This window comes from Ferrovibrio sp., from assembly GCF_017994015.1.
Lineage (GTDB): Bacteria > Pseudomonadota > Alphaproteobacteria > Ferrovibrionales > Ferrovibrionaceae > Ferrovibrio.
On record NZ_JAGOLP010000025.1, the window covers coordinates 1 to 47,116 of the forward strand.

The 47,116-nt window shown below is 63.1% G+C and carries 53 protein-coding genes and 1 pseudogene; 26 read left to right on the plus strand and 28 right to left on the minus strand.

All coding sequences use genetic code 11. The annotated features are described in order from the left end of the window. Window positions 1–732: 732 nt before the first annotated feature. Window positions 733–864: pseudogene (locus KBB36_RS12830) on the minus strand (IS3 family transposase); the annotation flags it as partial. Window positions 865–1,262: 398 nt separating this feature from the next. Between KBB36_RS12830 and KBB36_RS12835 the strand changes: the two are divergent. The 3 genes from KBB36_RS12835 to KBB36_RS12845 all read left to right on the plus strand — a co-directional run bounded on the left by KBB36_RS12835 (window position 1,263) and on the right by KBB36_RS12845 (window position 3,397). Continuing rightward, window positions 1,263–1,496 carry a hypothetical protein gene (locus KBB36_RS12835; RefSeq protein WP_290981295.1) on the plus strand — a complete coding sequence of 78 codons (234 nt, stop codon included), beginning with the start codon at window positions 1,263–1,265 and terminating at the stop codon, window positions 1,494–1,496. Beyond that, window positions 1,486–2,016 carry a hypothetical protein gene (locus tag KBB36_RS12840; protein ID WP_290981298.1) on the plus strand — a complete coding sequence of 177 codons (531 nt, stop codon included), beginning with the start codon at window positions 1,486–1,488 and terminating at the stop codon, window positions 2,014–2,016. Before KBB36_RS12835 ends, KBB36_RS12840 begins: the two co-directional genes overlap by 11 nt. Before the next feature lie 394 nt (window positions 2,017–2,410). After that, window positions 2,411–3,397 (plus strand): TerC family protein, encoded by a 987-nt coding sequence (locus tag KBB36_RS12845; protein WP_290981301.1) that lies wholly within the window; start codon window positions 2,411–2,413, stop codon window positions 3,395–3,397. Between the two features lie 41 nt (window positions 3,398–3,438). Here the strand turns inward: KBB36_RS12845 and KBB36_RS12850 are convergent, their stop codons facing one another. From KBB36_RS12850 to KBB36_RS12865, 4 genes are read right to left on the minus strand one after another with little or no spacing between them, the layout of a single operon-like run. Then, the gene (locus tag KBB36_RS12850; RefSeq protein WP_290981304.1) at window positions 3,439–4,875 is read right to left on the minus strand and encodes an amidohydrolase family protein; all 1,437 of its coding nucleotides are present in this window, start codon (window positions 4,873–4,875) and stop codon (window positions 3,439–3,441) included. A 20-nt stretch (window positions 4,876–4,895) separates the two neighbouring features. Further along, window positions 4,896–5,921: an ABC transporter substrate-binding protein gene (locus KBB36_RS12855; protein ID WP_290981307.1), complete on the minus strand. Its 1,026-nt coding sequence runs from the start codon at window positions 5,919–5,921 to the stop codon at window positions 4,896–4,898. Window positions 5,922–5,968: 47 nt separating this feature from the next. Further along, a complete protein-coding gene (locus KBB36_RS12860; protein ID WP_290981309.1) occupies window positions 5,969–6,742 on the minus strand; it encodes an ABC transporter permease in 774 nt (257 codons plus the stop codon). Window positions 6,743–6,744: 2 nt separating this feature from the next. Further along, a complete protein-coding gene (locus tag KBB36_RS12865; protein WP_290981312.1) occupies window positions 6,745–7,644 on the minus strand; it encodes an ABC transporter ATP-binding protein in 900 nt (299 codons plus the stop codon). Between the two features lie 170 nt (window positions 7,645–7,814). Between KBB36_RS12865 and KBB36_RS12870 the strand changes: the two genes are divergently transcribed. Then, window positions 7,815–8,573: a GntR family transcriptional regulator gene (locus KBB36_RS12870; protein ID WP_290981315.1), complete on the plus strand. Its 759-nt coding sequence runs from the start codon at window positions 7,815–7,817 to the stop codon at window positions 8,571–8,573. 6 nt (window positions 8,574–8,579) lie between these two features. Here KBB36_RS12870 and KBB36_RS12875 read toward each other — a convergent pair whose 3' ends face one another. Continuing rightward, window positions 8,580–9,116, minus strand: coding sequence for a nuclear transport factor 2 family protein (locus KBB36_RS12875; protein WP_290981318.1), 537 nt, complete (start codon window positions 9,114–9,116; stop codon window positions 8,580–8,582). Window positions 9,117–9,166: 50 nt separating this feature from the next. On the opposite strand from KBB36_RS12875, the gene KBB36_RS12880 reads away from it, so the two are divergent. Further along, window positions 9,167–10,402, plus strand: coding sequence for an amidohydrolase family protein (locus KBB36_RS12880; protein ID WP_290981321.1), 1,236 nt, complete (start codon window positions 9,167–9,169; stop codon window positions 10,400–10,402). On the opposite strand, the gene rsmD is transcribed toward KBB36_RS12880, so the two are convergent. Genes rsmD through KBB36_RS12905 form a run of 5 tightly spaced genes read right to left on the minus strand, consistent with a single transcriptional unit; the run spans window position 10,403 to window position 13,337 of the window. Continuing rightward, a complete protein-coding gene (gene rsmD, locus KBB36_RS12885) occupies window positions 10,403–10,981 on the minus strand; it encodes a 16S rRNA (guanine(966)-N(2))-methyltransferase RsmD (protein WP_290981324.1) in 579 nt (192 codons plus the stop codon). Window position 10,982: 1 nt separating this feature from the next. Then, complete coding sequence (locus tag KBB36_RS12890; RefSeq protein ID WP_290981326.1) at window positions 10,983–12,002, minus strand: pseudouridine synthase; 1,020 nt, start codon at window positions 12,000–12,002, stop codon at window positions 10,983–10,985. After that, a complete protein-coding gene (locus tag KBB36_RS12895) occupies window positions 11,999–12,727 on the minus strand; it encodes a gamma-glutamyl-gamma-aminobutyrate hydrolase family protein (protein WP_290981329.1) in 729 nt (242 codons plus the stop codon). The genes KBB36_RS12890 and KBB36_RS12895 overlap by 4 nt, the downstream gene beginning before the upstream one ends. Before the next feature lie 31 nt (window positions 12,728–12,758). Next, the gene (locus KBB36_RS12900) at window positions 12,759–13,052 is read right to left on the minus strand and encodes a HigA family addiction module antitoxin (RefSeq protein ID WP_290981332.1); all 294 of its coding nucleotides are present in this window, start codon (window positions 13,050–13,052) and stop codon (window positions 12,759–12,761) included. Window positions 13,053–13,061: 9 nt separating this feature from the next. After that, the gene (locus KBB36_RS12905) at window positions 13,062–13,337 is read right to left on the minus strand and encodes a type II toxin-antitoxin system RelE/ParE family toxin (RefSeq protein ID WP_290981335.1); all 276 of its coding nucleotides are present in this window, start codon (window positions 13,335–13,337) and stop codon (window positions 13,062–13,064) included. Window positions 13,338–13,423: 86 nt separating this feature from the next. Between KBB36_RS12905 and KBB36_RS12910 the strand changes: the two genes are divergently transcribed. The 3 genes from KBB36_RS12910 (at window position 13,424) to KBB36_RS12920 (ending at window position 16,367) form a co-directional block, all read left to right on the plus strand. Beyond that, window positions 13,424–13,879, plus strand: coding sequence for a nucleoside deaminase (locus tag KBB36_RS12910; RefSeq protein ID WP_290981338.1), 456 nt, complete (start codon window positions 13,424–13,426; stop codon window positions 13,877–13,879). Window positions 13,880–14,000: 121 nt separating this feature from the next. Further along, on the plus strand, window positions 14,001–15,206 hold the full coding sequence (locus KBB36_RS12915) for an acyl-CoA dehydrogenase family protein (RefSeq protein ID WP_290981340.1): 1,206 nt from the start codon (window positions 14,001–14,003) through the stop codon (window positions 15,204–15,206). Between the two features lie 63 nt (window positions 15,207–15,269). Then, window positions 15,270–16,367, plus strand: coding sequence for a M14 family metallopeptidase (locus tag KBB36_RS12920; protein ID WP_290981342.1), 1,098 nt, complete (start codon window positions 15,270–15,272; stop codon window positions 16,365–16,367). On the opposite strand, the gene KBB36_RS12925 is transcribed toward KBB36_RS12920, so the two are convergent. From KBB36_RS12925 to purD, 3 genes are all read right to left on the minus strand, one after another. Next, window positions 16,368–17,423 (minus strand): phosphotransferase, encoded by a 1,056-nt coding sequence (locus KBB36_RS12925; RefSeq protein ID WP_290981344.1) that lies wholly within the window; start codon window positions 17,421–17,423, stop codon window positions 16,368–16,370. It lies immediately after the preceding gene. A gap of 3 nt (window positions 17,424–17,426) precedes the next feature. After that, the gene (locus tag KBB36_RS12930; protein ID WP_290981347.1) at window positions 17,427–18,494 is read right to left on the minus strand and encodes a phosphotransferase family protein; all 1,068 of its coding nucleotides are present in this window, start codon (window positions 18,492–18,494) and stop codon (window positions 17,427–17,429) included. A gap of 78 nt (window positions 18,495–18,572) precedes the next feature. Beyond that, window positions 18,573–19,889, minus strand: coding sequence for a phosphoribosylamine--glycine ligase (gene purD, locus KBB36_RS12935; RefSeq protein WP_290981350.1), 1,317 nt, complete (start codon window positions 19,887–19,889; stop codon window positions 18,573–18,575). A gap of 80 nt (window positions 19,890–19,969) precedes the next feature. On the opposite strand from purD, the gene xseA reads away from it, so the two are divergent. The 3 genes from xseA to KBB36_RS12950 are packed head-to-tail and all read left to right on the plus strand — an operon-like array spanning window position 19,970 to window position 22,473. Beyond that, on the plus strand, window positions 19,970–21,388 hold the full coding sequence (gene xseA / locus KBB36_RS12940) for an exodeoxyribonuclease VII large subunit (RefSeq protein WP_290981353.1): 1,419 nt from the start codon (window positions 19,970–19,972) through the stop codon (window positions 21,386–21,388). A 1-nt stretch (window position 21,389) separates the two neighbouring features. Further along, window positions 21,390–21,605, plus strand: coding sequence for a DUF2093 domain-containing protein (locus tag KBB36_RS12945; protein ID WP_290981356.1), 216 nt, complete (start codon window positions 21,390–21,392; stop codon window positions 21,603–21,605). Between the two features lie 7 nt (window positions 21,606–21,612). After that, entirely contained in the window at window positions 21,613–22,473 is an 861-nt protein-coding gene (locus KBB36_RS12950) for a M23 family metallopeptidase (RefSeq protein WP_290981358.1), read from the plus strand. A gap of 335 nt (window positions 22,474–22,808) precedes the next feature. Here KBB36_RS12950 and KBB36_RS12955 read toward each other — a convergent pair whose 3' ends face one another. From KBB36_RS12955 to KBB36_RS12975, 5 genes are all read right to left on the minus strand, one after another. Further along, window positions 22,809–23,555, minus strand: a complete 747-nt coding sequence (locus tag KBB36_RS12955) for an SDR family oxidoreductase (protein WP_290981361.1) — start codon at window positions 23,553–23,555, stop codon at window positions 22,809–22,811. 12 nt (window positions 23,556–23,567) lie between these two features. Further along, complete coding sequence (locus KBB36_RS12960) at window positions 23,568–24,254, minus strand: SDR family oxidoreductase (protein WP_290981364.1); 687 nt, start codon at window positions 24,252–24,254, stop codon at window positions 23,568–23,570. A 7-nt stretch (window positions 24,255–24,261) separates the two neighbouring features. Continuing rightward, window positions 24,262–25,224: a hypothetical protein gene (locus KBB36_RS12965; RefSeq protein WP_290981367.1), complete on the minus strand. Its 963-nt coding sequence runs from the start codon at window positions 25,222–25,224 to the stop codon at window positions 24,262–24,264. 226 nt (window positions 25,225–25,450) lie between these two features. Next, the gene (locus KBB36_RS12970; RefSeq protein WP_290981370.1) at window positions 25,451–26,119 is read right to left on the minus strand and encodes a class I SAM-dependent methyltransferase; all 669 of its coding nucleotides are present in this window, start codon (window positions 26,117–26,119) and stop codon (window positions 25,451–25,453) included. Between the two features lie 3 nt (window positions 26,120–26,122). Next, the gene (locus tag KBB36_RS12975; protein ID WP_290981373.1) at window positions 26,123–26,560 is read right to left on the minus strand and encodes an Rrf2 family transcriptional regulator; all 438 of its coding nucleotides are present in this window, start codon (window positions 26,558–26,560) and stop codon (window positions 26,123–26,125) included. 106 nt (window positions 26,561–26,666) lie between these two features. Between KBB36_RS12975 and KBB36_RS12980 the strand changes: the two genes are divergently transcribed. The 6 genes from KBB36_RS12980 (at window position 26,667) to KBB36_RS13005 (ending at window position 30,322) form a co-directional block, all read left to right on the plus strand. Then, on the plus strand, window positions 26,667–27,008 hold the full coding sequence (locus KBB36_RS12980) for a metalloregulator ArsR/SmtB family transcription factor (protein WP_290981376.1): 342 nt from the start codon (window positions 26,667–26,669) through the stop codon (window positions 27,006–27,008). Then, window positions 27,005–27,670: a cation diffusion facilitator family transporter gene (locus KBB36_RS12985; protein ID WP_290981378.1), complete on the plus strand. Its 666-nt coding sequence runs from the start codon at window positions 27,005–27,007 to the stop codon at window positions 27,668–27,670. Before KBB36_RS12980 ends, KBB36_RS12985 begins: the two co-directional genes overlap by 4 nt. 67 nt (window positions 27,671–27,737) lie before the next feature. Beyond that, window positions 27,738–27,932: a hypothetical protein gene (locus KBB36_RS12990; RefSeq protein WP_290981381.1), complete on the plus strand. Its 195-nt coding sequence runs from the start codon at window positions 27,738–27,740 to the stop codon at window positions 27,930–27,932. A 140-nt stretch (window positions 27,933–28,072) separates the two neighbouring features. Beyond that, window positions 28,073–28,846 carry a TerC family protein gene (locus tag KBB36_RS12995; protein ID WP_290981384.1) on the plus strand — a complete coding sequence of 258 codons (774 nt, stop codon included), beginning with the start codon at window positions 28,073–28,075 and terminating at the stop codon, window positions 28,844–28,846. Between the two features lie 84 nt (window positions 28,847–28,930). Next, window positions 28,931–29,413 carry a hypothetical protein gene (locus KBB36_RS13000; RefSeq protein ID WP_290981387.1) on the plus strand — a complete coding sequence of 161 codons (483 nt, stop codon included), beginning with the start codon at window positions 28,931–28,933 and terminating at the stop codon, window positions 29,411–29,413. A gap of 21 nt (window positions 29,414–29,434) precedes the next feature. Further along, window positions 29,435–30,322, plus strand: coding sequence for a DMT family transporter (locus KBB36_RS13005; RefSeq protein WP_290981390.1), 888 nt, complete (start codon window positions 29,435–29,437; stop codon window positions 30,320–30,322). On the opposite strand, the gene KBB36_RS13010 is transcribed toward KBB36_RS13005, so the two are convergent. Continuing rightward, on the minus strand, window positions 30,315–31,439 hold the full coding sequence (locus tag KBB36_RS13010; RefSeq protein WP_290981392.1) for a PQQ-dependent sugar dehydrogenase: 1,125 nt from the start codon (window positions 31,437–31,439) through the stop codon (window positions 30,315–30,317). The genes KBB36_RS13005 and KBB36_RS13010 overlap by 8 nt on opposite strands. 67 nt (window positions 31,440–31,506) lie before the next feature. Here KBB36_RS13010 and KBB36_RS13015 point away from each other — a divergent pair, with 67 nt between their 5' ends. Continuing rightward, on the plus strand, window positions 31,507–32,235 hold the full coding sequence (locus KBB36_RS13015; protein WP_290981394.1) for a 2OG-Fe(II) oxygenase: 729 nt from the start codon (window positions 31,507–31,509) through the stop codon (window positions 32,233–32,235). Here KBB36_RS13015 and dgt read toward each other — a convergent pair. Continuing rightward, window positions 32,232–33,512 carry a dGTP triphosphohydrolase gene (gene dgt, locus KBB36_RS13020; protein WP_290981396.1) on the minus strand — a complete coding sequence of 427 codons (1,281 nt, stop codon included), beginning with the start codon at window positions 33,510–33,512 and terminating at the stop codon, window positions 32,232–32,234. The two genes, KBB36_RS13015 and dgt, sit on opposite strands and share 4 nt — an antisense overlap. Window positions 33,513–33,578: 66 nt before the next feature. Here dgt and KBB36_RS13025 point away from each other — a divergent pair, with 66 nt between their 5' ends. The 5 genes from KBB36_RS13025 to KBB36_RS13045 are packed head-to-tail and all read left to right on the plus strand — an operon-like array spanning window position 33,579 to window position 38,546. Continuing rightward, entirely contained in the window at window positions 33,579–34,154 is a 576-nt protein-coding gene (locus KBB36_RS13025) for an XRE family transcriptional regulator (RefSeq protein WP_290981397.1), read from the plus strand. Window positions 34,155–34,161: 7 nt separating this feature from the next. Beyond that, on the plus strand, window positions 34,162–34,653 hold the full coding sequence (locus tag KBB36_RS13030; RefSeq protein ID WP_290981401.1) for a GNAT family N-acetyltransferase: 492 nt from the start codon (window positions 34,162–34,164) through the stop codon (window positions 34,651–34,653). Next, a complete protein-coding gene (locus tag KBB36_RS13035; RefSeq protein ID WP_290981404.1) occupies window positions 34,650–35,168 on the plus strand; it encodes a GNAT family N-acetyltransferase in 519 nt (172 codons plus the stop codon). The genes KBB36_RS13030 and KBB36_RS13035 overlap by 4 nt, the downstream gene beginning before the upstream one ends. An 18-nt stretch (window positions 35,169–35,186) precedes the next feature. Next, window positions 35,187–37,301, plus strand: coding sequence for an FUSC family membrane protein (locus KBB36_RS13040; protein ID WP_290981407.1), 2,115 nt, complete (start codon window positions 35,187–35,189; stop codon window positions 37,299–37,301). A 30-nt stretch (window positions 37,302–37,331) separates the two neighbouring features. Then, entirely contained in the window at window positions 37,332–38,546 is a 1,215-nt protein-coding gene (locus tag KBB36_RS13045) for an MFS transporter (RefSeq protein ID WP_290981409.1), read from the plus strand. A 10-nt stretch (window positions 38,547–38,556) separates the two neighbouring features. Here the strand turns inward: KBB36_RS13045 and KBB36_RS13050 are convergent, their stop codons facing one another. Both KBB36_RS13050 and KBB36_RS13055 read right to left on the minus strand, forming a co-directional pair. After that, window positions 38,557–40,749, minus strand: coding sequence for a xanthine dehydrogenase family protein molybdopterin-binding subunit (locus tag KBB36_RS13050; protein ID WP_290981412.1), 2,193 nt, complete (start codon window positions 40,747–40,749; stop codon window positions 38,557–38,559). 2 nt (window positions 40,750–40,751) lie between these two features. Continuing rightward, complete coding sequence (locus KBB36_RS13055) at window positions 40,752–41,216, minus strand: (2Fe-2S)-binding protein (protein ID WP_366933191.1); 465 nt, start codon at window positions 41,214–41,216, stop codon at window positions 40,752–40,754. A gap of 185 nt (window positions 41,217–41,401) precedes the next feature. On the opposite strand from KBB36_RS13055, the gene KBB36_RS13060 reads away from it, so the two are divergent. Further along, window positions 41,402–41,818 (plus strand): helix-turn-helix domain-containing protein, encoded by a 417-nt coding sequence (locus KBB36_RS13060; protein ID WP_290981415.1) that lies wholly within the window; start codon window positions 41,402–41,404, stop codon window positions 41,816–41,818. Window positions 41,819–41,877: 59 nt separating this feature from the next. Here the strand turns inward: KBB36_RS13060 and efp are convergent, their stop codons facing one another. Next, on the minus strand, window positions 41,878–42,444 hold the full coding sequence (gene efp, locus KBB36_RS13065; RefSeq protein WP_290981418.1) for an elongation factor P: 567 nt from the start codon (window positions 42,442–42,444) through the stop codon (window positions 41,878–41,880). Between the two features lie 138 nt (window positions 42,445–42,582). On the opposite strand from efp, the gene epmA reads away from it, so the two are divergent. Beyond that, a complete protein-coding gene (gene epmA, locus KBB36_RS13070) occupies window positions 42,583–43,638 on the plus strand; it encodes an EF-P lysine aminoacylase EpmA (RefSeq protein ID WP_290981421.1) in 1,056 nt (351 codons plus the stop codon). Beyond that, complete coding sequence (locus KBB36_RS13075; RefSeq protein WP_290981424.1) at window positions 43,638–44,309, plus strand: extensin family protein; 672 nt, start codon at window positions 43,638–43,640, stop codon at window positions 44,307–44,309. The genes epmA and KBB36_RS13075 overlap by 1 nt, the downstream gene beginning before the upstream one ends. Here KBB36_RS13075 and hpxZ read toward each other — a convergent pair. The 4 genes from hpxZ to KBB36_RS13095 form a co-directional block, all read right to left on the minus strand. Next, on the minus strand, window positions 44,306–44,698 hold the full coding sequence (gene hpxZ / locus KBB36_RS13080; protein ID WP_290981427.1) for an oxalurate catabolism protein HpxZ: 393 nt from the start codon (window positions 44,696–44,698) through the stop codon (window positions 44,306–44,308). The genes KBB36_RS13075 and hpxZ overlap by 4 nt on opposite strands. Continuing rightward, window positions 44,695–46,086: an AtzE family amidohydrolase gene (locus tag KBB36_RS13085; protein ID WP_290981430.1), complete on the minus strand. Its 1,392-nt coding sequence runs from the start codon at window positions 46,084–46,086 to the stop codon at window positions 44,695–44,697. The genes hpxZ and KBB36_RS13085 overlap by 4 nt, the downstream gene beginning before the upstream one ends. A 10-nt stretch (window positions 46,087–46,096) precedes the next feature. Continuing rightward, window positions 46,097–46,279: a DUF4089 domain-containing protein gene (locus tag KBB36_RS13090; RefSeq protein WP_290981433.1), complete on the minus strand. Its 183-nt coding sequence runs from the start codon at window positions 46,277–46,279 to the stop codon at window positions 46,097–46,099. A 1-nt stretch (window position 46,280) separates the two neighbouring features. Continuing rightward, window positions 46,281–47,116 (minus strand): ABC transporter ATP-binding protein (locus KBB36_RS13095; protein ID WP_290981436.1); only part of this gene is annotated, 836 nt, incomplete at its 5' end.

The window sequence follows — 47,116 nt, forward strand, 5'->3', positions numbered from 1 at the left end:
ACCATCGGTTACGGACTGCCGGACTTCGCAGAGGAACTCAACTACGGAGTCGATCTATCAACCATCTGAGGGTGGTATCAGATTGATGGGGTGAAGGTGCCCCATCAACCATTAAATCCGTATACCCGAAATTCCTTAACCTGGGTCTGCCGGCCGAACTCAGCATCCGGACCAGGCGCTCCCTCCGAATCCCGGTTTGCTGGGCCAAGCCTTTAAAGCCACAAGTGGCTTCCACATAGTAGCCCATGGTTTGCAGGGCGATCCTGGGTTGATCGTTCAGCTGCTTTACTGCCTTCTCAAGCAGCCTTCTCCTGGCGGCGCGGCTCCGCCTGGCTCTGGCGACAATAATGGTTTGCGGGTCGGCTTTGGTCCGAGGCATGGCATACCTGCAGGTGGTTCCCCTGGTGCCGGGCGGTCGTTGGGGCAAGCCGCCGGCCCCCGTCTGGGCCGCATTGTGCCATGAACTCGCCCCGGGGACTGGATCTATAAAGTCTGGGCTGAGGGCAGTTTCCAGGCCGGTGCTCGGTCAAATACAGGTATTGTCAGGAAAGACGGTTCTTTTGCCGGAAGTTGTCAGAAAAGATGGTGATAAATTGTCATCCGACTCGGTACGACTCGCCGGAATCGGCCCGAAAATTGTCAACTAACGTGGTTTCCGACAATGTTAGTTTGATGGTGGGTACTCTGAGACCCACCTTTGGCCCGCCGGGACTCAGAATTTCCGCCTTGTGATCACGATAGCGGGCCGGCTGTGCCACCGCGATCCCGGGCGCTGATTGGAACTTTCTGCCCGATTGCGCCATGCGTTCTTACTTCATTGCAGCACTTGTTCCATTCCTCCATTTTCCGCCGGGCATCATTAAGCTCGGATATCCAATCTAGTGGCAGACCTTTTCCCGTGTCTGTGTTATGCGCCCTACCATTTGATCGACGGGGATCAGAGCACCGGACAAGGACTCTTCAGTACGCTGCGATCTGGCATTGTCACCGCCGGTGTGATCCTGGCGGTGTCTGACGCCGGCGCTCATGCAGCGGAACTGGCGCGCGTCACAGCGATCTATTTCAAACAGCGGCCGCCATTTATGAGGCAGAAGCGCGCTAGCCCGATCAGGCCTTTTTACGAAGGCAACACCGGTAGACTTTGGCCTGATGGATAATGTCGGTTTTCTGGAATTATGAATGGTGGATGAACACATTCCTCAGACTTGGTTCAGACAGCGCCACCTAAACTGATCTCATTCGTACCAGGAATGAGATCTCCAATGCTGCGCAAGATGCTGCTTCAGGCCCTACTCGCTGCCGCCGTAATTGGCGCCTGTGCAACCCTATACGCTGTTACCATGACTACCAAGCCGGCCCGCTTCGCCGCCAGGGAAAATGCCGAAGCAGGAGACATCAGTGTACGCATTCTGCGCGACAAGGCGGGCGAGCACAGAAAGCATCAGGGAGGTGATTTAACCAGCCATAAGCACAAGAGCACTCACGATGATGACTGATACTAAGGCCATTCCGATTATGATGGAGCTTGCGCAGCTTATTAGAAAGCACGCCTTTACGTTACTGCGGATTTGGCATGCCATGTTTGCGGGCGGATACCTAGTCTCTTACATTACGGCGGATAAAGACACTTATGCCATGCACCAATTTTCTGGCTATCTGGTTCTGACGGTACTTGCCGTGCGGCTGATTGTTGGCTTGCTGGCACCGATCGGCCATCCCTTGCGCCTGCCACGACCGTCACCGGGCGATATTCAAACCTGGCTCAGGCGGCGGCGCGGCCGCAACCCATTCTTTGCATGGTTTGCTGTTACGCTGCTCGCTATCGTCGGTCTGGCAGCGACCAGTGGCGCCATGACAGACATCCTGCCACGGATGGAAGACCTGCATGAGGTGATAGCGGAATCTTCGCTTTGGCTCATCCTTGCCCATATCACTTTCGTCACCATCATTTATAGCGGCCGGAGCATCAAATCCTGGTTGAGCGGTGTTCAGTCACGGCTTTTCGGTTCCGGGTGATCCACCACGCCATGACCGGTCAGCCGATTGCCTTGAGCGTGGCGTTGGTCGAGCCAACAAAAAACCGTATCGAGGCCGGAAAATTTCCACAGAAACCGGCCTTGACATCCAGCCCTGCGCTTCCTAATTCCTGTTTGCGAACCGGGCCCCTCTGACGAGACATGTCTCGTGATGTCGGATCGCATCGGAAGTTCCGATGCTCATCAGGCCCGTCTGCGCCCCCGAAAGCTCGGCTCCTCCGGTGACCCACAATCCAGCAATGGAGGACGGGGCTTGCGCCCGGACTATCTGCCTGTGATCGCAAAATGCAGCCATGCCGCAACCAGCATGGCCCGGCAGGCCAGTACCTACGCACAGCACCGTCTTCCATCCAACCTCTTGAGCGAGAGATCCCATGGAATTTCTGTTTGCTGACTGGCTGGGAACGCCGGTCTGGTTCTGGTTGTCCTTCCTGCTACTGGTGGTGACACTCACGGCCTTTGACCTTGGCGTGTTGCACAAGGACGACCGCGAGATGGGCATTGCCGAAAGCCTTAAACTATCGGCTTTCTATATCGGCATCGCGCTGCTATTCGGCGCCTGGATCTGGTATTCGCGCGGCCCCGAACCCGGCATGCAATATTATACCGGCTTCTTCATCGAGAAGGCGCTGTCGATCGACAATGTGTTCGTGATCAGCCTGATCTTCACCTATTTCGCCATTCCGGCGAAATATCAATACCGGGCACTGCTCTGGGGCATCATTGCCGTGATCGTGCTGCGCGGCCTGATGATTGCGGGCGGCGCCGCCCTGGTGAATCAGGCCTACTGGGTGCTCTACCTGTTTGCCGCCTTCCTGATCTTCACCGGGATCAAAATGTTCTTTGTCGGTGACGAGCCGATGGATGTGGCAAATAACCCAGCGGTTCGCCTGATCTCGCGGATGATGCCGGTAACGCGTGAATTGCACGGCCAGCGCTTCTTTGTGCGCGTCAAAAGCCCCAAGACAGGCAAGCTGGTAACATCGGCAACGCCGCTCTTTCTTGCGCTGGTGGTGATCAACCTTGCTGACCTGGTTTTTGCTGTCGACAGTGTGCCGGCGATCTTTGCCATCACCACCGACACCTTCATCGTCTACACCTCCAACATCATGGCGATCCTTGGCCTGCGCGCGCTCTATTTTGCGCTGGCTGCCATGGTGCACCGCTTCCACTATCTGAAATATGCCCTGGCTGCGGTGCTGGTGTTCATCGGTGCGAAGATTTTTATCAGCGATTTTGTGCTGACCGGCGCGAAATTCCCGCCCGTGCTCAGCCTGGGCGTAACCTTTGCCCTGATTGCAGCCGGTATCGTCTATTCGCTGTGGAAAACCCGCAACGAAACCAAACAGCAGAATGCCTGACGCGGCAGCGGGCTGGCCTGAAGCAATTCAGGCCAGCCCGATCAGCCGCAGCCGTATCCAGTGCGGTAGGCCTGTGTGATGGCGCCTTCCAGCGGCTGCCAGGCGGCCAGGAAACCGGCATAATTTGGCATGGCCTGGCGATAGGCTTTGCGCAATTCGGCTTCAAGCGCCGGCAAATCAATCCCGGTAGGCTCGCCATCGCGAGCGATGGTTCTTCCCGCCACCACCACTTCGCGCACATAACTGGCATTGCCGCGGGCAAAGAGCAGATCAAGCGGATCAACCGGCAGCAACGCATCGCGGTCGAGCCGGTCGAGATCAATGCTGATAAAATCCGCCGCTTCGCCCGGCAGCAACCGGCCATTGCCGGGTGCACCCGTGGCATGGCGGCCATGGCGGATTGCCAGATCGAGGAATTCCGCCCGGCCCCAAACGCGCTCAAAGCCGATGCCATCATGCGCCAGCTGCACCAGGCGCATCTCGCGCAAGGCATCGTCATCCTCGTCCAGCGCCACACCATCCACACCCACGGCTATGCGGCAGCCGCGCCGATGCGCCGCTGCAACCGGCGCCAAGCCGGAATGCAGGTGCAGGTTGGAGCTGAAATTGGTGACGATACGCGCGTCGGATTCGGCAATCATGTCCAATTCATCGGGCCGCGCATGGATACAATGCGCCAGCGTCAGCCGCTCGGATAACAGGCCTATATCCTTGAGATAACGCACCACGCCCTGCGGGAAATGCCGGTCGGCCCAGGCGCGCTGGTAGACGGTTTCAAGCAGGTGCATATGGATGCGCCGGCCGCTTTGCGCTGAATGCGCCGCGATGGCTTCCAGCAAGGGCCGCGAACACCATTGCACCCCGGCCGGGCCGAATTGCACATCCAGCATCGGGCCGGCGATGGCGGCGGCAATCTCGTCGATCTGCTCAAGATAGGCCTGCGGCGGCAGCGACCGCTGCGGGAATGCCTGTTCCACAATGACGCGCTCGGCCGGAGCCAAAGCGGCCAGCAGCGGCGCAGCATCGCCATAAAGCAGCGGATTCTGATCGCGCACCGCCAGGGCGAAGGCGATGCGGAGGCCAACATCCTGGGCCGCACGGGCAATCGCCCGGGCCTCATCCACCAGGCTCATTCTGCCGCTGGGCCGGGTGTAATGCACCATCATGGCGCCGCTGCCGGCACGCGCATTGCGGCCGAAAGAGACAGCGGCGGCCAGATATGGGTCAGGCGGGGTGCCGAGAATCGAGCGCAGAATCCAGCTTTCCAGCGGCATGTTGCTGGCGCCGAAAGACGCTGCGCTGGGCCGTGCATGATCATGCGCATTGACCAAGGCCGGCAGGATCAGGCGGCGTTCGCCGGCAGGCGGCGCTGCATCGGTTATGGCCGTGATCAAACCATCGGCATGGTGCAGCTCAACATCATTGAGCAAAGGCTGGCCGGGGCCGCAAAACAGGCTGGTGGCGAAAACGCTGCCCATCTGCGGCCCCGGCTGCTGGCTTAATTGGCGGTATAGACCAGTTCGCGCTCGGCGCGCGGCGGCAGGAATTGCCGCGAGAACACTTCCGATGCCGCCGGGGCGCGTTCAAGCTGATAGCCTTCCACCACGATGCCGATGGCGCGGGTCATGCGGTCATCCTTGATGTCGCCGATGCCGATTTCCTTCATCTCGGGCGAGACGATCAGCTTGTCGAAGGAATATTGCAGGCGGCGCTTTTCCACTGGCACATTCACCAGATTGTCGAACTTTGCCACCGAGGTCATGGCGGCATTCTGGTCCTTGGCCACGATCAGCATCGCCTTGTTCACTGCGCGCACCAGGCCGGCCACCGCCTTGGGGTTCGACTGGATCAGCTTGCGCGACACCATCATGCCGTTGGAATACAGATCAAGCCCGTAATCGCCGAAGGTGAACCATTTGAAATCCTTGTCCGGGTCCTGGCGGTTCAGCACCAGATTAAAGTAGCTGGTGATGTTGAACACCAGGGCAGCATCGATATCACCCTTGATCAGCATCGGCTCTTGCAGATTGGGCGCCATGTTCGACACTTTGATCTTGCTGGCATCCAGGCCATTGCTGCGCACAAATACCGGCAGCAGCCGCGTGGTGGGCGTGCCTTGCGCGCCGCCAAGGGTGCGGCCTTCAAAATCCTTGATCGTGTTGATGCCGCTGCTGGCCTTGGCAACAATGGCAAAGGGCGGCCGGTTCCACATCATATACACCATCACCGGCGCATCCTGCGGCCGGGTGGAGGCATTCTGGATGATGGCATTCACATCGCCGAAGCCGGCATCATAAGCACCCGACATGATGCGGGTGACGGTGGCGCCCGAGCCTTCGCCCTGATCGATCACCACATTGAGGCCCTCTTCCTTGAAGAAGCCCTTGTCGAGCGCATAGAGATAGGCCGCATCGCTGCCCTGGGTTTTCCAGCCCAGGGTGAACTTGATCGTGGTTTCCTGGGCCATGGCGCCGCCTGTGAGCAGCATGGCACCCAACAGGGTGGCAGTCAGTTTCGCAAACATTCCGTCTCTCCTTGTTTGGATCGTTTCGGTGTTGAAGAAAATTTTCATCATGCGGCCGCGATGTCGTTCTTGCGCGTGGCCCAGCCAGTGACCCGGGCTTCAATCAGCGAAAAGGCCAGGTACAGCACCACGCCCAGGCCGGCCAGAATGAACAGCCCGGCGAAAACCAGCGGCACGTCAAAATTCGATGATGCGCTCATCATCACATTGCCGATGCCGCGATTTGAGGCCACGGTCTCGGCCAGCACGGTGCCGACGAAGGCATAGGTGATCGCCACTTTCAGCGAGGCGAAGAAAAACGGCATGGTGCGCGGCAGGCCGACATTCCACAGGATGTCGAACTTGCTGGCGCCCAGGGCTTTCAGCACATCCTCCATCTCGGGTTCGGTTGTTGCCAGCCCGGTGGCGATATTCACCACGATGGGGAAGAAGCAGATCGAAATCGAGGTGAGGATCGCCGGCACTTCGCCGGAGCCGAACCACAGCACAAAGATCGGCACCACCGCCACTTTGGGGATGGATGAGAAACCGATCAGCAGCGGATAGGCCGTGTCGTAGGCCACCCGCGACACACCGATCAGCGCGCCCAGCACCACACCCAGCGCCACGCCAAGCGCAAAGCCGCCGAGCGTGGTGTAAAGCGTGCGGATGATATGCGGCCACAAAACCGGGAAGCGGTTATACAGCGTCTCCATCACCTGGCTCGGCCTGGGCAGGATCAGGTCTGACATGCCGCTGGCCAGGCAGAACACTTCCCAGCCGCCGAAGAACAGCACGATCAGGGCGAAGGACCAGAATTTCTGGCGCAAATGGGCTGGCATGTTTATTCCTCCGCCGCTGCAACTGGCGCGGATACGCCACGGGCATCCACGATCAGGTCGCGCAGGCGCTGGTTCAGCGCCACAAAATCCGGCTCGAAGGTCATGGCGATGTTGCGCGGACGTGGGAAATCCACCGCGCTGTCGTCGATGATGCGGCCGGGTCGTGCGCTCATCACGCAGATGCGGCTTGCCAGGAAGCCGGCTTCGCGCAGGTCATGCGTCACCAGCAGCACAGTGGGCTTATGCGTCAGCCATAATTGCTGCAGGATTGCCCATAATTCCTCGCGGGTGAATTGATCCAGCGCGCCGAAAGGTTCGTCCAGCAGCAGCAGGCGCGGCTCATGGATCAGCGCGCGGCACAGATTGGCCCGTTGCAGCATCCCGCCGGAAAGCTGCCAGGGAAACCGCCCGGCAAAACCCTTGAGGCCGACCTGATCCAGCAGCGCATGCGCCTTGTCGCGGAAGCTGCCACGCTTTTCGCGTCGGTAGCTGGCGCGGAATGGCTGCACGATCTTGAGCGGCAGCATGACATTCTGCTCAATGGTCAGCCAGGGCAGCATGGTGGGGTTCTGGAATGCCATGCCGATGCGCAGGGCCTTGGCCGCCACTTCCCGGCCGCCAACAATCACCGCGCCCGAACTGGGCGATACCAGGCCACTGACCAGTCGGAGGATGGTGGATTTGCCGCAGCCGGACGGCCCCACCAGGGCAACAAATTCGCCGTCATTGATCCTGAGCGAAGTTTCCGATAGCGCCGGCACTGCCTTGTCGCCGCGCCCGAAGGTGACCAGGGCGGCCGATAGTTCGATGGCGCGCAACGCCTCGCCGGCAGGGATTGCCGCCGGGATGGCAAAGGGCTGGGTGGTTTGGGGCTGGGTGGTTTGGGGCTGGGTGGTTTGCATGCTGTTCATCGCTAAAAGTGCATGCAATCTTAATGCCAGCTTTATGGAAGCGCAGTTGACCGGCTTCGGGCGCGGGCTTATGCTGATTCGCACAATCAAGCGACGCTTTGTTATGCACTTGATTGGATAAAGTGCATACAAATTGGGCGGCAAGCAGTCAAATCGGAAGCATGATGAACAGCGCCAAGCGGCAACGCGACCCAGCCGGCGACAAGGTCGGCACCATCTGCCGCGCTTTGCGCCGCGCCATCATTGAGCAGGCTTTGGAACCCGGCGCCAAGCTGCCGGAGGATGCGCTGGGCGAACGCTTCGGCGTCAGCCGCACCATCGCGCGCCAGGCTCTGGGCCAGTTGGCCGCCGAGGGATTGGTGGAGTTGCGCCGCAACCGCATTGCCGTGGTGGCCACGCCAAGCTGGCAGGAGGCGCGCAACACCTTCGATGTGCGCATGGCGCTGGAAGCGCTGATCGTGCGGCAATTATCCGGTCAGTTGACCAAGGCGCAACTGGCCGAATTGCAGGCGCATGTGGATCAGGAAGATGCCGCCCGCGATGGACCGGATGCGGTTTCGATCCGGCTGGCCACAGAATTCCATATCCTGCTGGCGCAGATGACCAGCAGCCCGATCCTGATCCGCTATGTCAGCGAAGTGGCCTATCGCTGCTGCCTGACGCTTTCCACCTTCAGCCGGCCGCATTCATCGGAATGCGCCATCAACGAACATCGTGCCATCATCGATGCACTGGCTAAAGGCAGAACCGAAGAGGTTATGCAGATGATGCACCATCATCTGGATGCCGTGGCCAGCCGCGCCCTGGTGGCGCCCACCAAGCCGCGCAGCAAGGATTTGCTGGATATCCTGGCGCCTTATGCCGACGAGCCGGCGGCAAAAACCAAGCCGGCGCCAAAGCAGCAGCGCAGCGCCGCCTGAACCATATCAGGCTTCGATGCCGCGCCGGGTGAGAATGCGCTCGGCGCTGTCATTCCACACATCCATGGCCACGATCTTGCCATCGCGCACCACAAATCGATCAACATACCGGTTGCCCTCAAACGGCGTGCCATCCGGCCATTCGCCATAGAGTGTGCCGACGCTGTAAACCACCGTCTCACCCGCGCCGGGGCAGACATCGAAACGGTCCATACGCTTCTTCACCCAGCGATAGCGCCCGGCATTGAAGCCGGTCGGGCCGCGTGGATGATCAAACTCCCGCCCGCCGGTGAAGGTGATCTTGGTGCCGGGCAGCATGTAGGTGGCGGCGCGATCCGGATCCGGCGCCATCGAGGCTTCCAGATAGGCCCGGACAATCTCGGCATCCGGCGCGGCCAGGGCTGCCGTTATGGGTTGGGCGATGGCATTCACAATCCGGCTCCACTGGTTATGGCAGGTCTTGGGGTTATGGCAGGTCTTGCGGTTATGGCAGGTCTTGCCATGCGGCAAACTGCCTTCTATAAGTGCATACAGTTTTTGCACTATAATCACCCAATTCCTGCACGCAAGCTGTAAAGCGCAAAATCCCAAGCATGCCCCAAGCTGCCGCCTTTGACCTGATCCTGCGCAATGCCCGGCTGGCCGATGCCGCCGCACCGGTCGATATTGGGGTGCGCCAGGGCCGCATCGCCTGTATCGGCCTGCCGCCCGGCGCCCATGGCCCGGCCGTTGATGCCGGCGGCAATGCCGTGTTGCCCGGCTTTGTCGATACCCATGTACATCTCGACAAGGCCTGCCTGCTCGGACGCTGCGGCCATGACCATGGTAGCCTGGCCGACGCGATCCGTGCCGTCTCGGCGCTGAAACGGGAATTCACCACCGAGGATGTTTATGCCCGCGGCGCCCGCGTGCTGGACAAGGCCATCGCCAAGGGCACCACGCGGATGCGCAGCCATGTCGAGGTTGATCCGCGCGCCGGGCTGCGCAGCTTTGCAGCGATCAAGGCGCTGAAACAGGATTATGCCTGGGCGATTGATGTGCAAATCTGCGTGTTTCCGCAGGAAGGCCTGACCAACGATCCCGGCACCGAGGATTTGCTGCTGGCCGCCTTGCGCGATGGCGCCGATCTGCTCGGCGGCTGCCCCTATACCGACAGCGACCCGCAGGCACAGATAACGCGGCTATTCGAGATGGCGCGGGATTTTGACGTGGCGCTGGATTTCCATCTCGATTTTGATCTGGATCCTTCCTGGCGCCATCTGGATGAAGTGTGCCGCCAGACCCGGCAGCATGGCTATCAGGGCCGCGTTGCCATTGGCCATGTCACCAAATTATCGGCTTTGCCGCCGGCGGAATTTGATGCAGCAGCGCGGCTGCTGGCCGAAAGCGGCGTGGCGCTCACCGTGCTGCCGGCCACTGATCTTTATCTCACCGGGCGCGAGGCCAGCCATAATGTGCCGCGTGGCCTGACGGCGGCGCATCGCCTGGTGCAGCATGGTGTCTGCTGCTCGATCGCCACCAATAATGTGCTGAACCCGTTCACGCCGTTTGGCGATGCCTCACTGCTGCGCATGGCGAATTTCTACGCCAATGTGGCGCAGGTCGGGCCCGGCGATTTCGGCGCCTGCCTTGATCTGGTGACGCATCTGCCGGCGCGGCTGATGCAGCTTGGCGATTACGGCATCACGCCCGGCAACCCTGCGGATTTTGTGGTGCTGGATACGGCCCGGCCCAGCGATGCATTGGCCGAACTGGCCGAGCCGCTGATGGTGTTCAAACGCGGCCGCCAGACCGTGCGGCGCCAGCCGGTGCAATTGCTGCGGCCTTGATCAATCACCGCGCCGCAGGAAACTCAGGCGGGCCGGGCCCTGGCGGCGTTCATCCACCAGTTCAAAGCCCGGCGGCAGGGCCAGGCTGCCCCTGGCATCACTCTCAATGATGGCCAGCGCCTGCGGCTTGAGCCAACCTTCGCGCTCCAGCGCCTGCAAGACCGGCACCGCCAGGCCGGAACGATAAGGCGGATCAAGCAATACAATATCCGCTGCCATATCAGCCGCGCAGCGCCCCGGCCGAGAAGCATCGGTGGCGCGCAATGTGATCCGCTCGGCCAGGCCCAGCTCGGCTGCATTGCGCAGGATACAGCGCCGCGCTGCCGCATCTATCTCAAACAGATGCGCATGCCGCGCACCGCGCGACAGCGCCTCGAAACTCAGCGCGCCGCTGCCGGCAAAGGCATCCAGCACTATGCCGCCTTCCAGCAGCGGGCGACCATCATCGCCAGGCATTCGCGGCGAATGCAGCAGGATGTTGAACAACGATTCGCGCACCCGGTCGGTGGTCGGCCGTGTGGTCTGCTCCGGCGGCGCATGCAGCGCCCGGCCGCGATGGCTGCCGCCGACGATGCGCATCTCAGTCCTGGCGCCGGGGCTTTGGCCGCCCGGGGCTTTGCGGACGCCCAGCATTTTGCGAACGACCAGGATTCTGCGGGCGGCCGGGGCTTTGCGGGCGTTCCGGGTTATGCGGCCGCATCGGGCGCGGCCGCTTGGCCGTCTTGCCTGGCCCGGCCTTGGCTTCCGGCTTGCCTTGCAGCGTCAGGCGGCCCTCGGGACGGCTGCGTTTCTGCTCGCCACTCTTGGCCTCGGCCTTGTCCTGGCCACGATCCTGGCCCTTGCTTTGCCTGGCCGGTTTCTCTCCCATCTGTTCGGCCAGCACCTTGCCCGGCACTTCCTTCACTTCGCCCTCAAGCAAGGAGCCAAGCTGGAACGGGCCATAGGCAACCCGGATCAACCGGCTGACCGGATAGCCCAGATGTTCCATCACGCGGCGGATTTCGCGGTTCTTGCCTTCGCGCAGGCCGATCAGCAGCCAGGCATTATCGCCCTTCTGCCGCTCCACGCTGGCCTGGATGGCGCCATAGGACACCCCCTCAATGGTGATGCCCTGGGCCAGCCGGGCCAGCAACTGCTCCACCACCTGGCCATGCACCCGCACACGATAACGCCGCAGCCAGCCGGTGCTGGGCAATTCCAGCCGGCGCGCCAGCGCGCCATCATTGGTCAGCAGCAGCAGGCCCTCGGAATTAAAATCCAGCCGGCCGACCGAGATCACGCGCGGCATGTCTTCCGGCAAACTTTCAAACACCGTAGGGCGGCCCTGCGGGTCGCGATGCGTGGTCATCAGGCCGCGCTTCTTGTGGAACAGCCACAAACGGGTGCGTTCCGGCGCCGCCAGCGGCTTGCCATCCACCACGATGCGATCCGCCTCGCCCACCACCACGGCCGGCGTATCCAGGATACGGCCATTCACCATCACGCGGCCTTCGGCGATCCAGCGTTCGGCATCGCGGCGCGAACACAGCCCGGCGCGAGCCAGCCGCTTGGCGATGCGCTCGCCATCCTTGGCGCCCTCTTTTTTTGCAGTCTCGGTCATGATCTGGCGGCCTCGGCAATGAAGGCGGCGTAAAGCGCGCGGTCGCCTTGCGAGATGAAAAATTCCGGGTGCCATTGCACCCCGATGCAAAAACGGTAATCCGGATGTTCGATCCCCTCGATCACACCATCCGGCGCCACGGCATTACACGCCGCGCCAGGCGCCACCTGCGCCACCGCCTGATGATGCGCCGAATTCACCGGCAGGGTTTCGGCGCCCACAATGGCATGCAGCCGGCTGCCCGGCGCGATCCGCACCTCATGGCCGGCCTGGTCGCGCGGATTGGGCTGTTCATGCGCCAGGGCATCCGGCACCGCATCGGGGATATGCTGGATCAGCGTGCCGCCCAGCACCACGTTGAGCAATTGCTGGCCGCCGCAGATGCCGAAAACCGGCTTGTTGGCCGCCAGCATGCCCTTGAGAATCGCCCATTCAAACTGCGTGCGCGCATCCTTGGTGGTGACGCTGGCATGCTTGGCCTCGGCGCCGAACAGGGCCGGATCAACATCGAAGGCGCCGCCGGTAACGATCAGGCCATCCAGCAACTCAACATAGCGCGCCACCGCACCAGGCTCATGCGGCAGCACCAGCGGCACGCCGCCGCTCTGGCTCACCGCCGAACAGTAATTCTGCCGCAAGGCATACCAGGGGAATTTCGAATAGCCGCCGGGCTGTTCCGAATCCAGGGTGAGGCCGATCAGGGGCGCCGGGGACTTGCTGGTCATGGCGTGGTTATAGGCTGCGGGCAGAAACCGCTCAAGCAGCACGAGGCCGCACGTCACGCTCAATGGCGGCCTGCAACTTTACCTGGGCCATAGAGAGGTCATAAGCGCTTTGCAGGTTCATCCAGAATTGCGGCGTGGTGTTGAAATAACGCGCCAGCCGCATGGCCGTATCTGCTGTTACGGCACGGGGGGTGTCCTGGCGGATTATGGCGCCGATACGATTGGCCGGCACCCGCAAGGCCAGCGCCAGCGCATTGGCGCTCAAGCCAAGCGGCAACATGAATTCCTCGCGCAGTATTTCGCCAGGATGAGTGGTGATACGCATGGCAAGCTCCTAATGATAATCAACAATTTCCACATCTTCGGCGCCATCGCGCCAAACAAAGCAGATTCGCCATTGATCGTTGATCCGGATGCTGTGCTGGTCGCGCCGATTGCCTTTTAATGCCTCCAGGCGATTTCCTGGTGGCTCGCGCAGATCGTTAAGCGCCATAGCAGCATTCAGCATATCAAGGCGCCGAAACGCGACCACCTTGATGGCTTCAAATCGGCGCGTCTTCTGGCCGTTGAATAACGCCATGGTTTCCTTGCATCGGAAACTTTTGATCATGTCACTTAACATAATACGCGAAACGTATTATGCAAGACATATCATTGGCGCTTGACGGCGCCCGCAGGCTCCAGCAGGTTGGCGCCATGGAACGACTTTCCGGCTTCATGGACTTGGCGCTTGAGCAGGCCCGGCTGGCCGCTGCGCGCGGCGAGGTGCCGGTGGGCGCCGTGCTGGTGGAAGGCCAGAGCGGCCGCGTGGTGAGCCAGGCCGGCAATGAGACCCGGGCGCTGAACGACCCGACCGCGCATGCCGAAATCCTGGCCATCCGCCGCGCCGCCAGCGAACTGGGCCAGGAACGCCTGGGCGGCTGCGACCTCTATGTAACGCTTGAGCCCTGCCCTATGTGCGCCGCAGCAATTTCCTTTGCGCGGTTGCGAAGGCTGTATTACGGCGCCGATGACCCCAAGGGCGGCGCGGTGGATAACGGCCCACGCCTGTATAACCAGCCGAGTTGCCATCATCGCCCGGAGGTTTATGGCGGCCTGGCGGCAACTGATGCCGCCGTGCTGCTGCGCGATTTTTTCGCCGCCCGGCGCTGAGCGTTTTACCCTCCATCATCCTTATGATGATCACCGACACGGCCCTATCCGGCGGCCGGAAGCGGGAGTAAACTCGGTCCGTCAACCGTTATCGGCTAACTATCAAACAAGGACCAACAAGATGGATTTCACTTTTTCCGACCGCGTGAAAACGCTGCAGGAACAGGTCACCAAATTCATGGATGACCATATCTACCCGAACGAAGACCGTTTCTTTGCCGAGATCGCCACCGGCGACCGCTGGGAACCGACCAAGGTGGTGGAGGAATTGAAGGCCAAGGCCAAGGCACAGGGCCTGTGGAACCTGTTCCTGCCCGAATCGCATCGCGGTGCCGGCCTCAAGAATCATGAATATGGCAGCCTGTGCGAAATCATGGGCCGTTCGTTTCTGGCGCCCGAAGTATTCAATTGCTCGGCGCCGGATACCGGCAATATGGAGACCATCGAGCGTTACGGCACCGAGGAGCACAAGAAGCAGTGGCTGGAGCCGCTGCTGGCCGGTGAAATCCGCTCGGCCTTCGCCATGACCGAGCCGGCGGTGGCTTCGTCGGATGCCACCAATATCGAATCCGAGATCAAACGCGACGGCGACCATTATGTCATCAATGGCCGCAAGTGGTGGACCTCGGGCATCGGCGACCCGCGCTGCAAGATCATCATCTTCATGGGCAAGACCGACGCCGCCAACCCGAACAAGTACATGCAGCAGAGCATGATCCTGGTGCCGCGTGACACGCCCGGCGTGAAGGTGCTGCGCATGCTGCCGGTATTCGGCTATGACGATGCGCCGCATGGCCATGGCGAAGTGGTATTCGAGAATGTGCGCGTGCCGGCCAGCAACATGCTGCTTGGTGAGGGCCGCGGCTTCGAAATCGCCCAAGGCCGCCTTGGCCCGGGCCGCATCCACCATTGCATGCGTCTGATCGGCCTGGCCGAGCGCAGCCTGGAGAAGATGTGCAAGCGCGCCAAGAGCCGCGTGGCTTTCGGCAAGCCGATCTCGGAGCAGACGGTGACGCTGGAGCGTATTGCCGAAGCCCGCATCCTGATCGACCAGGCCCGCTTCCTGACCCTGCATGCGGCCTGGAAGATGGATACCGTGGGCAACAAGGCGGCGCGCAAGGAAATTGCCATGATCAAGGTGGCGGCGCCGAACATGGCCTGCCAGGTGATCGACTGGGCGATGCAGGTGCATGGCGCGTCGGGCATTTCCGACGACCAGATGCTGGCCTATTCCTATGCCCAGGCGCGCACGCTGCGTTTTGCCGATGGTCCGGATGAGGTGCATCGCAACCAGATCGGCCGCCTCGAATTGCAGCGCTGGAACTAAGCCCGTAACAAGTCGGCCGGAAACGGTCAGGATCAGAAGAAAACAAAAAAAGCGAGTTTCCCCATGACCGTTTCCGACTTTTTCGCCGCCAGCTATGCCGAGGCGCGGGACAAGTTCCGCGCCTCGGCCCGCGCTGCCGGTGCCACGCTCACGGCTTACGAGAATCCCAAAGCGCGCACGCCCGATGGCGGGCCGCTGACCACCGACGTAGCCTGCCTTGGCCCGGCCGATGCCAAGCGCGTCTATCTCACCTCTTCGGGCACCCATGGTGCCGAAGGTTTCTGCGGCTCGGGCTGCCAGGTCGGCTTTTTCGCCGAACGGCTGTATGAAGCCGCCACGCCCGATACCAAGATCATCATGATCCACGCCATCAATCCCTATGGCTTCGCCTGGCTGCGCCGGGTGACCGAGGATAACGTGGACCTGAACCGTAACTTCCAGGATTTCAACGCGCCGCTGCCGGTGAACCGGGCCTATGCCGATGTGCATGACTGGCTGATCCCGGCTGATTGGGACGGGCCGGCCAAGGCCGCCGCTGATCGCGGGATCCTGGCCTATCAACAGGAAAACGGCATGATGGCCTATCAGGCTGCCGTTACCGGCGGGCAATACAGCCATGCCGATGGCCTGTTCTTCGGCGGCAACGCGCCAACCTGGTCAAACGCCACCTTCCGCCGCATCCTGGCCGAACATGTGCCGGCCGGCATCGAAGCGCTGTGCAGCGTGGATTACCATACCGGCCTCGGCCCGATGGGCTATGGCGAACCGATCTATGTCGGCCCGGCGCGTGATGAAAAGACCGGCGGCCTTGATCGCGCCCGCGCCTGGTATGGCGCCGATGTCACCAATCCGAATGACGGCTCGTCAACCTCGGCCCGCGTCACCGGCACCGTGCCGGAAGCGTTTCTTGATCTGCCAGCCAGCGTGAAGGTTACCGCCATTGCGATGGAATACGGCACCCAGCCGGTGCAGCAGGTGTTGAATGCGTTGCGCGGCGACCATTGGCTGCATGCGCGTGGTGAACTGGATTCGCCGCTCGGCAAGCAGCTCAAGCGGCAATTGCGTGATGCCTTCTACACCGATACAGCGCCGTGGAAAGCCGCCATCTTTGGCCGCGCCGCCGATTTTGCCTTGCGCAGCTTCCGGGGTCTGGCCGGCTGATTAGTCGTCGCCGCCGTCAACCAGGTTCCAGGCCTGGTTGGCGACCGAGCGCACCACCGCCGCATAAGCCTTGATGGTGGGGGTGGCCGGGCCACGCTCCAGCCCGCGTTTATGGATGCCCTGCGCCATCACGGCGACGCGAAACAAGGCAAAGGCGAGGAAAAAATTCCAATGCGCGATGCCTTCAATGCCGCGCGCCGCACAATAGGCGGCAACATAATCATGCTCGCCCGGAATGCCTGAATCGATATAGTCAACCCCCTGTAGGCTGCCCATGCCGGGGATCGTGACACGATAGGGCATGCAGTTGATCGCCAGATCGGCGAGCGGATGGCCGATGCTGGCCACATCCCAATCCAGCATTGCCACCACGTGCGATTCACTGGGATGGAACACCAGATTGTCGAGCCGGAAATTGCCATGCATCAGGCTGGTCATGCCATCCTGCGGCACATTGGCCGGCAGCCAATCCAGAAGCCGCGCCATGGCGCCAATCTCTTCGGTGCGGTTGGCATTATATTGCTGCACCAAAGCCGCCACCTGGCGCGCCAGATAAGCGCTGCCATCGCCATTGGTTGGCAGGCCCAGGCTGTGCGGATCAAGGCCATGCACCTGCGCCATCGCCTGCGCCATCGCCAGATAGATTGCCTGGCGCTGCTTGGCATCCATGCCGGGCAGATTGGGATCGCGGAAATGCCGGCCGGCAATGTAATCCAGCAGATAAAACGGTGTGCCGATCACGCTGTCATCCAGGCAGACCAGCCGGGGCATGCCCATCGGCAGGCCGGCAGCATGCAGTTTGCTGATGAGCGCAAAATCGCGCTCAACACTTTCCGCCAGCGTGCTGCCCTTCTTGGCCACCTGGCGTTTGCGCAGCACATGATTCTGCCCCGGGCTGTGCAGCAAAAAGGTAGGCGCGGCCTGGCTGCCCTTGAACTGGTTCACCGTCAGCGGCGGCCTGAAATCGGCCAGATTGGCCTGCAAATAGGCGGCCAGTCTGGCTTCATCAAACCGGTGTTGCGGCTGTACGGGCATCAGCTCGGCAGGCGCCACCATGGCTCATTTCCCCCCAGTGAGCCTTTCGACCACCGACCAGGCGATCTCGGCAATCGGCTTGGCGCGCTTGCCGGATTCAACCGCATGTTCGCTGGCAGCGGTGCCATCCTTCACCCGGCCCATGATCCCCTGCAAAATGCCGGCGATACGGAACATGTTATAGGCCATATAGAATTCCAGATGCGGAATGCCGTCGCGGCCGGTGCGCTGGCAATACAGACGGCAATATTCCGCCTCATCGGGAATCCCGAGCGCGGCAAAATCGATGCCCTGGATGCCGCGAAACACTTCAGGCGCCAGGCGCCAGCTCATCAGATGATAGCTGAAATCACCCAATGGATGCCCCAGGGTGGACAATTCCCAATCCAGCACCGCCACCACACGCGGCTCGGTAGGATGGAAGATCATGTTGTCCATGCGGTAATCGCCATGCACAACCGAAACCTCGTCGCCCGACGGGATATTCTGCGGCAGCCACTCGATCAGCTTTTCCATCGCCGGGATATGCTCGGTTTCAGAAGCCTTGTACTGCTTGCTCCAGCGCGCAATCTGGCGCGCGAAATAATCACCCGGCTTGCCGAAATCACCCAGGCCCACGGCGGCATAATCCACCTTGTGCAGGGCGGCGATGGTGCGGTTCATGGCATCAAAAATCTGGCCGCGTTCATCACGGTTCAGGTCCGGCAGACGCTGATCCCAGAAGATGCGGCCTTCAACACAATCCATCACATAGAAGGCGGTGCCGATGATGCTGTCATCCTCACACAGGCCATAAGCCTTGGCCACCGGCACATCGGTCTGGCCCAAAGCCTTGATCACGCGGTATTCACGATCAACTGCATGGGCCGAGGGCAACAGCTTGCCCGGCGGCTTGCGGCGCAGCACGTATTTGCGGTTCGGCGTGATCAGCTTGAAGGTGGGATTGGATTGCCCGCCCTTGAATTGCTGCACTTCCAGCGGGCCTTGGTAATCTTCCACATTCGCCTTGAGCCAAACCTCCAGCGCGCCTTCGTCAAAACGATGGCGTTCCTGCACTGGCATGGTACCGACGAAACGATCCTGGTCACTCATAACTCGTTTCCCCCTGAACTATCCGGCCAACGATACCCAAGCCGGCACCGGGGGCGCAACCGTCTATGATTGCGGAGTTCATTCGCGTGCAGCAGTACTTTCACCAGCGCCAGACTTCTCTCGGGCACCAGACTTTTCTCGGGCAATGGCGCGCCAGCCAATATCCGAGCGGCAGAAACCATCCTGCCACTGAATCTTCCCCACTGCCGCATAGGCCACCGCCTGCGCCGCCGCCACATCGCGCCCCAGGCCGCAAACCCCGAGCACGCGGCCGCCATCGGCGATGATGGCACCATCGGTTCCGGGCTTGGTGCCGGCATGGAAAACCGCAGCACCAGGCACCGCCGCAGCTGCCTCCAGGCCACTGATGACGCCACCCCGGGCCGGATCACCCGGATAACCCTTGCCGGCCATCACCACGCAGAGCGCGGCCTCATCATGCCAGCGCAGGTCAAAATCCTTCAGCATGCCGTCACGCGCAGCAATCAGCGCCGGCAGCAGATCGGATTTCAGCCGCAGCATCAAGGTTTGGCATTCCGGATCGCCGAACCGCACATTGTATTCGAGCAGCTTGGGGCCCTGCTGCGTCAGCATCAGGCCGGCAAACAGCACGCCCTTGAACGGCGCGCCTTCGGCCTGCATCGCTGCCACGGTGGGATTGATGATGCTGTCCATCACCACGCGCTGCAAATCGGGCGTCAGCACAGTGGCAGGTGAATAGGCCCCCATGCCGCCGGTATTCGGCCCGCTATCGCCATCGCCAACCCGCTTGTGATCCTGGGCCGAGGCCAGCGGCAGGGCATGCTTGCCATCCACCAGGGCAAAGAAGCTGACTTCCTCACCCTCAAGAAATTCCTCAATCACCACTTCGGCGCCAGCCTGCGTGAACAGGCCCTGCACAGCTTGCAATGCTTCGTCCAGCGTCATCGCCACCGTCACGCCCTTGCCAGCGGCCAGGCCATCGGCCTTCACCACAATCGGCGCGCCATGTTTGCGGATATAGGCTTCGGCCGGCGCCAGCGCATCGAAACGGCCATAAAAGGCCGTGGGGATGCCGTATTTGGCGCAGATATCCTTCATGAAGCCTTTGGAACCCTCCAGCCGGGCAGCGGCGGCATTGGGGCCAAAACAGCCGAAGCCGGCGGCTTCCAGCTTATCCACCAGCCCCAGCACCAGCGGCACTTCCGGGCCGACGACAACAAAATCGATATGCTCGTCGCGGCAGAGTTGCAGCAGGCCGTCTAGATCGCCTACCCCGACCGGGCGGCAGGTAGCCACCGCCGCGATGCCGGCATTACCCGGCGCGCAGATCAGCTTGTTGACCAGCGGCGAGGCGGCCAGATTCCAGCACAGGGCATGCTCGCGGCCGCCCGAACCCACCACCAGCAGATTCATCGGATTCACCTGTTGTTCGGTCTCTATCGGAATGGCGGCAATCTTTGTATCATGCCGGCCCTGGAAGCAAGGCCTGCCGCATGAGCGAATCACCCGAGGCCGGGCGCGGCAACGTGCCCGAATTCACTGTTACCGAACTCTCGTTGCGGCTGAAACGCAGTATCGAGGAAAGTTTCGGCTGGGTGCGTGTGCGCGGCGAGATTTCCGGCTTCAAACGCGCTGCCTCCGGGCACCTTTATTTTGCCCTCAAAGACGCCGATTCCCTGCTGGATGCCGTGTGCTGGAAAGGCCAGGCCGGCCGCCTCGGCCTGCGCCCTGAAGACGGCATGGAAGTGATCTGTTCCGGCAAGCTGACCTCCTATCCCGGGCGCTCAAAATACCAGATGGTGGTGGAGCGTATGGAACTGGCCGGCCTCGGCGCGCTGATGGCGTTGCTTGAGCAGCGCAAGCAGAAGCTGGCGGCCGAGGGCCTGTTTGCCACCGAGCGCAAACGCGCCCTGCCCTATCTGCCGCGGGTCATCGGCGTGGTCACTTCGCCCACCGGCGCGGTGATCCGCGATATCCTGCATCGCCTGGCCGACCGTTTCCCCACTCGCGTGCTGGTCTGGCCGGTGCTGGTGCAGGGTGAAGGCGCTGCCGATCAGGTGGCCCGCGCCATCCAGGGCTTCAACGCCCTGCCGGTGGATGGCCCGGTGCCCCGGCCCGATCTGCTGATTGTGGCGCGGGGCGGCGGCAGCCTGGAAGACCTGATGGCCTTCAACGAAGAAAATGTGGTGCGTGCCGCCGCCGCCTCGAAAATCCCGCTGATCTCGGCCGTGGGGCATGAGACCGACACTACGCTGATTGATTTTGCCGCCGACCGCCGCGCGCCCACCCCAACCGCCGCCGCCGAAATGGCCGTGCCGGTGCGGATGGAATTGTTGCAGGATGTGGCCGGGCTGGATGATCGCCTGCGCCGCTCAATGGCGCGGCTGGCTACAGACAAACGCCGCCAGCTCGACGGCCTGGCGCGTGGCCTGCGCGGCCCGCGCGAGCAACTGGCCCAGGCGCAGCAGCGTTTTGACGATCTGGCCGAGCGGCTGCGCTATGCTTTGCATGTCGGCATCAATGCCCAGCGCGCGCGCATGGAAACCCGCTTCGCCAAATTGCAGCCCGGGCTGCTGCGGCGCGAGACCCGCGATTATCGCCGCCGCCTGGATGACAGCCTGGCCCGGCTGCGCCGTGCCGTGGCGCAACGCACCGATCTGGCCGGCCGCGCCTTGCAACAGCAGGCCAAGCTGCTGGAAAGCCTGAGCTACCGCAATGTGCTGGCGCGCGGCTATGCCGTGATCCTGGATGAAAATGGGCGCGCCGTGCAAAGCGCCGCCGCGCTCAGCCCGGGCAGCAGCATCGCCATCGAATTACGTGATGGCCGCCGCAACGCCGTGGTGGATGGCGAGGCGCGGCGGCGCGGCGGCGCCAAGGCCGGCAACCCGGCGCAGCAAGAGGAGCTATTCTGACATGATCCCATCCTTCGGCACCCGCGATGGCGAGGCCAGGCTGCATTATTCGATGTCAGGCTATCAGGTGATCGTGCCGGGGCGGTATGTCACCTGCGCCGTCACCGGGTTACGGATTGATCTGGAGCGGCTGCGCTACTGGAATGCCGAGCGCCAACAGGCTTATGTCAATGCCGCCGCCGCGTTGCAGGGCATACGCGGCCAGCGCATTGATTGAACTGACTATGTTGTCTCGCCGCCAGCTGCTGTTTGCCCTGCCCTTCGCAACCCTGCCGCTGGCATCCCGCCTTGTCCGGGCAAATGAAGCAGCCAATGCGCCGCCACCGGGCATCACCTGGCGGGGTGATTTCAGCCAGGGCGGCATGGTGCTGGGCCGCGCTGCACCCGACTTGCTGCCCGGCCTGCAATTACGCCTCGGCGAACGGCCGATCAGTCTCGGCCCGCAGGGTGAATTTGTGTTCGGCTTTGGCCGCGATGAGGCTACCAGCCAGGTTTTTGTTATGCGGCGCCAGGATGGCAGCGAAAGCAGCCTGCCGCTCACGATCAGCAAACGGCAATACGATATCCAGCGCATTGACGGCCTGCCGCCGGCCCAGGTGACACCACCGGCCGCGCTGCTGGAGCGTATCAAGCGTGAGAATGCCCGCATCGCCGAAGCGCGCAAGATCAATTCAGCCAGCCTGGATTATCTCGGCGGCTGGCTCTGGCCTGCCGATGGCCCGGTCAGCGGCGTGTATGGCAGCCAGCGTATTCTCAATGGTGAACCGCGCCAGCCACATTTTGGCCTGGACATCGCTGCACCAACCGGCGCGCCGGTGCGCGCCTCCACCGCCGGCATTGTCACTTTTGCTGACAGCGATGTGTATTACACTGGCGGCACCGTGATCATCGACCACGGCCACGGCATCAACGGCGCCTATTCACATCTGGCGCGGGTGGATGTGAAAGTGGGCCAGCGCGTGCGCCAGGGTGAGCAGATCGGCACTGTGGGCGCCACCGGGCGCGCCACCGGGCCGCATCTCGACTGGCGCGTCAACTGGTTCGACGTGCGCCTCGACCCACAGCGCCTGCTGCCGCCGCGCTGAGGCCAATCCGACATAATCATCGACGAGACAGAACTGGCTTACTGCTGCGATCCAGGCATTTACGGTACACGCAGGCCACGGCTGTTGGGTTTAATTTCTGTCAAGCGTTGGAAGACGCGGTATTGCTGCGATTTTGGAATTTCGCGCCTTGACGAAACGCGAAATCAGCGCTGCTGGAATATCCCGACGCTCAAACCTATCCTCTCACCATCGTCATGCCCGGGCTTGACCCGGGCATCCCGTTTTTAGCCGTTTTGTAGGCATTTTCCCACTGGAGCGAGATGCGCGGATCAAGTCCGCGCATGACGACTGGGTTGGTGGCGCGCACGCCGGTTTCAGCGCCCGCCGGCCACGTCCAGGATGGCGCCGGTGACATAGGAGGATTTGTCCTCCAAAAGCCAGATGATGGCTTCCGCCACTTCTTCGGCTGTGCCGGAACGGCCGAGCGGCACGGTTGGGCCAAGCCGCGCGGCACGATCAGGCTCGCCGGCCGAGGCATGGATATCGGTTTCGATGATGCCCGGGCGAATGGCGTTGACACGGATGCCTTCCGGGCCGAGTTCCTTGGCCAGGCCGAGGGTCAGCGTATCGATGGCTCCTTTGGAGGTGGCGTAATCCACAAACAGGTTGGGCGAGCCGAGCCGAGCCGCCGCCGAGGACAGATTGACGATGCCGCCGCCCTTGCCGCCACGGCTTTTTGCCATGCGGCGCGCCGCCTCGCGGGCACAGAGCACGGCGCCAAGCACGTTGGTATCAAATACCCGGCGCAGGCGTTCCAGCGGCATATCCACCAGATCTGCGGTGGGCGCCACCACACCGGCATTGTTGACCAGGCCATCAATGCGGCCAAAAGCCTTTTCGGTGGCATCAAAAATTGCCACCACATCGGCTTCCACGGCCACGTCACCCTTGACCGAAATCGCCTTGCCGCCAGCCGCCTTCACCGCTGCCACGGTTTCCAGCGCCGCCTTGGCATTGCTGGCATAATTGATCCCCATGGCCCAGCCGCGCTTGGCCGCCAGCAGGGCGACAGCGCGGCCGATGCCACGGCTGCCGCCGGTGATAACGATGGTCCTGCTCATGCTATGCTCCGCTTACCAGGCCAGTTCGGCGCCGTCATAATTGAAGAACTTGCCGCAATCGGCGGGGCCGGCGCGTTCGACTACCTGGGTCAACCCGGCAACACTTTCCTGCACCGAAATATCGGCGCCCGAGCCGCCCATATCGGTGCGCACCCAGCCCGGATGTGCCAGCAGCGAAATCACGCCCTGCGGCTTGAGATCCAGCGCCAGCGCATGCATGGCGGCATTCACGCCGGCCTTTGACGAGCGGTAGACATAATTGCCGCCGGCGGTGAGCGCAATCGAGCCCATGCGGCTGGAGATGGTGAGGATTTTGGCATTGCCGGCCAGTTTCAGGCTGGGCAGCAGCGCCAGCGCCACCTTCATCGGCGCCACCACATTGGTGGCCAGCACGCGGCGATAGGTGTCGAAATTGCTGATCGTCAACGTCCCATCGCGGTCGCCATAGATGCCGGCATTGTTGATCAGCAGGTCGATGGCATGGCCTTTGTATTTTGCCGCCACATCATCCACCGCCATATCGTCGGTCACATCCAGGCGCTCAACGGTCACCTTGTTTTCCGCCGCCAGGGCTGCCAACGCCGTGGCGGTGGCCGGGGCACGCACAGCGGCAATCACCTGCCAGCCCAGGCCGGCATAATGTTTGGCGAATTCGAGGCCGATGCCACGGCTGGCGCCGGTGAGAAACACGGTAGGCATGAGGGAGTTACTCCGCGAGAGGCTGAACGGAAACAGGGGCAGCGAGTTTCTTATATAACGGATAAAGCAGGCCGGGCAGCATGTACATCGGCAACTGGCCCATGGCGAAAAACACCACCATGTCGAATTCGGCACGATCAGCCAGCGCCACCATCACCAGGCCCATATTGCAATTGCCGGTGAGCAGGCCCAGCGTGGCCGCTGCCGGCCGGCCAAGGCGGAAAACCAGCCGCCCGGCGCCATAACCCAGTGCCTGCAAGGCCAGATTGGCGATGAAGGCGGCCAAAGTGGTGAGCGCAACATAGCCCGGATCGGCCAGCATCTTGTCGGTGACACCAGCCATGATCGCCACGGCAAACAGCACCAGCACCAGCACCGACACACCGTCCAGCAGCCGCGCATTGGCTGCCATCCAGCCCGGGCGGATCAGCTTGCGCAGCAACAGGGCGGCCAGGAAGGAACTGCCCACCAGCAGGGCGAGCCGGCCCATGAATTCCGGCAGCGACATTTCAATCTGGATGCCAAGCAGCAGCAAAGCCACCGGCGGCAGGGTGAGCGGCACCAGGGCCGTACCCAGCACGATGACAATCACCGCCAGCGCCGCATCCAGCCCCAGGATCAGCGAAATCGCCGCCGCCGAGACAATCGGCGGCGCCGCCGCCATCAGCACGATGGCTGCAGCCAGGGCCGGCGGCAGGCCAAAAGGCTTTAGCGCGCCCAGCATCAGCACCGGGCAGAGCAGCAGCAGGAAAGCCAGGATAGCCAGGATCAGCAAGGGCCGCCGGCCATAGGCTTTGAAAGCCTGCCAATCCAGCCGCATCAGCGCGATGGTGAGCGGGATCAGCAGCAGCGGCACAAAAAGCGGCCGCACCAGATTGGCCAGCCAGGGCAGGGCCAGCCCCACCAGCACACCGCCGAACATGAAGCGGGTGGCATGTTTGCCAACAAAACCGAGCAGCCCGCTCAGCATGACCAGGCGCAGCCGAAATAGGATAGAAACCGTGTTTCACACAAAACATAAAACGAACGATTTCCCGGCCAATACATGCAAGCTCTTGATTCTTATGGGGCGAAGCGAAAGGCCCAGGTGGCGAGATGGCAACCAGATCGTTTGTTCACGACCAAATTCAGCATAGCGCAGGAAATAGCCGGTGCAACAAGCTGGGCATGGCTGCGCCGGCTAGAGCGTTAGGCCATCATGCGGTGGCGACCCAGCCTCTGAATGAGAATGCGGCATAAAACAGCGCGACATCGGAAAAACCGGCCTTGCGGATAAGCGTTTCGTCATCAGTGACAGACAGAATCGGCAAACGGCCGGCCATTGCGGCAACAGCCGGCGCGGCAGCAACTGCCGCGTCATTCGCGAAGGCTGCCGATCGCGATAGCCAGAGTGTGAGATCGCCGCCCGGTGGGCAGCTATGATGCGCAACCACCAGCTTTGCGCCTGGCCGCAGGCGTTGGTGGATTTGCCGCATTGTGTGCAGCCTTTCGTCGGGCGCAAGAAAGTGCAGCGTGAGCAGGCAGGTGGCGCCATCAAACGGCCCGGGTGGCGCAGTGTCGATATAGCCTTGCTGCAACGTGACCTGCTGTTGCAACGGGCCGAGGGCGCGGCTTGCCAAATCCAGCATGGCCGCCGAAGGATCAATGCCCAGCAACTGCCAATGCGGCTGAGCCTCAGCAAACAGTTTCAGTTCAAGGCCCCCGCCAGCACCAAGCACCAGGATATTTGCCGTTTCCGGAGCCTGTTCGGCCAAAAGCAGCATCGCCATACGCTGCATGTCGGCCAGTCCCGGCACTTTGCGGGGCGTGCTCTCGGCATAATTGGCCACCATGGTCGGATTACTGAAGGCTTCCAGCGGCCGCATCACTTAAGCCGAGGCGCGCGCGGCTTGGCGCATCTGGACCTCGCCGCTCAGCGTTGCCAGCGAAACTTCGCCGAAGCGGCGCAGCAGCAAAGCTTCTGCTTCCGCAAATGTTTCCCCCAACACGGCATTAACGGCTTGCTCGACCAGGCAGCCGGGTGACTCGCTGCGATGGCCCATGGTCAGCAAGTCGGGGCTGTCGAGCGCCAGGTAGATGTCGCGGAGCGTAAGCTGGTGCAGGTCGCAAGCAATGCTCCAGCCGCCGCCATGGCCCTTTTCGGACCTGACAAAACCACGATCCCGCAAGCCAGCCATCAGCCGGCGGACCACAACCGGATTGGTGCCCATGACTTTTGCCAAGGCGTCGGAGGTATGCGGGCCGGGCTGCATGGCCATATGCAGCAGGACATGCAGCAAACCGGATAAACGGCCATCTCGTTTCATGTAACTTTATATGTTACATGATTAGTCGACTGGCAAGCCCTGCTGGCTGAACTGATCCAAAAAAAACTCTGGACAAATCAATTTCATCATTTAAATTATTGTTTAAATGATGAAACAAACTCCCTCCGCCATCTCTCCCGCCCCGGCCGAACCCGGCCCGGATGTTGGCCAGCTTGCCGATATCTTTCACCTGCTCGGCGATATGTCGCGGCTGAAATTGCTGCTGGCCTGCCTGGAGCAATCCTGGCCGGCCACCGAACTGGCGGCGCATTGCGGCGTCTCGCCGCAAGCCGCCAGCCATCATTTGCGGCTGTTGAAGGCGGCCCGGTTGCTGCGCGCCGAGCGCCAGGGCCGCCAGATCGTCTACACGGCAGCCGATGAGCATGTGCGCCACATGCTGAAAGACATGATCGAGCATCTTGCCGAAGAGAAAGCAGGCCAGCCATGAGCGCCAGTTGCGGCCATCACCACAACCATGAGCATGAGCATGAGCATGGGCATGGGCATGACCACGGCCACGGACATGATCACGGCGCCGGCGCCCCACGCCGCGCATTGTTGATCGCGCTGGGCCTCAATGCCGGCATGTTCGCCATTGAAATCGGCGCCGGCATTGCCGCGGAATCCACCGCTTTGCTGGCCGATTCGCTGGACTTTCTGGGCGATGCAGCTAATTACGGCATCAGCCTGATGGTGCTGACCCTCAGCCTGACCTGGCGCGCCCGCGCCGCCCAGCTCAAGGCGCTGTCGATGGGCCTGTTCGGCTTTTGGCTGCTTGGCACCATCCTGTGGCACCTGCTGCATAATACCAGCCCGGAACCCGGCACCATGGGCGCAGTCGGCCTGCTGGCGCTGCTGGCTAACCTGGCCACCGCCTGGGTGCTGTTTGCGCATCGTGACGGCGACAGCAACATGCAAGCCGTATGGCTCTGCACCCGGAATGACGCCATCGGCAATATCGCGGTGCTGGGGGCCGCCGCCGGCGTGTGGCTGACCGGCGGGCAGAACTGGCCTGATCTGCTGGTGGCCGGCTTCATGGCACTGCTGGCGCTGCAATCAGCCTGGCGCGTGCTGCGGCTGGCCAATGCCGAACTCAAAACCGTGACGTGAGTCACTGTCAGTGCCATTCGCGCCGGTTTTGCTTGCAGGCCGGCGCGCCTGGCGGCAAAATATTGCCATGAGCAGCATCTCAGCCATCGGTGGCTCCGCCGCCTACAGCCCCGCCCCGGCCGCAGGCCAGGGTATCGGCACCACACCCAGCGCCGCCCAGGCCCAGGCCGTGGCCAATCTGGCGCAGATTTCTGCCGCCCTCACCCAGTCGCTCGGCGCCCTTGCCAGCGGCCTCGGCGGCAGCGTGGATATCTCGGCTTAACCATCCGCTTGCAATTCGGCGGCGGCGGCTTATCCTGTCGCCACGTCCGGGCCCCTCTGGTCGCCGCGCGGGAGCGGTGACGATGTCGGACGCTAGGCACGACCTAGGGCCCTGATACTCCCGCCTGGACTCCGTTTCCCATGGATTTTTCCATTTTCCTGCAGCCCGCCGCGCTGATCAGCCTGGCCGGCCTGATCGCGCTTGAACTTGTTCTGGCGGTCGACAACCTGATCTTCATCACCATCGTCACCAACCGCCTGCCTGAAGCGCAGCAGCCCAGCGCGCGGCGCTGGGGCCTCACCCTGGCCGTGGTCACCCGCCTGATGCTGCTGTTCTCGGCGGCCTGGATCATCACGCTGACCGCGCCCTGGTTCACGATTTTCGGCGAGGAGATTTCCGGCCGCGACCTGATCCTGCTTGGCGGCGGCCTGTTCCTGATCTGGAAAGCGACCATGGAAATCCATGAGCGCGTCACCCCAGCCGCCGAGGACGACTTGGATGGCCATGGCAAGAAACAGATCAAGGCAATGCCGCGCTTCTGGCCGGTGATAGGCCAGATCATGATCCTGGACGTGGTGTTTTCGCTGGATAGCGTAATCACCGCCATCGGCCTCACCCGCCATCTGGAAATCATGGTTGTGGCGGTGCTGGTCTCGGTCGCCATCATGATCATTGCCGCCGAGCCGCTGGCGCGCTTTGTCAACCGCAACCCCAATGTGGTGATGCTGGCGCTGTCATTCCTGGTGATGATCGGCATGGCGCTGGTGGCCGAGGGCCTCGACTTCGAGGTACCCAAAGCAATCATCTACGCCGCCATGGGCTTCTCGGTCGGTGTTGAGGCGCTCAACATGCTGTCGCGGCGCGCCCAGCTCAGCCGGCCGTTCCGCGACATCCGCAAGCCTGACGAAGGCTGAGCCGGATCAGGCTTTCCCGACCGGCTCTTGCAGCCGGCCGGGAAAGCCGTACATTATACGCAATCATCCAGCCGGAGGCTGATCATGCTGCGCCGTCATTTCCTGTCCAGCTTCAGTGTTGCCGCCGCTGCCGGTGGCCTGGTTGCCCTGCCGGTGCAGGCGATGTCGCTGGAGCCGGCGCCATCGCATCTGCGCCTTGGCGTGCCGGATATGGCCGGGGCGCTGGATTGGAGCCTGCTGGCCCAGGCCGGCGAAACCCGCTTCCGCGATGGCGAGATCAGCCGCTTCCCGGCGGCCCTGCGCGCGCTGCACGGCCAGGATGTGCTGCTGGGCGGCTACATGATGCCGTTCAGCGATGCCGCCCGGCACCAGCAATTCCTGCTCGGCGGCCTGCAATTTCATTGCGCGAGCTGCCTGAGCAATGACCTGACCCGCGTTGTTGCGGTGCGTGCCGCCGAAGCCGTGACGCGCAGCGAGACGCCGCTGATGGTGCGTGGCCGGCTCAGCCTGATCGAAGAGCAGCAATCGCCGCTCTTTTATCGCCTCGACGACGCCCGCGCCGCCTGAGCCTTTCCGCACGTAAAATCCATGTCTGACCGAACCCGGCTGCGCGCCACCCTGATTGGCGCCTGCGCCATCCTGCTCTGGGCGGCGCTTGCCTTGCTCACCACCTTCACCGGGCCGGTGCCGCCGTTGCAGCTGACCGGCATGACCTTCACCCTGGCTGCCCTGCTGGCGCTGGGCACCTGGATGGCGCGGGGCGAAAACCCGCTGCACCACCTGCGCCTGCCGCTGGCAGCCTGGGGCTTGGGCATCTTTGGTCTGTTCGGCTATCACGCGCTGTATTTTGTGGCGCTGAAATTCGCCCCGCCGGTGGAAGCCAGCCTGATCAACTATCTCTGGCCTTTGCTGATCGTTGCCTTCTCGGCGCTGCTGCCCGGCGAAAGGCTGCGCTGGTTTCATGCTGCCGGCGTGTTGCTCGGCCTGGGCGGCACAATGGTGCTGTTTCTGGGCAAGGAAATCGCCTTCGATCCGGCGCATCTGCCCGGCTTCGCCGCCGCCTTTGCCTGTGCCTTCACTTGGTCGATCTATTCCGTGCTGAGCCGCCGGCTGCCCGATGTGCCGACCGATTCCATCGGCGGCTTCTGCGCCGTGGCCGCCCTGCTGGCCTGGCTCGGCCATGGCCTGTTTGAAACCACGTTTTGGCCGCAGCAGCCCGGCGAATGGCTTGCCATCCTGGCGCTTGGCCTCGGCCCGGCCGGCGGTGCGTTTTTCCTCTGGGATATCGGCATGAAACGCGGCGATATCCGCGCCCTTGGCAGCATGGCCTATGCCGCGCCGCTGCTTTCCACCCTGCTGCTGCTGCTCTTCGGCAAAGGCGATTTCACCTGGCAGGTGATGGTAGCCTGCCTGCTGATTGTTGCCGGCGCGGTGCTCGGCGCCGGCGACCTGCGGCGCCAGAAACCGGCTAGTTAACCGGCTCCAAGCGCAGGATGCGGCCTTCCGGATTGTCGGTGGCCAGATAGATCAGGCCATCCGGCCCCACCCGCACATCGCGGATATTCTCGCCCACCGGCTTCAGCATCGCCTCGTCACGCACAAAGCGCGTGCCATCCAGTTCCACCCGGTAGAGGCTGCGGAATTTCAGCGAACCTGCAAACAGATTGCCGCGCCAGGCGGGGAATTTGTCGCCGCTATAAAACGCCATGCCGGCCGGGGCGATGGAGGGGGTCCAATGCAATACCGGCTGCTCCAGCCCGTCGCGGGCGCTGCCGATGCCGATCTTGGCGCCGCTGTAATCCACACCATGGGTGATGATCGGCCAGCCGTAATTGCGCCCGGGCAGCGGCAGGTTCACCTCATCGCCACCCTGCGCGCCATGTTCATGCAGCCAGATCGCGCCGGTTTCCGGATGCCGGGTCAGGCCCTGAATGTTGCGATGGCCGAGCGAGAAGATCTCCGGCATGAAGCCGGCCTGGCCGATGAAGGGATTATCCTGCGGCACACGGCCATCGGCATGCAGCCGCAACAGCTTGCCCAAATGGTTGCCGGGATTCTGCGCCTCGTCGCGCCGGTAGCGTTCGCCCAGGCCGATGAACAGGAAGCCGGCGCGGTCAAAAGCCAGGCGCGAACCGAAATGCAGGCCACCGGACAGTTTCGGCTGCTGGCGGAACAGCACCTGCACATCGCTCAGGCCCGCCACCCCCACGGCGGTCTCATTCAGGCGGCCACGCGCCACGGCGGTGCCGGCACCGCCCGCACCGGGTTCGGCATAGCTGAAATAGACCCATTGATTAGCGGCGAAATCCGGATCGAGCGCCAGATCAAGCAGGCCGCCCTGGCCATTGTCATATACCGCCGGCAGGCCGGCCAGCGGCGGCGACAGCGCGCCATTGGCAACGATGCGCAGGCGACCCGGCCGTTCGCTGACCAGCAGGCGACCATCGGGCAGGAAGGCAATCGCCCAGGGCATTTCCAGGCCACGCGCCACCGTCACCACCCGCACCGGACCTTTATCGGTCGGGATCACCTGGGCCATGGCCGGCACGACGAGCAACAGGGCAAGGCAGCAAAGGACGAGCAGGCGTGGCATGATCCCTCCAGGGCAAAACGCAAGAAACGGGAAGCAGGGCCGGGCAACAGCCATTATGCAGGTAGATATGACCGAAGCGACCATATTCCAGCCGATCCAGTTCAACACCGCGTCAATCGACTGGGCCGCCATACAGGCCGCGCTATTCAGCAAAGGCGTGGCCCGCCTGCCCGGCCTCGCCACGCCGGCGGCCTGCACCGCGCTGCAGGCGCTTTATGCGGAGGACGCATTGTTCCGCAAGCGCATCGTGATGGCGCGGCATAATTTCGGCCAGGGTGACTATGCCTATTTCGCCGCACCCTTGCCGGCGCCGTTGCAGGATTTGCGCAGCCGGCTTTATGCCGGGCTGGCGCCGATTGCCAACCGCATGATGGCGGCTCTGGGGCGCGACACGGCCTATCCCGCAAGCTTGGCCGACTTCACGGCACGGTGCCATGCCGCCGGCCAGAGCAAGCCAACACCGCTGATGCTGCATTATCGCAGCGGCGATTATAACCGGCTGCATCAGGATCTGTATGGCGAGACGGTGTTTCCGCTACAGGCGGTGCTGATGCTGTCCTGCCCCGGCACGGATTTCACCGGCGGCGAATTTCTGCTGGTGGAGAACCGCCCGCGCCAGCAAAGCATCGGCCGGGTGTTCAATCCGGCGCAGGGCGAGATGCTGATCTTCCCGGTCAATGACCGCCCGGTGCCGGCGGCGCGCGGCTGGATGCGTGCCAGTTTGCGCCATGGAGTCAGTCTGGTACAAAGCGGCGAACGCTACACGCTCGGCATCATCCTGCATGATGCGGCTTAGATTTTGATCTCGCGTAATTGCTGCTGCATGTCCATGGCGTAGCGGTCGGTCATGCCGGAGATATAGTCGGTGACCGCCAGCAGCCGCTGATAGCGCGGCGCGGCGCGATCATAATGCGGCACCAGATCCAGCAGCCGTTCGGCAGTGACATGCCCTGCCCGGGCATTCAGCGCACCAACAAACAGATCAAGCAGGCGCTGGATCACCGCGATGCCTTCCAGTTCCTTGGTCACCGTCCGCTCCCAGCGATAAACCCGCGCCATTGCCAGATTTTTCAGCTTGCGCACCTGTTCGCCATGCGGGGTCACATCAGCCAGGGATTTTTCCGGCGCTTGCGCCACAAAGGCCGCGCAACAGGCATCGATCAGGCTGCCGATGGTGCGCGAGCGCAGGGTGGAGAGTTTTTCATCGGCGCTACGGGCCAGATAGCGCGAACCGAGATCGGCGCCAATGATCGGCTTAAAAAGCTCTTCCGCCTCGCTGAAACCGATACGGCCCAGCTTCACGCCATCCTCCACATCGATCACGCTGTAGCAGATATCGTCGGCCGCCTCGACCAGATAGGCCAGCGGGTGGCGCTGCCAGGCCTGCGCTGCATCCGGCTGCGGCGCCAGTTTCAGCCGCGCCGCCAGCTCGGCAAACAGCGCCGCTTCGGCCTGCATGAAACCATGTTTCTTACGCCCGACATAGCTTGCCGCCCGGCCCTGCGCGGCAGCGGCGCCGCTGGGATATTTGGTGAAGGCGCCGAGCGTGGCATCCATCAGCCGCATGCCGCCCTCGTTGCGATCCATCTGCAATCGGGTGAGAATCCGGAAGCCCTGGGCATTGCCTTCAAAGCGCAGGAAATCGGCCTGTTCCGCATCGGTGAGATCATCGCCGAATGCCATGTCGGCATGTTCGGCAAACCATTGCTGCATCGCCTGCTCGCCGGTATGGCCAAAAGGCGGATTGCCGATATCATGCGCCAGGCAGGCCGCCGCGACGATATCGCCCAGATCGGCGGCGATATGCCTGCGTTCGGTTTGCCCCAATTCCAGCAGCCGCCGCGCCACCTGGCCGCCCAGCGAGCGGCCGACGGATGCCACTTCCATCGAATGGGTCAGCCGGGTGCGGACAAAATCGGTATGCGGCAACGGATGCACCTGGGTCTTGTTTTGCAGCCTGCGGAAGGCCGAGGAAAACACGATGCGGTCGGCATCCTGCTGAAACGCGCTGCGGCCATCGTTGGGCACATTGCGGCGCGGCGGGCAGCTATCCAGGGTTTCAATCCAGTTCATGACTGGATTCCTAGCAGCTTTTCCCGGGCTTGCGCATCGAATTCCAATATAGTAGATATTATTCCAATGAGTGACATGGACGATATCGAGGCCCGCATTGCCGGCCGTCTGAAAGCCCGGCGCGAGGCGCTGGGCCTGACGCTGGAGCAATTGGCCGAGCGTTCCGGGGTCAGCCGGGCGATGATTTCCCGCGTTGAGCGCCGCGAATCAAGCCCGACCGCCGCTTTGCTCGGCCGGCTTTGCGCCGGGCTGGACACCACACTCTCCGCCCTGATGAGCGGCATCGAGGGCGGCGGCCAGGCCAGTTTGCTGGCAGCGGCGGCGCAGCCTTTCTGGCGCGATCCGGCCACCGGCTTCGAACGCCGCGCGGTCAGCCCCGGCGGCACGGCTTCGCGGGTGGAGATAGTGCTGGGCATGCTGCCGCCGGGCGCGCGGATCGATTATCCGCCGCTGCAAACTGCGCATTACGACCAGCATATTCTGGGCCAGGAAGGCCTGCTGCGTTTTACCTTAGGCGAACAGCTATTCGATATCGGCCCCGGCGATTGCCTGTTCACCACGCTGGGCCAGCCGCACAGCTTTCACAATCCGGGCAGCAAGCCGGCGCGCTACCTGGTGATTATCGCCAAACCAAGCAATTGAGGCTGCCATGATCTCGATCCGCGATGCCACCCTGGCCGACATGGCGGCGATCCTGCCGATCTACAATGATGCCGTGACCAACACCACGGCGGTGTTCGACTATGCGCCGCGCAGCCTGGAGGCACAGCAGGCCTGGTTTGCCGCCAAGCAGGAGCAGAGCCTGCCGGTATTGCTGGCGGCGGACGGCGACGACGTGCTGGGCTTTGCCAGTTTTGGCCCCTTCCGACCCTGGCCGGCCTATCGCCACACGGTGGAGAATGCCATCTATATCGCGCCCGCGCGGCGCGGCCAGGGCATTGGCAAATTACTGCTGCCGGCCTTGTTTGAGCGCGGCCGGGCACAGCAGGCGCATGTGATGATCGCCGGCATCACCGCCGATAATGCCGCCAGCCTGCGCCTGCATGCAGGCCTGGGCTTCACCGAAGCCGGCCGGCTGCATGAAGTTGGCTGGAAGTTTGAACGCTGGCTCGATCTGGTTTTCCTGGAGAAAAGGCTGTGATCCGGCAACTGGATGCCGCCGCGATGCAGGCCGCCCTGCCCGATCTGGCGGAAATCCTGCGTGATTGCGTGGCCGGCGGCGCCAGTGTGAATTTCCTGCTGCCCTACAGCGCCGAGGATGCCGCGCAATTCTGGCGCAAGGCCATCATGGCGGCGACACGGCAGGAACTGCTCTGCTTCGGCGCCTTCGATGCAACAGGGCAACTCAGCGGTGTGGTTTTGCTGGGGCTGGATACGCCGCCCAACCAGCCGCATCGTGGTGAGGTGCGCAAGATGCTGGTGCATCGTCGCGCCCGGCGCCAGGGCCTGGCGCGCGCCCTGATGCTGGCGCTGGAAGCCGAGGCGGCACGGCTGGACCGGCGCCTGCTGGTGCTGGATACCAATCAGGGCAGCGATGCCGAACCGCTCTATCAAAGCCTGGGCTATACCTGCTTCGGCGTGGTGCCGGGCTATTCGATCCCACCCGATGGCAGCGCGCCAACGGCTTGCGCCTTCTACTACAAATTTTTGCCCTGACCGGGCTATAATCGGGCCATGCGGCCCCTGTTCAGCCTGACATCCCTTGCGCTGCCGCAGCAGCAATCGCTCAGTGGCGCCACGGCGGCGCTGGGCGTGGCGCTGGTGGCGCTCGGCTTTGGCGCGGCAGCCGGCTTTGCCAGTGCTGCCGCAGCCGCGGTGGGCGCGATTTGCGTTTCCATCGTTGATACCCCGAGCCCGCCGAGCCACAAACGGCGCGGCCTGGCGTTGGCGCTGATCTTCTGCTCGGCCATCACCTGGGTAACCGGCCTGGCGGCACCCTATCCTTGGCTGCTGGCACCGCTGCTGGTGCTGATCAGTTTCGGCGCTGCCATGGTGACGGCGCATGGCAAGGCGGCGCTGGCGCTATCGGCAGCCTTGATCCTGGCTGCCATCTTCACCCTGGGCGCCGAATTGCATGGCGTGGCCAGGGTTGAACATCACAGCCAGCTTTTTGCCCTCGGCGGCCTGGCCTATCTGGTTTACGGCGTGGCCATGGCCAGCCTGCTGGAACGCCAGCATAAACGCATTGCCCTGGCTGGCGCCTTGCGCGGCTTTGCCGCCTATACCCGCGAAAAGGCCGCCCTGTATGACCCGGCGGAAAAGCTGGATGCTGCCTATGACCGGCTGATCGAGCAGCAGGTGACGCTGATGGAGCGGGTGGAGGCAGCGCGCAACCTGCTGCTGCGCCATCTCGACGACCCGGCCGAGCGCCGCCTGGCCGCCGGACTGGTGGCTTTGCTGGATAGTTTTGAGACCGTGCTATCGAGCCAGATCGATTACGGCCTGCTGCATCGCCAATATGGTGATCGTGGCACGCCGCTGCCGGCCTTGCGCGATATTGTGCTGCGCCTGGCCGACCGGCTGGACATGCTGGCCGACGAGATTGCCGGCGGCGCGCGCTGCCCGGCATTGGATGCGCTTGCCACGGATTTGCAGCGCCTGCGCGACAAATCCGCCGCCCTGCTGGCCGCCGGCGATGCGGGTGAAGCCGGCGCGCTGGAATTACGCGCCGCCTTCACCCGCATCGGCAATGCCATCCAGGCGGTGCAGCGGCAGCAGGCCGTGGCGCGCGGCGATGCTGCCGCCGAGGCCATGTTGCAGGCGGTGCGGGTGGAGGATTTCCTGCCCGCCCGGCCCTATGGCCTGCGCACCATGGCGCGGCATCTGCGGCGTTCCTCGCCGATCTTGCGCTATGCCCTGCGTTTTTCGGCTGCGATCCTGTGCGGCTATATTGTCAGCCTGCTGCTGCAACCCTGGTTCAGCCATGGCAGCTGGATCATGCTGACCGTGGCAGTGATCATGCGCGCCAGCTATAGCGCCACACGCCAGCGCCAGAAGGACCGCCTGATCGGCAACCTGATCGGCTGCGTGCTGGCGGCGCTGGCTTTGCACTGGCTCAGCGATGGCTGGCTGCTGGCGCTGGCCTGCCTCAGCATCGGCCTGTCGCATGCCTATGCCCCGGTGCGCTATATCGTCACCTCGATTTCCGCCGCCGTGATGGCATTGCTGATGATGCATTTCATCAATCCCAGTTCCGGCAGCCTGTTGCTGGAACGGCTGGTGGATACCGGCCTGGGGGCGCTGATCGCCTGGGGTTTCAGCCATATCCTGCCCAATTGGGAGCGCCAGGGCCTGCCCGGCCGGCGCGCCGCCCTGCTGCGGGCTTTGCGCAAATATGCCCGTCAGGCGCTGAAGCTCAATCCGCCCGATCAAACCTATCGCCTGGCGCGCAAGGCGCTGTTCGATGCCATTGCCGACCTGGCCGGGGCGCTGAACCGCCTGCCGCAGGAGCCGGGCGCCGCCGCAGCCGACCTGCCGCGCCGGCATCGTTTTCTGGCGCTCAGCTATCGCCTGATGTCGCATCTGGCGGCATTGCATATCGTGCTGCGCATGCGCGGCCGCGAACTGGACCCGCATCTGCTGGAACGGCTGCTGGCGGCGCATCGCCAGCGCCTGGTGGATATCCTGGGTGCGCCGCCGCGTATGGATACCGATCCGGTGCCGGCGCCGCCCCAAACGGCCGAACTGGGCGAAGCACCGCTACTGCTGGTATTGGCCCGCCGGCTAAACCAGGCCGAGGCGATGGCGCGCGAAATTCGCCAATTGGAGGCGCCGGAACCGGTGCCTTGAGCGCCGGCTTGCGGCAATATGCACGCAATCATGCCTGCCCTCGCCCCTGAGACTCCCGCCCCGCCTGCTGCGTCCGTATCCAAATTCAGCCCCGGCTTTCGTGTCGGGCTGTTTTTTGTTGCGCTCTTCGCCGTGCCCGGCGTGCATCTGCCATTCTGGGCGGTGTGGCTGCAAAGCCGTGGCCTGGACCCGACGCAAATCTCCATCATGCTGTCCAGCGCCATCCTGCTGCGCCTGGTGGCGGCACCGCTGGCGGCGCATATCGTGGATAAAAGCGGCGAGCGGCGCCGCGCCATCCAGCTTTGCAGCTGGGCCAGCCTGGTGGTTTTTGCCGGCTTTGCCTGGGCCGACGGCTTCGCCGCCTTGCTGCTGGTGGGCATTGTGCATGCCCTGGTCTGGGCGCCGATTGCGCCTTTGACCGAAAACCTGGCGGTGCTGACGGCGGCGCGCCATGGCACACAATACGGCCGCATGCGGCTATGGGGTTCCCTGAGCTTTCTGGTTTGCGCCTATCTGGCCGGGCTGCTGCTGAAAGGCCGCGACGATGCCTGGATTTTCTGGATCATCCTGGCGCTGATGCTGCCGATTGTGGTGTGCAGCCATCTGCTGCCGGATATCCGGCTGCCGCTCGACCGGCCGCGCGCCGGGGCGCCGGCCCTGCGGCTGTTGCGCAACAGCGATTTCCGCATCTTTCTGGCCACCAATGCCTGCCTGCAAGCCACCCATGCCGCCTTCTACACTTTCGGCACGCTGCATTGGCGCCAGATCGGCCTGAGCGACGCCCAGATCGGCCTGCTCTGGGCCGAAGGCGTGTTGATGGAAGTGATCCTGTTCGCGGTTGGCCAGCGGGTTGGCCTCAAGCTGGGCGGCGTGGGGCTGCTGTTTTGCGCCGTGGCCGGCGGCGTGATCCGCTGGTGCCTGCAAGGTGTGCTCACCGACATGACCAGCGTGGCCTTGCTGCAAGTGCTGCATGCCGCCACTTTCGGCGCCGCGCATCTCGGCGCCATGCGGCTGATGGCCGATCATTGCGACCCGGCCGCCTCGGCCACGGCGCAAACGCTGTATGGCGCCGGCAATGCCATGCTGCTGGCCAGCGCCACCATGCTGGTGGGGCCGCTTTATGCCCTCGGCCTGCCCGGCCTGGGCGGCGGCTGGATCTATCCCGCCATGCTGCCGCTCACCCTGCTGGGCGGCGGCGGCGCCTGGCTACTCTGGCGCCGCCGCAACCAACTGAGTTTTGCCTAAGTCGACTTGCCTAAGCCGATTTGATCGTGGCCGGCAGCGGCAGGGCGCGGAAACGCTGGCCGGTGGCCGCCATCAGCGCATTGGCCACCGCCGGGGCGAGCGGCGGCAGGCCGGGTTCGCCGATGCCGGTGGGCTTTTCAGTGGAAGGCACGATATGCACTTCCACCTTGGGCATCTGGTCGATGCGCAGCACTTCGTAATCATGGAAGTTGGATTGCTGCACCTCGCCGCCCGCAAGCGTGATGGCGCCGGAGAGTGCGGCGGCCAGGCCATAGCCGATGCCGCCCTCCACCTGGGCGCGGATGATTTCCGGATTGATCGGCCGGCCACAATCCACCGCCGCCACCACACGCTCAACCCGCCAGGAGCCATCCGGCTTGAGCGAGATTTCCGCCACTTCAGCAACATAGGAACTGAAGCTTTCATGCACCGCGATGCCACGCGCCCAGCCCTTGGGCAAGGGCTTGCCCCAGCCGGCCTTTTCCGCCGCCAGGTTGAGCACACCCAGATGGCGCGGATGTTTGGCCAGCAGCTTGCGCCGCAGGGCCAGCGGGTCTTGCCCCGCCGCCGCCGCGATCTCATCAAGGAAAACCTCGGTGGCGAAAGCGGTATGGGTCGAGCCGACCGAGCGCCACCACAATACCGGCACGCCGGCCTTGGTGGTGTGCAGTTCCACGCCCAGATTGGGGATGGCATAGGGCAGGTTGGCGGCACCTTCCACTGAAGTGGCGTCAACACCATCCTTCACCATCACCGGCTCAAACGGCGTGCCGGCGATGATCGACTGGCCGACAATACGATGCCGCCAGCCAACCAGCTCACCCTTGGCATCCAGCGCGGCGGCCAAAGCATGGTGATAGAGCGGGCGGTAGAAGCCGCCACGGATATCGTCCTCGCGGGTCCACATCACCTTCACCGGCGGCTTGCCGGCGCCAAATGCCTTGGCCACCTGCACCGCCTCGGTGACATAATCGGATTGTGTATTGGCGCGGCGGCCGAAGCTGCCACCGGCATAGAGCGTGTTGATGCTGACCTGCTCCGGCTTGAAGCCGAGCACATGCGCGGCATTGGCCTGATCGACGGTCTGGAACTGGTCGCCGGCCCAAATTTCGCAGGCATCGCTGCCCAGCCGCACCACACAATCCAGCGGCTCCATCGGCGCATGGGCCAGATAGGGGAAGTCATAACTGGCTTCCACCAGCTTCGCCGCCTGGCCGAGAGCGGCGGCGGCATCGCCCTCGCGCCGCGCCGGCAGGCCGGGCTGCTTGGCCAGGTCACGATAAGCGGCGAGCAGTTCATCCGAGCCACGGCTTTCAGCCCCGCTCAGATCCCATTCCACCTGCAATGCCTCGCGGCCCTTGCTGGCTGCCCAGAAACCCTTGGCGATCACCGCCACGCCGGTTGGCACCTGCACCACATCCACCACACCCGGCACGGCCTTGGCGGCGCTGGCATCCAGGCTTTTCACCTTGCCGCCGAAACGCGGCGGCCGCGCCACCAGGGCGGTGAGCAGGCCGGGCAGTTTCACATCAATGGTGAACTGCGCCGTGCCATCGGCTTTGCTGCGCGCATCCAGGCGCGGTGCCTGCTTGCCGATCAGGCTGAAGCGCGCCGGATCTTTCAGCGCCACATTGGCTGGCGGGGTCTGGCGCGCGGCGCGCTCGGCCATCTCGCCGAAGCCCGCCTTGCGGCCCGAGCCGGCATGTGACAGCACACCCTTGGCAACGGTGATCTCCGCCGCCGGCACCTTCCAGGCTTCGGCCGCCGCCTGCACCAGCATGGCACGCGCGGTGGCGCCGGCCTGGCGCAACTGATCATAGGAATTGGCCATCGCGGTGGAACCGCCGGTGCCCTGCATGCCGAAAGCCAGATTGGCATAAAGCTTGGCATCGGCCGGAGCACCCGTGGCGCGCACCTTGCTCCAATCGGCATCCAGCTCCTCGGCCAGGATGGTGGCCAGGCCGGTATAGCTGCCCTGGCCCATTTCCAGATGTTTGGCATAGACGGTGACAATGCCATCCGGCGCAATACGTACGAAGGCATTCAGTGCCGCCGGCGCCTTGGCACTGGCTGCAAAGGCCTTGCCGGCGGGGGCAAACTGGAAGCCCACCACCAGGCCGGCAGCAGCGGCGGCGCTGCCTTGCAGGAAGCGGCGGCGCGAGGTTTGGATGGTTTGGCTTTGGATCGGTTTCTGCATGGTCATGCTCAAGCCCTCACGCTCTTGGCGGCATCATGGATGGCGGCGCGGATCCGCACATAGGTGGCGCAGCGGCAGATATTGCCACGCATCGCCTCGTCGATATCGGCATCGCTCGGCTTCTGGTTGGCGCTGAGCAGGGCCACCGCCGACATCACCTGGCCGGATTGGCAATAACCGCATTGCGCCACTTCATGCTTCACCCAGGCGGTTTGCACCGCCTGCGCCACCTTGCCCTTGATGCCTTCAATCGTGGTGACCTTCTGGCCGGCGATGCTGCCCACCGGCACCGAGCAGGCGCGCACCGGCTCGTTATCCACATGCATGGTGCAGGCGCCGCATTGCGCCATGCCGCAGCCGAATTTGCTGCCGGTCAGGCCAACCTCGTCGCGCACCGCCCAGAGCAGGGGCATGTCGGGGTCGATATCGAGGCTGACCGGTTTGCCGTTCAGGGTGAATGTGACGGGCATCATGTCTCTCCGCTTTGGGGCTGGCGCGCGGCACCTGGCGGCGCACAACGCTTTGGTGGAAATAGGCCGTCATGCTAAAATGCTCAAGAAGGCACCAATAAGTTCCATAGTCACCGGGCGGAGACCGTCATGTTTCACGGCGGTTTTTGCGCGTGGCGATGGCACCACCCCAGCCCAAGGAGCCGCCCATGCTTGCCCCAAATCCCGATAAACCGGCTTTGCCACCGATTGCCTGCGCCGATTGCGACGACCCGCGCGTGGAAGAACTGGTGCGCGACCTGCTGACCCGGCTGGCGGATCGCTGGACCCTGCTGACCATTGAACATCTGGCCACCGGGCCGATGCGATTTTCACGTTTGCGCGAACGCTTGCCCGGGGTGAGCCAGAAGATGCTGACCCAAACCCTGCGCCAGCTTGAACGCGACGGCGTGCTGACCCGCCATGTGCATCCTGTCGTGCCGCCGCATGTGGAATATCGCCTCACACCGCTGGGCGAGAGCCTGGGCGAAGCCATCTGCGGCCTGTGGCAATGGGTGATGGCGCATGGCGATGCCATGGAGGCCGCCCGCCAGGCTTTTGACCAACGCCTGCGCGAGACGGTTTAGAAACAAAAAAAAAGCCCGCCGGTTTGGCGGGCTTTTCGCTTGCTGCCTGAAAGCGCAGCTCAATCCTTGGCACGTTCCATATAGGCGTTTTCCGCCACATTGATAACGATGCGGGTGCCAACACCAACGAAGGGCGGCACCATGATGCGCACGCCGTTGGACAGGATCGCCGGCTTGTAGGAGGAAGCCGCAGTCTGGCCCTTCACCGCTGGCTCGGTATCGGCAATATCCAGGATCACGGTTTGCGGCATTTCCACGCTGACCGCCTTGCCGTCATACAGCGCGATATCCACCTTCATGCCATCCTGCAAATAGACGGCGCTATCGCCCACCACGTCGCGCGGCACCGGCAGCTGTTCGTAATTCTCCACATCCATGAAGGTGAGCGTGTCGCCTTCGGCAAACAGGAAGGTGAATTCGCGGTTCTCGATGAACACACGCTCGACCGATTCAGTGGTGCGGTAACGCTCGCTGATCTTCAGGCCGGTGGCGAGATCGCGCAGATCAAGCTGGGTCACCGGCGTACCCTTGCCGGGCTGGATATTCTGCGCCGTCATCACGGCGTAAAGCTTGTTATTGATCTCGACCACGTTGCCCTTGCGCAACTGGTTGGCATTGACCTTCATGGCACTTCCTTCGAAGTCAAAAAAATGGGGGCTTCCAGAATCGAAAAAACGGGCCGCTATACGGCCCGCTTGCGAAAAAGCCGGGCGGAAACTATCAGGTCATATAAGGTGAAACAACCCGATTCGGGGCCGGAATTCATGCGCAAAACAGGAACGGAATGGTGGCGGCCGGGGCTTTATGCCCGCCGGCGGCCCAATCTGTTGCGCCGCGCCGCCTGCCTGGCGGCGATCCGGGGCTATTTTGCCGGCGCCGGATTCGTGGAAGTGGAAACCCCGGCATTGCAGGTTTCGCCCGGGCTGGAGCCGCATCTGAAGGCCTTTGCCACGGAACTGGAACGGCCTGATGGCGGCCGGCAGGCGCTGTATCTGCATACCTCGCCCGAATTTGCCATGAAGAAACTGCTGGTGGCCGGCGAGGAAAAGCTGTTCCAGCTGGCCCAGGTATTCCGCAATGGCGAACGCGCCGCCCTGCATCATCCGGCTTTCCTGATGCTGGAATGGTATCGCGCCGGCGTGGATTACCGCCGGATCATGGCTGATTGCGAGGCGTTGCTACGCGCCGTTGCCGCCGGTTGCGGCGAAAGCCGGCTGCGCTGGCACGGCCAGCAGGCCGATATCACTGCGCCCTGGCAGTATCTCAGCGTGGCGGAAGCCTGCCGGCTTTATGCCGGTATCGATCTGGAAGCCTGCATTGGTGCTGATCCGCTGCATCCAGACTTGGCGGCGATGCGCAAAGCCTGCGCCGCGATCGGCCTGCGGGTTGATGAAGGCGATGGCTGGGACGACCTCTATTTCCGCCTCGCGCTGGAGCGGATTGAACCCCGGCTTGGCCTCGGCGCGCCGACAATCCTGTATGATTATCCGATTCATATGGCGGCACTGAGCCGGCCCAAGCCGGGCCAGCCGCGCCTGGCCGAGCGTTTTGAGCTTTATGCCTGCGGCGTGGAGCTGGCCAATGCGTTTTCCGAACTGACCGATGCCGCCGAACAGGCACGGCGCTTTGCCGCCGACATGGCGCTGAAACGCACCCTCTACGGTTACGATTACCCGGTGGATGGCGATTTCATCGCCGCGCTGGAACATGGCCTGCCGGATTGCGCCGGCATCGCGCTGGGCGTGGATCGCCTGGTGCTGCTGCTTTGCGGTGCCGACCGCATTGAGGAGGTATTGTGGTTGCCGGTTGCCGACGCCTAGTGGCACTGCTTGTTGTTGGCCTGCTGGCTGCTTGCGCCCAGCCACCCCGCCTGCCGCCCGCGAAGTTGCCGCCGGCACCCCAGCCAGTGGTGGTGCCGGTGCCGCCGCCGGGCCTGAAACTGTGGCCAAACCGCGATGCCATCCAATCCGCCTGCCTGAACGACCTGGAAGCATTGGGGGCGCAATTTGAACTGGTGGGCCAGGCCGAACCGGGGCGCGGCGGCTGCACGCTGGTGAATGGCGTGAAACTGCTCCGCACCAGCCTGGAACTGCCGCGCCCGGTGGAACTGACCTGCCCGATGGCGCTGCGGCTGATGGAATTTGAGCGTGATGTGCTGAAGCCGGCCGCCTTGCAGCATTTCGGCAAGCCGCTGCGCCGGCTGAACCATGCCGGCGGCTTCACCTGCAAGCGCATGACCGGCAATGGCAGCCGGGTATCCGAACATGGCCATGGCCGCGCCATCGATATCTGGGGTTTCAGCCTGCTGGACGAAACCACCATCTCGATCGACCGGCAATGGCGCGCACGTGATCGCTTCGGCGATTATCTGCGCGAAGTGGCGCGGCGTAGCTGCGATTATTTCTCGGTGGTATTGACGCCAAACAGCGACGCCGCCCATGCCAAGCATTTCCACTGGGATATCGGCCAGTGGAAACGCTGCGGGCTTTAGGCTTTCGGCGCTTCCAGCAGGCTGACATGGGCCGCCACGATGCGCCAGCCATCGGCTGTGCGCATCCAGGTGTGACTCTGGCGGCCACTGCGTGGGCTGTTCTCGCGCTGGAATTCAGTATTGGCAGTGCCGAAATCACGACCGTAAGTGGTGATCACCGTATTGTAGATGCTGCGCGCCAGCCCCACCGCCGGCCGCGCCGAGCGAAAGGCGGCAATGGCGTCATAGCCGTTCAGATTTTCGGTGACGCCATAGCGCAGGGTATGCGGGCTGTGCCAGAACAGCTCATCCAGCACGGCCACGTCGTTGCTCACCAGCGCCGCTTCATAGCGCATGAAGGCGGCAGTCACTTCCGCCACAATTTCGGGGATGTTGATTTCCAGGGTCATACTGCCACCTTCGCACTGACGATACCGATCTTCTCCAACTGCCGCGCCACGCGCAAGGCCAGATCCTCGCGCCATGGCGCGGCGATCACCTGCACGCCGATCGGCAATGGCGCCGCCTCGGCATAAGGCACCGCCACCACCGGCAGGCCGGCAAACGAGATCGGCTGGGTGAACAGGCCAAGATTGGCCCGCACCGGCAATTCAACCCCATCCAGCACCATCATCTTCTGCCCGAGCCGCGGCGCCGAACAGGGCGTAGCCGGCGCCAGCAGGATATCCACCTCCTGGAACAGTTCCAGCAGCCGGGCGTGATACCAGCGCCGGAAACGCTGCGCCTGCACATACCAATCACCGGGCAGCAGGCTGCCGGCAATGAAGCGGTCGCGCGTATCGGGATCAAAATCCTGCGGCCGCTGGCGCAGGCGCTGGCGGTGCAGATTGGCGCCTTCGGTAGCGGTGATGACATAGGCTGCCGAGCGGCCACGGCCGGCTTCAGGCACCTCCACCACGCGGCTGGTGCCGAGCGCCTTGGCAATGGCGGCCACGGCAGCATGGGCATAAGCCTCGCCGCCCTTGGCGAAATAACCGCCGGCAATGGCAATGCGCAGGCCGTCAATGCCGCCTTCAAGCTTTGGCACCACTGGTTCCAACGGGCGCTGGGCACAAGCCGGATCGCCGGCATCCGGCCCCTGCATGGCATCGTAGCTCAACGCCAGATCGGTAACCGAGCGCGCCATCGGGCCGAGATGATCCAGGCTGGCGACAAACGGAAAACTGCCATGGCGCGACAGACGGCCGAATGTCGGCTTCAGACCGAACAGGCCGCAGAGTGACGACGGCACCCGGATCGAGCCATTGGTATCCGAACCGAGGCTGAGCGGCACCATGCCGGCCGCCACCGCCGTGCCCGAGCCGCCCGACGACCCGCCCGACATGTGTTCCGGATCGTGCGGATTGCGCGAGGCGCCGTAATGGCAATTCTCGCCGGTGAAGTCGTAGGCATATTCGCCCATATTCAAGCCGCCAAGCAGCACTGCGCCGGCCGCCTCCAGGCGCTGGATCAGCGTGGCATCGGCAGCGCTGGGCGCCAGATCACGATTGATTTTCGAACCGGCCAGGGTTGGCAGCCCGGCAATATCGAACAGATTCTTGACCGCGAAGGGCACGCCGGCCAATGGCCCGATCTTGTCGCCGCGCGCTACGGCGGCATCGATGGCAGCGGCGCGGCTGCGGGCGCGTTCGGCGGTGATGCTGGTGAAGGCATTGAGATGGGGATTGCTGGCCGCAACGCGGTCCAGCGCCATCTCGGTAACTTCAGCGGCCTTGAGCTTGCCATCGGTGACGGCAACGGCGATCTCGGCCGCCTTGCTGGTGAAATCGATTGTCATGCTGGGTGGCTCAAGGTTTGAAGGTGGATGCCGGCTCAACATCATCGGGCAGCGGGAAATCCAGGAAGACCCGCGCAATCGCCGCCGAGCGTTGCAGATTGTCGATCACGCCCGGCAGATAGGCCGGATCAATCTTCATCCCGGCCAACGCCGTAGCCTGGGCGATATAGGTTTCGGCATCAAATTCAGACATGTCAGGCCACCTCGCGCATTAGATCAGGGCGCAACAGATCAGGATCGGGCTGGGCCAGATGGCAGGCCGCCTGGTGCTGTGGTGCCATCGGGCGCAATTGTGGCATTGCCGTCTCGCAGGCCGCCTCGCCCTTCGGGCAGCGGCCATAGAACCGGCAGACATTGGGCGAGGGATCAACCGGGCTGCGCGGTTCGCCGCCCAGCCGCACCCGGGTGGATTCTACGCCCGGTTCAAAATGCGGAATCGCCGAGAGCAAAGCCTGGGTATAGGGATGCCGGGGCTGGCGGAACACTGCCTCGGCCGGGCCGATCTCAACGATCTTGCCAAGATACATCACCATCACCCGGTCGCAGAGCAGCCGCACCACGTTGAGATCGTGGCTGACAAACAGATAGCTCATGCCGAGCCGCTGCTTGAGGCTTTCCAGCAATTGCAGGATCACCACCTGCACCGACACATCAAGCGCCGCCGTTGGCTCATCCAGGATCAGCAATTCCGGATCAACCGCGATGGCGCGGGCAATGCCGACGCGGGCTTTCTGGCCGCCGGAAAGTTGATGCGGGAAACGGCTCAGCAAAGCCTGTGGCAAGCCGCAGAGATCGGCCAGTTCCTCCACCCGCGCCTTGAGCTTGTCTTTCGGCAGCGGTTTCAGGCGATGGATCGGATCGGCGATGGCGTCAAACGCGGTGTAGCGCGGATTGAGGCTGTCGGTGGCATCCTGAAACACCATCTGGATACGCGGGCGATACGGACTGGAGCCGAAGCCCTTGGCCGGCATATGACCAATTTCCTCGCCATTTAGCCGGATGCTGCCATCGCTGGGATCAAGCAGCCGGG

Bases quoted from the DNA above. Each gene is read 5' to 3' on its own strand.
- KBB36_RS12840 (WP_290981298.1), top strand. From the start codon at position 1,486: ATGATGACTGATACTAAGGCCATTCCGATTATGATGGAGCTTGCGCAG.
- KBB36_RS12930 (WP_290981347.1), bottom strand. From the start codon at position 18,494: ATGAGTGACCAGGATCGTTTCGTCGGTACCATGCCAGTGCAGGAACGC.
- KBB36_RS13030 (WP_290981401.1), top strand. From the start codon at position 34,162: ATGATCTCGATCCGCGATGCCACCCTGGCCGACATGGCGGCGATCCTG.
- KBB36_RS12895 (WP_290981329.1), bottom strand. From the start codon at position 12,727: ATGACCAGCAAGTCCCCGGCGCCCCTGATCGGCCTCACCCTGGATTCG.
- KBB36_RS12855 (WP_290981307.1), bottom strand. From the start codon at position 5,921: ATGTTTGCGAAACTGACTGCCACCCTGTTGGGTGCCATGCTGCTCACA.
- KBB36_RS12865 (WP_290981312.1), bottom strand. From the start codon at position 7,644: ATGCAAACCACCCAGCCCCAAACCACCCAGCCCCAAACCACCCAGCCC.
- KBB36_RS12900 (WP_290981332.1), bottom strand. From the start codon at position 13,052: ATGCGTATCACCACTCATCCTGGCGAAATACTGCGCGAGGAATTCATG.
- KBB36_RS12835 (WP_290981295.1), top strand. From the start codon at position 1,263: ATGCTGCGCAAGATGCTGCTTCAGGCCCTACTCGCTGCCGCCGTAATT.
- xseA (WP_290981353.1), top strand. From the start codon at position 19,970: ATGAGCGAATCACCCGAGGCCGGGCGCGGCAACGTGCCCGAATTCACT.
- KBB36_RS12850 (WP_290981304.1), bottom strand. From the start codon at position 4,875: ATGGGCAGCGTTTTCGCCACCAGCCTGTTTTGCGGCCCCGGCCAGCCT.
- dgt (WP_290981396.1), bottom strand. From the start codon at position 33,512: ATGAACTGGATTGAAACCCTGGATAGCTGCCCGCCGCGCCGCAATGTG.
- KBB36_RS13050 (WP_290981412.1), bottom strand. From the start codon at position 40,749: ATGACCATGCAGAAACCGATCCAAAGCCAAACCATCCAAACCTCGCGC.
- KBB36_RS12845 (WP_290981301.1), top strand. From the start codon at position 2,411: ATGGAATTTCTGTTTGCTGACTGGCTGGGAACGCCGGTCTGGTTCTGG.
- KBB36_RS12880 (WP_290981321.1), top strand. From the start codon at position 9,167: ATGCCCCAAGCTGCCGCCTTTGACCTGATCCTGCGCAATGCCCGGCTG.
- KBB36_RS12870 (WP_290981315.1), top strand. From the start codon at position 7,815: ATGATGAACAGCGCCAAGCGGCAACGCGACCCAGCCGGCGACAAGGTC.
- hpxZ (WP_290981427.1), bottom strand. From the start codon at position 44,698: ATGACCCTGGAAATCAACATCCCCGAAATTGTGGCGGAAGTGACTGCC.
- KBB36_RS12960 (WP_290981364.1), bottom strand. From the start codon at position 24,254: ATGCCTACCGTGTTTCTCACCGGCGCCAGCCGTGGCATCGGCCTCGAA.
- KBB36_RS13000 (WP_290981387.1), top strand. From the start codon at position 28,931: ATGCTGCGCCGTCATTTCCTGTCCAGCTTCAGTGTTGCCGCCGCTGCC.
- KBB36_RS13025 (WP_290981397.1), top strand. From the start codon at position 33,579: ATGAGTGACATGGACGATATCGAGGCCCGCATTGCCGGCCGTCTGAAA.
- KBB36_RS13010 (WP_290981392.1), bottom strand. From the start codon at position 31,439: ATGCCACGCCTGCTCGTCCTTTGCTGCCTTGCCCTGTTGCTCGTCGTG.
- KBB36_RS12985 (WP_290981378.1), top strand. From the start codon at position 27,005: ATGAGCGCCAGTTGCGGCCATCACCACAACCATGAGCATGAGCATGAG.
- KBB36_RS12970 (WP_290981370.1), bottom strand. From the start codon at position 26,119: ATGCGGCCGCTGGAAGCCTTCAGTAATCCGACCATGGTGGCCAATTAT.
- KBB36_RS12955 (WP_290981361.1), bottom strand. From the start codon at position 23,555: ATGAGCAGGACCATCGTTATCACCGGCGGCAGCCGTGGCATCGGCCGC.
- epmA (WP_290981421.1), top strand. From the start codon at position 42,583: ATGCGCAAAACAGGAACGGAATGGTGGCGGCCGGGGCTTTATGCCCGC.
- KBB36_RS12860 (WP_290981309.1), bottom strand. From the start codon at position 6,742: ATGCCAGCCCATTTGCGCCAGAAATTCTGGTCCTTCGCCCTGATCGTG.
- efp (WP_290981418.1), bottom strand. From the start codon at position 42,444: ATGAAGGTCAATGCCAACCAGTTGCGCAAGGGCAACGTGGTCGAGATC.
- KBB36_RS12920 (WP_290981342.1), top strand. From the start codon at position 15,270: ATGACCGTTTCCGACTTTTTCGCCGCCAGCTATGCCGAGGCGCGGGAC.
- KBB36_RS12975 (WP_290981373.1), bottom strand. From the start codon at position 26,560: ATGAAACGAGATGGCCGTTTATCCGGTTTGCTGCATGTCCTGCTGCAT.
- KBB36_RS12965 (WP_290981367.1), bottom strand. From the start codon at position 25,224: ATGCTGAGCGGGCTGCTCGGTTTTGTTGGCAAACATGCCACCCGCTTC.
- purD (WP_290981350.1), bottom strand. From the start codon at position 19,889: ATGAATCTGCTGGTGGTGGGTTCGGGCGGCCGCGAGCATGCCCTGTGC.
- KBB36_RS13090 (WP_290981433.1), bottom strand. From the start codon at position 46,279: ATGTCTGAATTTGATGCCGAAACCTATATCGCCCAGGCTACGGCGTTG.
- KBB36_RS13015 (WP_290981394.1), top strand. From the start codon at position 31,507: ATGACCGAAGCGACCATATTCCAGCCGATCCAGTTCAACACCGCGTCA.
- KBB36_RS13005 (WP_290981390.1), top strand. From the start codon at position 29,435: ATGTCTGACCGAACCCGGCTGCGCGCCACCCTGATTGGCGCCTGCGCC.
- KBB36_RS12995 (WP_290981384.1), top strand. From the start codon at position 28,073: ATGGATTTTTCCATTTTCCTGCAGCCCGCCGCGCTGATCAGCCTGGCC.
- KBB36_RS13085 (WP_290981430.1), bottom strand. From the start codon at position 46,086: ATGACAATCGATTTCACCAGCAAGGCGGCCGAGATCGCCGTTGCCGTC.
- KBB36_RS12910 (WP_290981338.1), top strand. From the start codon at position 13,424: ATGGAACGACTTTCCGGCTTCATGGACTTGGCGCTTGAGCAGGCCCGG.
- KBB36_RS12905 (WP_290981335.1), bottom strand. From the start codon at position 13,337: ATGATCAAAAGTTTCCGATGCAAGGAAACCATGGCGTTATTCAACGGC.
- KBB36_RS13060 (WP_290981415.1), top strand. From the start codon at position 41,402: ATGCTTGCCCCAAATCCCGATAAACCGGCTTTGCCACCGATTGCCTGC.
- rsmD (WP_290981324.1), bottom strand. From the start codon at position 10,981: ATGCGCATCGTCGGCGGCAGCCATCGCGGCCGGGCGCTGCATGCGCCG.
- KBB36_RS12980 (WP_290981376.1), top strand. From the start codon at position 26,667: ATGATGAAACAAACTCCCTCCGCCATCTCTCCCGCCCCGGCCGAACCC.
- KBB36_RS12915 (WP_290981340.1), top strand. From the start codon at position 14,001: ATGGATTTCACTTTTTCCGACCGCGTGAAAACGCTGCAGGAACAGGTC.
- KBB36_RS13055 (WP_366933191.1), bottom strand. From the start codon at position 41,216: ATGATGCCCGTCACATTCACCCTGAACGGCAAACCGGTCAGCCTCGAT.
- KBB36_RS12950 (WP_290981358.1), top strand. From the start codon at position 21,613: ATGTTGTCTCGCCGCCAGCTGCTGTTTGCCCTGCCCTTCGCAACCCTG.
- KBB36_RS12945 (WP_290981356.1), top strand. From the start codon at position 21,390: ATGATCCCATCCTTCGGCACCCGCGATGGCGAGGCCAGGCTGCATTAT.
- KBB36_RS13040 (WP_290981407.1), top strand. From the start codon at position 35,187: ATGCGGCCCCTGTTCAGCCTGACATCCCTTGCGCTGCCGCAGCAGCAA.
- KBB36_RS12925 (WP_290981344.1), bottom strand. From the start codon at position 17,423: ATGGTGGCGCCTGCCGAGCTGATGCCCGTACAGCCGCAACACCGGTTT.
- KBB36_RS12990 (WP_290981381.1), top strand. From the start codon at position 27,738: ATGAGCAGCATCTCAGCCATCGGTGGCTCCGCCGCCTACAGCCCCGCC.
- KBB36_RS12890 (WP_290981326.1), bottom strand. From the start codon at position 12,002: ATGACCGAGACTGCAAAAAAAGAGGGCGCCAAGGATGGCGAGCGCATC.
- KBB36_RS13045 (WP_290981409.1), top strand. From the start codon at position 37,332: ATGCCTGCCCTCGCCCCTGAGACTCCCGCCCCGCCTGCTGCGTCCGTA.